The following is a 56885-nucleotide window of genomic DNA, read 5'->3' as shown; positions in this document are numbered from 1 at the left end:
TTAGCCGGAAGCGCCATAAGACTGGCGGCCGCTACAGTGTACGACACATTATATCGACGACCTCACCGTGGTATTCGCAAGACCGGATGGTCTTCCAGCCAAGGCGCTCGTAGTACTGCCTTGTCTCCGGGGTAAATAAATACAGGCTGGGGATGGCATTCGCGTCGCAGTGCGCTAACAGAGCATCTATCAGCCGCTTCCCCACGCCAGCCTCCCGGTAACTGGGCATGACATAAAAGTTGGCCAGCCATGGCCCCCAGGGTTCCTCGATCTCCATATCCCTCGGCAACACGCTGATGGAGCCGATGGGTGTTGTATCGATTAATGCGACGAACGTAGTCGGTACCGCCTGTTCTCCCAAACAGCCTGTGAGATCAGATTCAAAATCCTGCAGCGACTGCTCCGGATAAAGATTACTCCACTCGTCAAAATGCCAGGCTGCGAGCACACCGACTGCATCCGGTCTTTCGGTTAAGTCTACTACTTCCAAAGCATTCAGCTGTTTAGCCAAGGGCACTACATCGCGCATAAAAATAAGACTTTTACTTAACCCTGCTTTGTCTGCAGTTCAATCATTTTTTCAAAGGGACGTAAAATTTCCTGGAATTCTATTCCTGGCTCCAGGCCCTGCATCGCCATCGCGATGCTTTCAATCGTCGACAGGCTATTCTCCAGTGAAGAGTGCCGTACCTGGTAGTTGGAGTGCAACTCACCTTCGAAGCTGACTCGAGGCAATTGCTGTAGTGCTGGGTGCAGATGGAGTATTTTCTTGGACTTCCGCCACGTCGCGTCGACAACTACCAGCTGCTGTATCGCCTCCGCCTGCGGCGTCCCGGGCTCCACCAAATCCACTTGCGGAAGCCAGCTCAGGGACGGATAAAGTAACGCTGACCGGGGTTGCAGCAGCACGCCCAGCGATTCATCCGACAGACTCTCCGCCACAACCAACTCACTATTATCCAGGCACAGGTGCGCCATGCGCCCGGTATTGAACGGGTGCTTCTGCTCCAGGGGGTGCTGTATGATAAGCACCCTAATCCGATTGGGTATATGAACCAGCGCGCTGCAGTAACATACGTTGAGCGGGCGTTGGCAGGTTGGGCAGGTTTCGCGCGGCATAGATGAAAATGGATCCGGACTTTTCAGCAGACTCTTGTTCGGCACAGTGGCTCTCCGATACGGAGATGCCACTCGCTAACAAATTCTACCGCACCTACAAATTTCGCGGTAAAGCGCGCCGGCATGAGCCCTGCGCGGTGGTCAGAGACCGGCAGAATAGCATCATTGCCTGTGGCTGCCTGCGCAAGTTGACCGACAGCCAGCTACTCGTAGGAGTGGCGGTGGCGCCAGACTACCAAGGCAAGGGCGTCGCCCGGCGGTTACTGGCCTTTATGCAGGAAGCATTTGACGATCAGACTTTCACCTTCCCATACCACGAACTGATGCCGTTTTATGAATCCCTGGGGTTCGCAGAGGTCAGTCTCGAAGGACTGCCATCCGCCATCACAGATCGCTTTCTTACCTACCAAAAACAAGGCCGGGATATCGCCATACAGCGCTATGTTGGCCCTCGATAGCGCACCTGAAACAGCCATTTACCTAGAAGAAGCTGGGATACGGATTTCACGGGAGATTTCTATGGTACTCTCCCAGTGTCGCTTTCAGCGCCAACTACTAAAGAAAAACAAGATATAAAGGAATCGCCTTATGGAAAGCAATCCATACGAAGCCCCAAGTTCCGATCTGGCTGTCGCCACCAACGATCAAATTTCCAGCAACTTTGACCGCTTTAGCGCCTGGTGGGTGTTCCTGCTGACCATTTTTACCTTCGGGATTTATCCGGTGTACTGGGTCTATACCCGCGCGCAGACCGTAAACCGTATTCAGGATAACCAGATCGCTCCGGCCTGGATTTACCTCACCGTAATCTTTTTTGCATTGACAATCGTTGTAGAGTTTATCGCCCCGGAAAAAGTCGAACTCGCCATCATTGTTAACATCGCCTACTTCGTTGCCCTTCTAACGACCCTGTTCAAAATCAAGAACCGCCTGCAAAAGATGATGAGTGAAACCACCGGCAGCAACTATACCCTGGGCCCGGTTTTGACCTTTTTCTTCCATTCCATCTACCTGCAGTACAAAATCAATGAATTCATTGATAACAGTAAACTCGCTTCTGACAGCGAGACCGCTACCGCCGGATAACTTCCGTATGCCGCAGGGGGGCGCCCGCCCCTCTGCCTCTTTCTCGCCCACTTTCTCGCCACTCTCTCTCGCAAGTACTGCGCTGATCCGCACGATATAGTAACCCCCTATATCTTCTTATCAGTGGTCGCGCAGATTCGCCTAGTCTATTCTGCGTCATTCAAAATCCATGACTAAAGGAGGTTGTGTGGAAGCCTTTCCCCACGAATACAAAGTCGCCGCCAGTGCAGCGAGTGAAGGCGAGATTACCCTGACCGCCGACGGGCTCACCGCCATCACTTCGGCGCCTCCCGTCCAGTTTGACGGCCCCGGCGACCGCTGGTCACCGGAAGACCTGCTGGTCGCTTCGGTTGCTGACTGCTTTATCCTTACTTTCCGTGCCATTGCCAAACACTCGAAGCTCGAATGGACATCGCTGGAGTGCGACGCCAGCGGCACACTGGATAAGGATGGCCGCACCACCTGCTTCACCGCCATTGCCATTACCGCCAAGCTTGTGGTGCCGGAAGGCACCGATACGGAAAAGGCACACAAGTTATTGGAAAAGTCTGAGCAAAACTGCCTGGTGACGAACTCCCTCAAGTCGGAAGTCACGCTAAGCGCGGAAGTGACGGTCGAGTAACCCTATTTCCCCGAGCCCTCGCAAGGGGGCTTTCTAACGCCGCCAACATCCCCACACAAGCACAGGGCTGTCGCTCGACAACACCCTTGGCAGCGTATCCACTTGTGCGGTCGCAGGATGATCTAGACTTGCACTGGCCATTATTCGGGCCGATCTCACCGTCGCAGGGGCCCTTTATGACTACCAGCACAGCGAGCCGGGCACGATGGGCTTTCGCAGCCATGGTGCTCGCGGGCGTCGTCGCAGGTGTAATCTGGCACTACCAGACATCCGGTCGCTTCACTACCTACCAAATCCTCACCGAAGATTCCGTGTCGGGTCTTATTGCCGGTGCACCGGTGGAGTTCCATGGCGTAGACGTGGGCATGGTCACCGAAGTAGAACTCACTGGGCCCAGTTCTGTACGCATCCTGCTGGATGTTGAAAAGGACGCGCCGGTATCCAGCGCGACCGTTGCCACCATTACCGCGCGTGGACTCGCTACCCGCGGGTTCACCGGCTATGTGTACGTGCTGCTGGAGAATACCGGTAGCAAGCAGGGCCCTCTCACTGCTGCCCCCGGCGCCCGCTATCCACGTATACCAAACGCCCCGTCCCGCTCGGTCAATCTGGACACCGCCATCAGCCAGGTAAACGAGAACGTACAATCGCTGACCGAACTTCTGCGTACCATGCTGGATAAAGACACCATCGCTGCCTTTCAGCAGGCGGTAGGCAACCTGCAGCAAGTCACCCAGATGCTTGCGGATAATCAGCAGAGGCTCAGCGCAATCATCGCCAATACCGAACACGCCAGTGGCCGGCTGGGGCCGCTGCTGGATTCAAGCGGCGATACTGTTCACGCGCTGCGGCAGGTCAGCCAGATGCTCGCGGGGAATCAGGAGCGGCTCAATACGATTATCACCAATACCGAACAGGCGAGCGGCCAACTGGGCCCGCTACTGGATGCGAGCAGCCAGTCCGTTCATGCACTCCAGCTGCAGGTACTGCCCGAGGCCTACCGGACCATGGCCACCCTGAATCAGCTGACCAATTCCATGACCCGCCTGACAGACAAGATCAACCGCAACCCGTCCGTTCTCCTGCGCGGCAGCACGCCCCCGCCCCTTGGCCCAGGCGAAACCGAATGAGTGAACGGGGATATGGGTGCTCGCTGCCTCATACCAGAACAGTCGCCCGGTTTGTGGTGGCGGCTATCGCACTATTGATTTCCGGATGCACCCTGTTCTCCCCGGTGGAAAACGAAATGCGGATCGCCGTCATCGACCAGATTCCCCGGGAAACTCCCCAGCGACAAACCAATCCGGTAACGCTGTTGATACTGCCTCCCAATATCAACCCCGTTTACGGCACCGTCCGTATGGCCTATCGCACGAAGCCACATCAGGTGGGCTACTTCAGCCGACACGCATGGGGGGCAACCCCGGCGCAGATGCTTCTTCCCCTGCTGGCGCAGACGCTGGAAAACACCCGCTATTTTGAAGCGGTCGCAACCCCGCCCTACTTTGGGCCTCACCACTACGCGCTGCACACGGAGATCCTGGAACTCGTGCAAGACTTTACCGCCACCCCAGCGACACTACACCTGTCCCTGAGGGTGCAGCTGATTGAGGGCGCCTCAAACCGGATTATTGCGAGCAGAGTGATTTCCCTGAACAACCCCATGCAGCAGGAGACACCAGCAGCAGGCATAGTCGCGGCCAACGATGCGGTCGAAAACGCTTTGCAGCTGACGGCCCAGTTTGTGCTGGAACAGATGCCATAAGCCGCATATTAGAGATGGGAACCGGGCAGGATTTTCCTGAGGGTGTTATCCCGGGAAATGAAGTGGTGCTGCAAGGCGGCACCGGCGTGCAGCAGGATAAAGCCAATCAAGGCATACCCCAGCCACTTGTGTACCTCGATCAGTAGCTGAAAGCGATACTCATTGTGCGGAATCAAATCCGGCAGCTGGATGCCAAAGACATAGACGGGAATGCTCGCGGCAGATGACATCAACCATCCACTAACCGGCAAGGCAAACATCAACGCGTAGAAGCACAGGTGTACAAAACGTGCCACCACCTTCTGCCAGTCAGGCAGCTCACGGACCAGAGCGGGCAATACGTTACCCACGCGCCATGCCAGTCGCACCATCGCCAACCCCAGCGCCAATATGCCGCACTCTTTGTGATACACAATGAGCGTAATCTTTTCCTTGTCGAATCCGACATCCGGGAGCGCACTCATGTACACGCCGAGCACAGTGAGCCCTATAAGTAGTGCCGCCATAAACCAGTGGAGTAATATGGCGACGGCGCCATAATGCCGATTCGTGTTGGTCAGCCCAGTCATTCGTCGCGACAGCCAGTCAGACATTGTTCACACATAATAGTGCGCCCCACGGGCTTACATCCTCGGCAATCATATCCCCATGGTCGCAGCGAAGATGCCAGCGGCCATAATCACGGTCAGCGGGAGCAGGTACTGGCCAAAGCCAAGCGCGTACAGGCACGGCTATTAAGGCTATTGCTCAGGGGTAGGTCTGGGCCTAACATGTCTCCAACGCAGTATCCCTGTGACAACAATAGATTTCTTATAATCAACAGCTGCAGAGAATGCTTATGGCCTCCTACCTCAATATCGAAGCTCTGGCCGGCGCTGAAGTAAAAGAGAAGCCGTTTCCCTACTTCGTACTAGATAATATTATTAGTCCCAACCGCGTCAAGGCGGTGCTAGAGGGTTTTCCCGATATTCAGGCCGGGGGAAGCTTTACCCTGGAGGGGTTAGAGTGTGGCGAGGAATTCACGGCGCTGATTGATGAGCTCAACGGCCCGGATTTTCGCCGCCTGACCTCCGATAAGCTGGGCATGGATCTCAACACCCTGCCGATGATCGTTACCCTGAGGGGCGTGTCCCGCCCCAAAGACGGCCGCGTGCACACCGATTCCAAGTCCAAAATTGCCACCATCCTGATTTATTTCAACGAGGAGTGGACGGCGGAGACAGGCAAGTTGCGCATCCTCAACAGCGACAACATGGAAGATATGGCCGATGAGGTAACACCCAACGCCGGCGCACTGCTGGGCTTCCGCGTTACCGACAACTGCTGGCACGGCTACCCCGCTTTTGACGGCGTGCGTCGCTCCATCCAGATCAATTTTGTGGCGGACGAGAAGGCGGTGCGGAAGCACCACAATCGCCATGGTTTCACCGCCAAAATCAAAAAGTGGTTTGGCGGTAAATAAGGTGGTAGGTAAGTCGGGAGATACAACCTGACCAGCAGTGCGGCCAGAAGGTCTTAGACCGGCATGGGCTGGCCCGAAGAGGCGGCCACTCTATCACAGCCCGTGGCCGCGACAGATGACGATACTGATGAAGCCGGGGGATTGTGATGTATTACAGAAATACCTTCGGACTAAACATGCCGTGGAAGCCCTGGGGAATATGGAAGTCGAGCTTGATGGTGGCAAGTGGTTCCGCGAAGTGCCTGCTGTCAATTACAACCACTTCTGATTTGTCGCTGTTGCCATTGTAGACGTAGCACAGGCAGTAGAAATCGTCCTCGGCATCGGACTCCGGCCTGGCCACCATAAGCGGCTCACCATTGAACCGGTAACTGCCGAAATCATGCACCTCTACCTTTCCGGTTTTGCGGTCAATCTTCTGTATGGCGTTGAAGTAGGTCCTGGGGCCACCACCGGTATAGCCGGTAGCGATCGCATAACGGTTTTCTGAGGTGGTACGGGTCCAGTCCCATTGTGGAAACTCGCCCTCCAGCGCATCGTCAATGAATTCACTCTGGAATCGCCGACGCTTCAAGTCGACGACACAGCGTTTGTAGCGGGCAGCGCCGGAGCGGAAATTCACATCTTCCGAGAACAGGTCCAGTGGCTCGATCTTGTGGTCCGGGGTACCGAAACCGCCCTCCTTCGTTTCCATCAGGTCGAAGTGAATTTCCCCACTCTTCTCGTAGGCATTGCCAAAATGCAGGCAGGCGATGGGATCGATCTCGATGGTATCAACCAAATTCAGGTTGTGTAGGTCAATAATGATGACCTTGTTAGTGAGCTCCTTGTCATACAGCATCAAGTCTGCAAAGGAGCCATTCTTCAGCATGGTCATCAACAGGTTGCCCTGCATGGATACCGACGACTGGATAAAAATCGCGTAGTTTTCGGTCATCGCGAAATCGTGCAGCAGGGGCATATGGTCCAGGGCAAACCTGGCGCGGCCCACCATGTGCCCGCTCGGGTCAATTTTGTACAGCTCAAAACCCGGTTTTATGCCACCCCAGCCGACATCGAAACACAGACCAAAATTGTAGTAGTAACCGGTCTTTGGATTGATCTTACCGTGTGCACTGAACACATTCGTCTTGGTGAGGCTATCGTCGTAGGTAAATTCCCCGTAGGTGTCGAGGGTTGCCGGGTCAACAGAATACGGCCGCCCTCCTTCATTTAATGCCAGAAACTTGCCACCGTGGAGAATCAGGCCGGTATTTGCCGGGTTGGCCGGCGGTGCGAAGCGCTTGAAAAAATTGCCCTTAGGCGCACCGCCAAAGCCCCGGTACAGGAATTTACCGGCTGCGGTTTCATCCACGTATTTGGGTGTGCGGATGAACTTATTGGAAAAGTGAACCTTGCCACGGGTGAACGTGGTGCGCGCGATCATGCCATCGCCATCGAACCAATGCCCGACCACCTCTCCCCCTAGCTTCAGCCGGCCGGGGCCGTTGCGGAAGAAGGAACCAGTGAGGTCGTCGGGCACCTTACCTTCGATGTCGGTCACCCAGTAATCGTATTCATTTTCCTGCGCCTCAAAGTTTCCCTTGATCGTTGGCGCCTTCAGATTTTCTTGGGTGACTTCTGCGACGGTCATAACACTCTCCATTTTCACCGCGTACTCTATGCAAAACCTAGTTGAAGCTGCGACGCAGGGTAAGTCCGTAGGTAGACCGTGGAGCGACGACACCGGCATAGCCGCCGATGGTGGGGATGTCGATACCCATCAGGAAATACTCCTCTTCCAGCAGGTTTTTACCCCAAGCCACTACCTCCCAGCTGCGATCAAAGTTGCTCAAGGTCAGACGGAGATTGACCAGGTTTACCGAGTCATTAAACAGCGCCTGGTCCAGGTCCTGGTCGAGATAGTGGCTATCTACGAAATTGTGCTCGAGACGGGCGATCACCTGAAGGCCCGAAGACAGCGGCTGCTCGTACTGGGCAAAGGAGCTATAGGTCCACTCCGGGGCATTGTCCAGCGTTTTGCCCGCTAGGTCAGCCACACAGGGCGCAGTGGGATTAGCCAGTGACCAGAACAGGGAGTCCATCGCGGTACACTGACCATTGTCGAACTCCTTGTACTCGGCCTTGTTGTAGCCAATCGCGGTACCCAGGGTGAGGTTCTCACTGGCAACGAACAGAAGGTCCATTTCCGAACCATAGCTTTCCAGTGCACCGGCATTGGTAACGGTGGTGCTTGCACCATCGAAGGCCTGTGCCTGGAAGTTATCGTAATCGACGAAATAGAAAGCGCCGTTAAAGATAAGACGGTCATTCAGCAAGGTGCTTTTCCAACCGAGTTCATAACTGGTTGCTTCCTCTTCACCGAACTCACCGGCACTATCATTGCCGCCATTGATTCTTCCGTAAACCTCCACCGGCACGCGGCGCTGGTCGAAGCCTCCGGACTTGAACCCTTTACTCACGCTGGCATAGGCCATCACGTCTTCCATGACGAAATAGCGCAGGTTAAACGACGGGGAGATATCGCTATCACTGCGTTTCTGGTCAAAGTCGACGTCCGCCCCGGCAATCGGTGCCAGGTCAAACGGCAAGTACTGGAACGGTGGTAAAGACTCGGCCGGCAGGCCCGGGAGTGGCGTGCGCAGGGTGCGCTGGGAGCCGGTGCGCTCTTTTCTTTCCTGGGTCACACGCAAACCGAAGGTCGCGCTCAGCTCGTCACTGAGATTCCAGGCAAGCTGGCCAAAGATCGCCAGGGCACTGGTGGAATACTCGTTGACATCAATGTTCTGCGAGCGACTACCTAGGATCGCGGAGAGCGGCGGCAACCCCGTTTGCAACGGCGGCGAATTGAGCAGAATGGTCTCGTTCATGCCCAGGCTGCCTTCGGTTTCGAAATTGGAGTAGTAACCGTACAGACCTACCTGATAATCCAGGGTATTGTCGCCCAGCGAAGCGACACGAAGTTCTGAGGAAAACTGCTTCATGTCCTCCTCTGTTGTTGCCGGCGATGCCGCATCGTAGGCCGTGAAATCGCCATCGTAACTGCTGCTGGAGGTATAGGTTCTGACTGCATTGATAAAGGTGACGCTTTGGGAATTCGGAGCCTCGTAATTCCACTCTGCAGAGAGCCCCCCTACTTCCACGTTGTTACTCAGCTGGTCATTGAACCAGTAATCATCACCAAATGGGTCCGCCTGTGGAGGTGCACCAATGCTGCCTGGCGCAGTTTCCAGAGCGGTGTACGGCAGCCCTGGTAGCATGGCCGAGGGGTTGTTGGTCATCGGTGTGCCGATCATGATCGGAGATACACCGTTGTAGTCGATCACCGCCAGTGCGCAGCAGTCGGTGTTTTCCTTCGAGTAATCCGCGTTAAGCAGTAGCTCGCTGTCATCAAAGTTGAACAGGAAGCGGGTTTTTAGCCCCCACTTGTCCGCATCGTTCACGCCTTCACCGGTATAGGTATTGGTAAACAGGTGGTCGCCGTTAACCGCGAACGCGCTCATGCGCATCGCGTTACCGGACTCGCCGAGCGGCACGTTCACCATCGAACGCACTTCTTTGCGGTTATTGTTGGCGAAGACAAGATCGCCTTCCGCAGCAAACTCCGCAGAGGGCTTGGCAGTAATCACGTTAATGGCACCGGCCGCGGTGTTCTTGCCGTACAGTGTGCCCTGCGGGCCTCTGAGCACCTCAACACGCTCGATATCCACCAACTCATTGATGTTCATACCCGCGCGACTCTGGTACACCCCATCGATAAAAACCCCCACACTGGGGTCAATACCGGCATTGGAGCCTGCGGAACCGATTCCACGTATGCGCAGGGATGTGGTCCTGGAATCTGGCCCGGACTGGATTTTCAGGCCCGGGGTGTATTGCTCCAGCGCGTTAAAATTCGTCTCGCCGGAATTCCTGAAGAAATTCTTGTCGAAGGCCGCCACGGATATCGGCACCTCCTGGATGCTCTCTTCCCGCTTGGTGGCGGTAACGGTGATGTGCTCAATGCTCCTCTCGGCATCAAACTGGCTTTCTTGTGCAATTGCGGAGGCTATCGGGTTGGCGAGCAGGACACAGCTGATCGATGCAACGTATCGCTTCATTATTGTCATTCCTTCGAGGCAAGTAGCTATTTATCGTTATTGCGGGTAAGTCCCTAACCCCGCTTACTCTCATCAGGTGCCGGAATGCGATCGCATTCACCGCCTTACCATAACAAAGACCAAGAACACTAACAAACAGTTCTGACTGTTTTTTATCTCATTGAAACACAACATTACTGGCGCGCAAACCCTCCACCAAGCAGGCCTGCGCGCGATAAGGCTCAGCTAAACTTGTCACTCACCACAGGTATCAGGTCAGCGCAACGGAAGGGAAATAACCGCCAAGCTCCGACTTCCCTGCCAGGCTCAGGAGGAGAGATGCATTTTTGGAACAAGCTAACCACGTTAGCTTTAACGCTCCTCCTCGCCGTGCCTAATCTGGCCTGGTCACAGGCCATCCGGCTGCAGGACCTACATCCACTTGCGGAGCAGTCATCGCAAACCGTGATCTACACGGCCCGTGAATTCATCACAATGGATCCGAAGAAGCCCAAAGCCGAGGCAATCGCGGTGCGCGACGGCAAGTTCGTGGCGGTCGGCACCCGGGAGGAAGTAAACGCGGTGGTCGGCAACAATGCACGCCTCGACAAGTCACTTAATGACAAGGTTGTGATGCCCGGCTTCGTCGAGCAACATGTTCACCCGGTGTTGGCAGCACTGGCGATGAACGTGGAAGTCATTTCAATCGAGGATTGGGACACCATCGATGGGCTCTCCCCCGCCGTGCGCGATGAACAGGGTTACCGGGAACGACTAAAGAAAGCGCTCAGCGGGCACAAAGACAAGCGCAAGCCGTTTATCACCTGGGGTTATCACCACTACTTTCACGGTGAGATGTCCCGCGACCTGCTCGACGAACTGGCAACGGATTTTCCAGTGATCGTATGGCACCGGTCGCAGCACGAGTTTTACCTGAACTCGGCCGCACTCAAGCTCACGGGTATCGACGACGCCTATATATCCGGGCTCGGGTCTAGCGCCAAGTCGATGAGCGACTTGCCCAAGGGGCATTTCTATGAGCAGGGAGTACTCGGTATCCTCCCGAAACTCACGCCTTACCTCGCCTCTGCCGAGCAGTTTCAGCGCGGCCTCGAATACACCGAAACCTATTACCATCGCAATGGCATCACCCTCGCCTGCGAGCCAGGCGGATTCCTCTCGAAAAAATTGCAGGACGCGGTCAATGCCGTGTACTCGGACGATGCCACGCCGTTCAACCACTGCTTTATCGGAGACGGCAAAAGCTTCTATGCGATAAAGCCCAATGACGCTAAAAGCCTGATCGCTGAAACACGCAAGGTTGAGGACTGGGGCAATGGCCGCACCTGGTACCTGCCCGGGCAGGTGAAGCTTTTCACCGATGGCGCCATCTACAGCCAGCTTATGCAGATGAAAGATGGCTACACAGACGGCCACCATGGTGCGTGGATCATCGACCCCCCGGCGTTCGGGTTTATGTTCCAGACATACTGGGATGCGGACTACCAGATCCACGTACACAATAATGGCGATGCCGGTCTCGATGTATTACTGGGTGAGCTTGAGAAGGCGGTGGCGCGCAAGCCGCGCAAAGACCATCGCACGGTGCTCGTGCATTTTGGCTTTGCGCAACCCGAGCAGGTCAAACGCTGGATCGAACTCGGCGGTATCGTAAGTTCAAACCCCTACTACGTAACGGCCCTCGCCGGGCGCTACGCGAAGCTTGGTATCGGGCCAGAGCGCGCAGCGAACATGGTGCCTCACCAGGACGTACTGAAAAACGGCGGCTCGCTGTCCTTCCACTCCGACATGCCGATGGCACCGGCCAAGCCGTTGCAACTCGTGTGGGCGGCGGTTAATCGCAATACCGCGGAAGGCCCGGTAGCGGGGCCACAGCACCGCGTTCCGCTTGACGACGCCCTCAAAGCAATCACCATCGAGGCGGCTTACTCGATCCAGATGGAGAATCAGGTCGGCTCAATCGAAGTGGGCAAAGACGCGAACCTGACCGTTCTGATGCAGAGTCCCTACGAAGTTGCGCCGGAGAAACTGAAAGATATTGAGGTATGGGGCACGATGCTCGAAGGCCGATTGCAGCCCGTCGGCCCTGCCCCGCGCTCAGCGGGTTCGAAGTCCAGATCGATCATGGCGAACGATGCCGACGATGAAGCGATTCAGCGCGCGACTCTCGATAGAATCAAGAGAGCGATGCAGCATGGGCATGGCGACTGATATCAATTTGTCGCTGATGCCCAGCGCGACTGATGCACCAGTGCATAATCACATGCTGCGACCGCCGTCGTAGACCTGGACTTCAGGCATTGAATACGAACCATCCAGCACCGACTTTCCCGGGCGATATATCCGAAACAAGAAATTCCATCCATCACTGGTGTCGACACGGTTAGAAACTTTCCCACAGGCTTTTTCAGGCCCAAAATATGCCGTGAAAGTACCATCGTCATTCAGTTTGGTGTTTGCTTCATTTAAAACGTTGTTTTCGCTTTTCATGAATCCGTCTTTACCGTAAACGGTAATGGACCAAAATCCCTCGTTATCGGGCACTTGATAGTTAGCTGTATAACACTTATCGGCACTCGCAGTGGCTGGCTGATAGTTCATGTATATCGCTTCGGATTCCGGGAAAAGGCCCCAGGCTGCAGCAGCCGCGAAGTGCCGGGTATCCTCATTCACTTCTCCGCGCTTGCCCATCATACCGGCCCAGCTATCGAACTTTTTACTGCCCTCTTCATACTCGCTGCGTTGCGAATCGAGCGACTTCCGATCCCATTTAAACCCGGGAAATTCACCACCGGTTTTGGAGGTCACCTTGAACTGGTCTTGCAGACTGTTCACCAAGGCAACGTCTTGCTCACTTGCGGGATCTTTTAATTGAATCCGGATGATGACGTACAGAAATCGGGTATCACCCTTCACCGTATGCATCCCGGGCTCATGGATAATGTCCACTACATAGTGATCATTATCGATAATGTAGACGGAGGCATACCGATCGTCCGGAAGCTGCGGGAAATTGATGGTGACACCATCCTTGGCATCGAATACACCACCAGAATAGAGCACATCGCGGTTCATACGCACCACTGTCTGTTTATCGAGCGGTGTAGGCTCACGAAAATGAAAAAACGTGTTAGTCCCACCGGCGTTCTCAATCATCGCCGCATACATATTGTCCGTTTCCGCTCGGATAAAGGTCTCCGGTGTTACTGCTTTGGTATCTCCCGCCTGCGCCAGTGGCACAGCTAGAGCCAACAACCAAAAGCCAGCAATCGTCAGATTCTTCAAACTCATTGAATGCTCCCTCAGGGGGATGAAAACTCAGCTAAAAGTCTAGTGATACGCTCATGATTAAGATGCCAGTTTCTTATAACCATTTCGGCGGATAGCTATCTTTCATAGAACTTACTCCCATAGAACTTGCTCCTATAGAAAGAAGCGAGCAAAACAGATGACTCACGAATGCGAGCCCACGCCACCCCTAACCGGGGCCGCCCGGCTTACATCCGCGGCAACCACATCCCCAAGGTAGCGGTAACGATGCCAACAGCCATGAACGCGGTCAGTGGCACCAGGGTGCTAATAAAGGCGAGTTGAGCGCGTTGCCCGGCTGCAGGCTTCAGACAATGGAAGTACCACTCCAGCATGGCCAGTGGCAGCAGGTACTGGCCCACACCAAGGGCGTACAGAAACGGCCCGGTAAAGGACGACCAATCAATACCCCAGCCACCGGTCAGCGTCGCCCAGCCCATTAGCGCCACGCGGAAGAACCAGACCGCACTGGCGGCCATGAACAGGCGCAGCGCCCAGCGCCGGTGTTCAGCGATCCGGCCGGCCAGTGCAGTACGCATTGCCAGGAACGCAAACACCAGAATCAACACCCCATCGATGGAGATGGTGATCTGGGACACCAGATTGCCAAGACTATGACGGGTCCAGGTCATGTAAAGGCCGCCAACGGCGCTTATCACGGCAGCCAAAAGGTAGCTGCGGCCAAGCCAGCGGTGGAAGCCGGGCGCGTGTCGTCGCACAGCCGGAATCAGCTGCAGGGGACCGCCACCGATCACAATCGCGGCCAGCAGAACATGTGCCACTGCTGCGAGGTTGCCCAGGGTATCGCCCTCGCGAAAGCCCGCTGGCAGGTGCAAGCCCTGCAGGCCATGGAGTCCGGACTGCGTAATCGGCGGGTAAAACACGGCGAGAATGTAAACAAAGAAGATCCCGTGGCCGATCGCCGCGATGCCAAACCAGGTCTTCACCGCGAGATTGACGGCCCGCCGAGTGTCGATTACGCGCGGCAGTGTTGTGCTGAGTACAGCGTCGTTCATGGTTGTTTTCCTGCTGAATTTGCCTGGCGAGCATGGTCGGCGTTTTCAGAGCCCAGAACATCGGCCAAAGGCAGGTATCGGCTCTCCCCCAAAAGGGGGAGATGGTGCCCCCATCACCTCCCCCGCAGGGCTCATGACAGCCGGCCAGGCCTGGTTTAGCATGCGGAAATGAAATCGCCGTCCCCCATCCAGCGGGCATCCAGTGCGCCCGATCCCAGTCCCGATTTGCCCAAGCTACCGGTCTGGCAGCCATTGCGCGGTCCATTCGAGCGCTGGCCACATCTGACCGACCTGCTTATTGCCACCCTCGCCTTGTTGCTAACGCTGCTGATGTGGTCGCGCCAACAAGGAAACGATGTGCTGGCCCTGCAAAGCCTGTGGGACATCGCCGCGTTTCAGTGTGGCTTCGTTGGCTGCTTCGCCCTGCTTTGGCGCCGCACCCACCCCTGGCAGGTACACGCCATTATTCTGGGTGCCAGCCTGTTGTTGGAGATGGGCCTGCCGGCCAATGGCATCGTTGCCCTGGCGTTTTCGCTCTACAGCCTTGGCCGCTACGAGCCCAACGCCCGCGCCAGCTTGATCGCGGTACTGGCGACGCTGGTTTATGTGGCAGTAGATATGCGGGTCCTGACGCAGCCAACCGCCGGTGGCACCGTGGCAGTCGTGCTGGCGTGGGCTCTGTGGCACATTGGCCGCAGGCTGCGCTTTCGCGGCGAATACCTGCGTCTGCTGGAAGAGCGCGCCGAGTTTCTGGAGCGCGAGCGCAATGCCGAATCCGAGCGCGCTGTCGCCGCCGAGCGCACACGCATCGCTCGGGAAATGCACGATGTAGTGGCTCATCAGGTGAGCCTAATGACGGTTCAGGCCGGCGCCGCCAGAACCATCTGCCGCAACAATCCCGAGGCGGCCAGCGAGGCCATGGCTACCGTGGAGGCTGCGGGCCGCCACGCCCTGTCGGAAATGCGGCATTTGCTGGGCGTGCTGCGCCCGACCAGTGATGAGGCGCAACTTGCACCCCAGCCAGACCTGAATGACATCCCGGCCCTGATCGAAAAGGTGCGGCAGGTCGTAGCCCGGGTCGATTATGCAACCCACGGCGAGTTCGACGGCGTACCAGCGCGCGTCGCCCTCGCCGCCTACCGCATCATTCAGGAATCATTGACCAACGTCATCAAACACGTCGGCGCCGAAGCCAGCGTGCGCGTGAAGGTAAGCGTTGCGCCGGATCATGTTGCCATCTCGGTGAAAGATGATGGACGCGATGCCGGTGAGCAGCCTGCTGGTGAACAGCTAAGCGATAAACAACACGGTGGTGGCCTCGGCATTGCGGGCATGCGCGAACGGGCGGAACTGCTCGGTGGCCACCTGCGCGTCGGTGTGACCGAAGATGGTGGCTTTGAGGTAATCGCACAGCTGCCCACGACCGAAGAGGGAACCAGATGATACGAGTGATGGTGGTGGATGATCAGGCACTGGTACGACGAGGTTTTGCCCTGGTGCTGGACAACGAGCGCGATATAGAAGTGGTGGCCGAGGCCGGCACCGGTGTCGAGGCTATCGAGGCTGCACGGGCGCACCAGCCGGACATCATCTTGATGGATATCCGAATGCCGGAGATGGATGGGCTGGAAGCCACCGCGCGCATTCTCCAACCCGAGGAAAACGCAGAGGCCGACGCCACCACAAGCCGCGTGATCATCCTCACCACTTTCGATCCCGACGAATACGTATTCCGCGCCCTGCAGGCTGGTGCCAGTGGCTTTGTGCTCAAGGATATTCCACCCGAAGCACTGGTGGAGGCAGTGCGCACCGTTGCCGATGGCGGTGCCATGCTCTCACCCGGTATCACCCAACGTCTGATCAGCCAGTTCGCGCAAAAGCTGGGAACCGGCCGCAACCTGACCGAACGTCTGGAGCGCCTGACCACGCGGGAGCGCGAAGTGCTGGCAGCGATTGCCGCTGGCAAGAGCAACGCGGAAATCGCCGACGCGCTGTTTATTGGCCCGGCTACGGTAAAAACCCACGTTTCCAGTGTGCTGTCCAAGCTGGGGTTGCGCGATCGCGCCCAGGCCGTGGTATTCGCTTACGAATGTGGACTAGCTACCGCCGGGGGGCGCGATGTCGGCTTCTAGTTCTACAGAGGGTGTACAGCGAAACACCCTTTACAATCTTGCCGCAGTCGGCGCGTTGCTTCTTGGTGCCCTGCTCACCCTCGGTGCCTATGGCCACTTCATCGCCGTGTGGTCGCAGATAACGAGCCAGGATAACGACTTTATCCGACGCTTGCTGCTGATACTGCCCGGCGCGATGCTCACCGGCACCGCCGTATTGAATATCCTGCTCAGCAAGCCGCTATGGCAAGCGCGAGGCTACGCGCTCAGCATTACCCTAGCCAGCAATCTGCTCGCCACTCTCTATTTGATTTACCTGATGATACAGGGTGTGCCCGACCACCCTATTGGTGTTTTCCTTGCGCTGGAAATGTCGCTGGTGATCCTGCTCGTGGCAATACGAGTCGGCCTCAAATGGCCAGCGGCTGGCGATACATCTACTAAGGCACACACGGAATAAAGCCGAAAGCGAGTTCAGCATTTCCGCGACTACGGCGGCGCCAACAAGCTTGCCATTTTCCCGGCCGGGAAAGCAGCGTTAGCTAGGCTATACAGGAAACAGCAATTCGCTGTTTGTGTATGGCCTATTTAACACGCATCGGGGAATACCCATGAACATCACGCCATTGCTAATGATCGCTGTCGCACTCGCCATTGCCCTTCCCGCGACCGCGCAACAGGATAACGGCAAGCCCGGTTCGCCCAGCGCAACCACCACCATCCCCGGTGATCAGTTACCGGCGCCACCACCGAAATTTGGCGGCGTAATCAAGGAAGGGGCTCTCCAGTCTACGCCCTGGTGGCCACCGCGGGTGGTACCACCAGAGGGGGCGCCCAATATCCTGCTGATCATGACCGATGATGCCGGGTTTGCGGTAAACAGTGTGTTTGGAGGCGTCATCCCGACACCAACGATGGAGCGCATCGCCGAAAGCGGGCTCCGCTACAACCGCATCATGTCCACCGCACTGTGCTCTCCAACACGCGCCGCACTGATCACCGGCCGCAATCACCACTCCGTAGGCTTCGGTGTTATTTCCGAGCAAGCCACGGGCTATCCCGGCTACAACAGCATCATCGGGTTGGACAATGCGACCATCGGTCGCATCCTGCGGGATAACGGCTACGCGACAAGCTGGTTCGGCAAGAACCACAACACGCCGACCTACCAGGCCAGTCAAGCAGGCCCATTCACTCAGTGGCCAACCGGGTTGGGATTTGATTACTTCTATGGTTTCGTCGGCGGCGATGCCAATCAGTGGCGGCCCGATCTGTTTCGCAACACGACCCAGATCTTCCCTTGGAAGGGGCATGAGGGCACCCTGAAGATGGATCGCTCCGATCCCAACGCAAAGGTGTGGCCCGTTACCGGCGAGGAGCCTTCATGGAACCTGATCACGGCGATGGCTGACGACGCCATCGACTGGATGACCCGGATTCACCAGACCGACCCCAGCCAGCCGATATTCTTGCATTACGTGCCCGGCGCAACCCATGCACCACATCACCCCACCAGAGAATGGGTCGAAAAAATTAGCGCGATGCACCTGTTTGACGATGGCTATGAAAAACTGCGCGAACGTATCTTCGAGAACCAAAAGAAACTCGGCGTGATCCCTCCAGACCAGAAACTCACACCCTGGCCCAAAGACATACTGCCGCCCTGGGATACGCTCAGTGAAGATGCCAAAAAACTCTACATCCGGCAGGCCGAGGTATTTGCGGCATACGTTGCCTACAACGACCATGAAATCGGTCGGGTAATTCAGGCGTTCGAGGATCTGGGCAAGCTCGACAACACCATCGTCATTTACATCAATGGCGACAATGGTACCAGCGCCGAAGGCGGACCGGAGGGCACCTTCAACGAGGTGGCCGTATTCAATGATGTCACGCCACCGGTCGATGTGCAGATGAAGTACTACGATGCCTGGGGCACCGAGTTTGCCTATAACCATATGTCCGCGGGCTGGTCCTGGGCCTTCGACACTCCTTTTGACTGGTTCAAGCAAAATGCGTCCAGGCTCGGCGGTATCAACCAGAACATGGTCATCTCGTGGCCGAAGCGCATCAAGGACAAGGGCGGCTTGCGCGAGCAGTTTATGCACGTGATTGACGTCACTCCGACCTTGCTGGAGGTGATCGGCATTCCCGCGCCCGAGTATGTAGACGGCATCAAACAAAAGCCAATCGAAGGCACTAGCTTTGCGTACACCTTTGACGCAAAGAATGCCAAGGCTCCATCGCGCCACAAGACCCAGTACTTCGAGATGATGGGCCAGTGGGGGCTCTATCACGAGGGATGGCTGCTGAGCACCAAGGTCAACCGCGCGCCATGGGAAATGTCAGGCGCCGCTAATGCTGACCCACTGAACAACCAGGAATTTCAGCTATACAACCTAAACGAGAGCTGGAATCAATTCGAGGATATAGCAGCCAAACACCCGGACAAGGTCAAACAAATGCGGCAGATGTTCGTTGAGGAAGCCAAAAAACATCAGGTATTCCCCATGAACGCCTCGGTAGCGGCAAGGATGGCAGCTCCGCGCCCAAGCCTGACCGCAGGCCGCAACGAGCTGGTCTACACACGGCCGATGACGGGAACCCCTCAAGGGGATGCGCCTTTCCTACTCAACACGTCTTACACCATCACTGCTGACATCACGGTGCCGGAGGGCGGCGCGGAGGGCATGATCGCGACGTCCGGTGGGCGCTTCGCGGGCTGGGGCTTTTACTTACTGAAGGGCAAACCCGTATTCAACTGGAACATGGTCAACCTAGAATGGGTGAAATGGCAGGCCCCGCAGGCACTCACCCCCGGACGGCACACCATCGAATTCGACTTCAAGTACGACGGATTGGGCTTGGGCACCATCAAGTACAACAGCTTCGCCGGCGTTGGCAAGGGTGGAACCGGCACGCTCAAGGTGGACGGCAAAGTAGTCGCAACGAAGAAGATGGAGAAAACCATCCCCATCATTCTTCAGTGGGACGAGAGCTTTGATATCGGCTCAGACACGATCACGGGCATCGACGATAGCGACTACCTGCCTCCGTTCCCCCTGACGGCGAAGCTCAACAAGCTGACGATCAAGATCGATCGCCCGCAGCTATCGCCGGAAGACATCAAGAAACTCGAAGCCGGAATGAAGAAAGCAGCCATGGGAATTCAATAGCACCCCAGGCCAGCGGATAGTCGATGACCGCCCACACCGCGACGACCTGCGCTCTATTGCGCGGATCGTCGCAGTGACACCTGGCCAATCATCGCCCTACTCTTCCCAGGCCGGCGCCATGCGCTCGGCCTGCTCTTCGCGAACATCGTCGATGACGGCCATCAGGTCCGCGACGTCGACACTCGTTGCGTCCTGCTCGAATACCCCGGTAAGGGTAATTTCCGGGTGCAGCTCACCCGCTTCATACAGCGCCCAGATTTCCCGGCCGTAATCGGTCGTCAATAGTTCCGGGGCGAAGCGCCCGAAATACGCGCGCATGTTGTCGACATCGCGCTGCAGCATCATGGCGGCGTTGTTGTTGCCGGCCGCATCCACCGCCTGGGGCAAATCGATGATCACCGGGCCGTCGCGGTCCAGCAGCACGTTGAACTCGGAAAGGTCGCCGTGTACCAGGCCCGCACACAACATGCGCACCACATCAGCCATTACCTGGCCGTGATACTCGCGGGCCTGCTCCGCAGTCAGCGTGACGTCATCCAACCGCGGGGCCGCATAGCCCTCGTCATCGGCCACCAGTTCCATCAGCAATACACCGTCGACAAAGCCGTATGGCTCGGGGACGCGCACGCCGGCCGAAGCCAGCCGATACAGCGCGTCGACCTCGGCACTCAGCCAAGCCTGTTCCTGCTCTCTCTGACCGTAGCGGGTCTTTTTCGACATCGCCCGCGCGCGGCGGCTGTTGCGCATCTTGCGGCCTTCCTGGTACTGCACCGCCTGCTTGAAGCTGCGCTTGCTGGCCTCCTTGAAGACCTTGGCACAGCGCAAGCTGACGCCGCAGCGCACCACATAAACCTGTGCTTCCTTACCGCTCATCAACTGCGCCATGACCTCGTCGATCATGCCGTCATCGACCAGCGGTTGTAATCTCTTGGGTACTTTCATAGATCTTCTTTTGATCGTCCGTAGAGGCGACCTCCCGGTCGCCCCGCCGATTTCTTGTGCCTGTTAGCCGTGCGCCAGCGCGTAATCGATCGCCGCACACACGGCAACCGCCTGCGCGGTATTGCACTGTTCGGGCGTGGCGCGGTGGCTGTCGGGATAGACCTCGGTGGTGGTCTTGTAGGTTGCGTTGGTGACGCTGGCGCAGAGGCCCAGCTGCTTGAGCGGATACTCGATAACACCGCGGGCAACCACCGGCGAGCCAATAATCTCGTTGTTGTCATCGGCCGGGGCGATATGGGTGACCTTCTCTACTGCCGCGATGACGGCCTGCTGGAATTCCGGCTGCGGGTTCTCGCTGTCGTCCACCAGATAGAAGCCGTCGGGAATGCCACCCGGCGTGAACGGCTTGCCGTCGCGGGCGGCCAGTGCGGGGCGGAACTCGGTTTCGTCGGTATCGGTGGTCTCGTGCAGGTCGATATGCATCACCACGCGATCAACCACCGGCGCTACCAGTCGCATCAGTGCCGCCGACTCTTCCGCCGGGCTGTTGTCATAGAAGGAGCGGTTCGGGTCAATGGCGTTCGGGTTCCAGCGGTGGATGCGCTCGTAACCCCAGGGGCTGATACAGGGCGCCACCAGCAGGTTGACGCGACCGGCGTAGTCCGCGGCATGCTGATCCACGAACTGCAGCGCGCCGTGTACGCCGCTGGTTTCGTAACCGTGCACCCCGCCCGTGACCAGTACCACCGGGAGGTCGTCATTCCAGTTGCGGCTGCGGATCGCCAGCAGCGGGAAGCTCTCGTCGCCATATTCCAGGCGGCCGTACTCTTCCACATCGAACCGGTCTCTCAGACGCTCGATCATGCTTACCACCTCAGACTCGTAGCTGCGGTGTCGGGTCTGGCGAGACAGCCACTGGTTGCGCTCCGCCTCGCCCCAGGGCGTGCCGGGGGTACCGATTGGGTAGAATGCGGGGGTGGTGTTCATATCAATTGTTCTCCAGTGAAGTGCCAGACAGGCCGGCATTCTAACACTCGTACCGGGGCGCCCTGTCAGGGCTTTTGATAAGACTTCTCTGCCTCCCTGGCCTCGCGTACGATCTGAATACCGCCACGCACAACAAGCGCAGAAATGATCATGCCGATCAACAAGTCCGGATATCTACTGCCAGTTATCGCAACCAGGCAACCGGACAGGATAACCCCCAAATTAGCGAGGACATCATTGACGGAGAAAATCCAGGAAGCGCGCATGTGTACACCACCACCACGATGCTTTGAGATAAGTGCAACACACGCAACATTGGCCAGCAGTGCAACGATGCCCACCCCAATAATCAAAGTGCTTTGCGGCTCACTGCCAAACGCCAAGCGCCTGAGCACCTCGAACAGCACTCCTACGCCTAGCAGAATCTGCAGATAGCCACTGACTCTCGCTGCAGTAGCCTTTTTCGCCACCGCCTTGCCAACCGCGTAGAGCGACAACCCGTAAACGAACGCATCCGCCAGCATATCCAGAGAGTCCGCGAGCAAACCGGTCGATTGAGCGATCAAGCCCAACGCCAGTTCAAGCAAAAACATAAATCCATTGATGGATAAAAGCGCAATAAGGGTGTTCCTTTCCATACGCTTGTCCTCCATCACTCAGCACCTCCAAACAGCCCCAACTGGCCATCCACCAGGCTGTCAAAATCCAGATCGATAAAGGGCAATATGGCATCGGCCACGGGCTTTAGCTGCTTGTCGATATAGTGCTGGTAATCGATCGGTGTCTGGAGGTAATCCACGGGCTCCGGGCCGTTGAGGGTAATCACGTAGCGAATCCAGCCCTTGTTCTGATATTTGGGTTCCAGCCCCTGCTGGCGGCGGTGTTCATCGGCCAGTCGAGCCGCGCGCACTTGGGGCGGTATGTTTTTTACGTATTGCTCCAGCTTGCGCCGGAGCCGCTTGCGGTACACCAACTGCTCGTCCATCTCCCCTGCCCGGGTTTTCTCTACCGTCTCGCGGATATAGTCGGACGGGTCTTCACCCTTAAACACCATTCCGTAGAGCTGGGTCTGAAACTGCTTGGCCAGGGCAGTCCAGTCGCTGCGCACTGTTTCCAGGCCCTTGAATACCAGCTTTTCCTCACCCCCGGTTACCACCAGGCCCGCATAGCGCTTCTTGGAGCCGGCCTCCGAACCGCGAATGGTGGGCATCAAAAAGCGCTGGTAGTGGGTTTCAAATTCCAGCTCCAGTTCGCACGCCAACGCCAGCTCGTCTTTGAGTTTGTTCTGCCAGCGCGTGTTGATCTCACTGGCGAGATTCTTGCCGATCGCATCAGCCTCTTCCGGGCTGGGCTTGCCGCTCAACCAGACAAAGGTGGAATCGGTATCGCCGTAGATGACCTGATGCCCGAGCTCTTCAATCCAGCGGGCCGTCTGCTGCATGATCTCGTGACCACGCAGGGTGATGGAGCTAGCCAGACGCGTGTCGTAAAAACGGCAGCCCCCACTTCCGAGTACCCCGTAGAAGGAATTCATGATGATCTTGATGGCCTGGGAGCGGGCGGCATCCTGCTCCTGCTTGGCGATGTCGCGCTGGGCCCAGAGGTTGGTAATGATGTCCGGCAGGAAGTGCTTGTCACGGGAAAAGCGCGCACCGCGAAAACCGGGGATGCTGTTGTCATCCGCATCGCCCTCTTCCGTTCCATCTGCTGATCCCTCGGCCAATCCTTCAATCAACCCCATAGGGTCGATCTTGAAGGTGCGGATAATGCTCGGATACAGGCTCTTGAAATCCAGCACCAGCACGTTGTCGTACAGGCCCGGCCGGGAATCCATTACATAACCGCCCGGGCTAGCCAGGCCGCCGTCGGCCGGCAGGTTGGGCGCCACATAGCGGCTGCGGTGGAGCCTGGGCAAGTAGAGGTTGGTAAAGGCCGCCACTGAACCGCCGCTGCGGTCGAGCTCCAGGCCCGTGAGTTGGGCCCGCAGGCGCAGGTAATCCAGCAAGCGGGTGTGCTGATAAATATCCCAGACCAGGCGGCAGTCTTCCAGATTGTAGGCGGCGAGTTTGGGCTTGTTATGGCGGAAGTCGTACTCAATCGCCGCCAGGCGGTTGTCCACGTCCTCGGTATCCTTGCCCCTGCCTAGCAGGGTCTGGGACACGAACTCCAGGCTGAAGCTTTCAAAGTTGTAGGTGGCACTCTTCAGTCCGTCGATGCCGTCGAGTACAACCCGGCCCGGCAGCGTCACGAAGCCCTGGTTGCCTTCGCGGCCATCTCGCCAGCGGGCCTCTGTACCACCGCGCCCTAGCTTCAGGCGCAGGCCGTGGCGCCCAGCCCGTTTCAGCAGCAGTCGAAAATCAAAGTCCACCACGGCCCAGCCAATGATGACATCGGGATCCAGAGATTGGATCCTGGCCTCCAGAGCCTGAAGCAGGGCCCGTTCGTCACCCACCCAGTGGATGGTGGTATCGGCAGTCTCCGGCTTGCCAACCATCAACACCTCTTCCACACCATGACCGTAGAGACCAACGGAATAAAGCTCACCCTGCCCGGAGCACTCCACGTCCAGGGAAACCACCTTGAATTCCGGCTGCACCTCGGCGCCCTTAAGGCGCACCTGCCGGTATTCCGTATAGCCGTCTCTGGCCCGGGCCACGCCTTCAAAGTAGAGGCCACCGCGGGCGAAGCGCTCCATCAGGTAACGGTCGTGGAGACGAAAATCTGCTTCAAACATCTCGATGCCACGAGTTAGCAACAGGGTCTGGGCCCGGCGGTGGGCGTCGATGGTGGGGAAATACAGCATGGCCGCTTCCTCGCGGCCAAAGGTCTGGAAACCCAGCTGCTGCCAATCGTAAGGCACGTCAGCCAGCGCCTCCGTCACCGTCACCGGGGTACGGTCCGCCACCTTCACCATAAATACCGGGCGCTCGCCCTCAATAACCAGCTTGACCGGGCCCTCGGGCGTGGCCAGCCAGTAGTGGATGCAGGTGCTGCCGCGCTGATCAAAGCTGTGGCGAGTGAGAAGGAAACCTTGAGGCAAGAGACTAATCTGGGTTGAGGCTTGGGTTGGTGATGGGCGCCATTTTACTGGATAAATGCACAGGCGTCAGTAAACGCCAAAACTGGACGAGCAGAATCTAGATGAGCCCCCGAAACAGAGGGGAGAGGGAGACGCCCCCTCTTAACCTAACGCCATGACATTGAGCCAACCCCATTTTTAGACTGACCTAATCGATCCGACGCTGTACTTCTCTGGATTTACGAGAATGTGGCTCACGCTCCTGGCGCACCTGCTTGCGCTTATCGGTTTTCTCTTTGGAATTCTTTTCCTTCTCCCTTCTCTGTTCCTTTTTCTTAGGCTGCTCGCTCTTTGGTTGCTTGTGCTCCTGGCGTGGAGCTGGCTTCGCGGCCGTATTGAGCCGATAATTTAGCGCTTTGCGCTGGGGCTGAGCGCGCTGGCTTTGCGGCTTGAGCCTATCGTGTACCGTGCGGCGATCGACTGCTGGACGATCTACTGCAGGAATAACTCGTGGGCCGCGAGTGCCGGTGGGCTTGTCCGCAAGTTTAACTACCCGCTCGTCCCGATTGGGATTCCGACTTGGAACCCGACGCGGCTCCGGGCGTTCATTACGGCGATCCGCGCTGCGGTTATCCATCTGAGACGCCCGCCGTTTTTGCTCGGCTATGCCCGCAATCCCATGTTTACCGCCTAGACCACGATTCAGATCTTTCTCACGACGGTCCCGAACCTTCTCACGACGATCCTGAACTATCTCGCGACGATCCCGAACCTTCTCACGGCGGTCCAGAACCATCTCGCGACGATCCAGAACCTTCTCACGTTGATCCTGGCCCCTCTCACGACGATCCCAGTCCTTCTCACGATGATCCTGGCCCTTCTCACGGCGATCATGTCGATACGCGTTGCTGTCATGCCAGTCCCGCCGATTGTAGTCGTCGTCATGACCGTGCCGGCGCGGCGGTCTGTAGTGGTGTCCTCCAGCATAGTTGTGGCCGTGGCGGCGCAAGCGCGAATACCAGCGATCATTGAAGTTTACCGAGATATAGAAGTTGGGGGCCGGATACCAACGGCCATTCCAGTGACTGGCACTGATCCAGTGGTCCTGATACCAACGGTAGTAACGCCCCTCTCGATAGAAAACGTCGCTGCGGTCATAGAACACGTAAACGCCGAGGGCATCGTCGTAATAGCGATAGCCGGGATCGGTGATCACGGAATAGGAGTAAACCGGAGGAGCCGTGCGGACATAAGTGCTCCCGCCGATCACCGGCGGGGCTGATGGGTAGGTGACACAGCCACCGAGCGTCAATGTGATGGTGAGAGCGGCGAGTAATCGGTATGGGATCTGGCGCATGGTGCGTTTTCCTTGGATTCACACCTGCTTTTTAACCCGGCGCAACTGAATCGTCGCTGAATTTACCCGCAAATGAACAGAAAACAACCAATACCGGGAAATGAGCGCAACCCCATAAAATCAGCTACCTTCCAGAAAGCTCAATTTTTATACGCTCATCTTCATTAGTAATAAATGGCAACATGCGGCTCGCCGTCATCCATGCCACACCAAATGCCATCAATCCTGTCGCTTCGACATAGTACGTCAGCCGCTGAGTAATACCGCTAAAATCTACCCCCAAAATATCGAGCAACTGCACGGTCATAGCGCCAACCATATCAACTGCGCAGATTCTATAAATCCGCCCCCTAACCTTCGCCTCTTTAGAATCTTTATCTCTAGCTCTCAGGTAAAACAGCCAACAAAAAATTGCGAGGATAATGAACATTGATATTGCAGAGGACGTATGGACAACCCCGGTCATCGTGGGTTCTCTAGCTGCTCCGTCATCAAACCGACCTGTGAAGCAATCGCATGGAAAGAATGCCACTGCTGCGACAGCGACTGCCGCGACTTTACTCAAGACAGCTTGAAATAGCGAGTAGCCATTATACGACCAGAGAAAAGCCGAGATAACGCAGAGAGAACCAACAAATACATTTCGGGCATTATCCGTTAAATGATATGACAGACTAATAGAGCTGATACTGACCCCAGGCGTCAGCAAGTCCGTAAAAATCGCGAGTGACAAAGCAATAACGCCCACGATAAATTTCGTAGTGTGGTGATCGATTTCTGTATCTAGTGGTTTCCCATCCATGGACCCAACCTCATACGCTCGGAGTTACCAGCAGGCAGATGATATTGGGGTTAGAGTAACATTTTGACAGTTGAGCTCACAGCGGCATAGGAAGCCAATATTTTATCGGGCCCCAAGATATTCACACTCTGGCACGGTTTATTTTGGTTGAATATGCCACCGGAACCTTACAGAATTGCCTCTCCAAAAACCAAAAGGAGTTGGTAATGGCAGACACTGCATCAACCATTCAGAATCACAAAAACACCATTCAGACCATAAGTGGTACTATTGCCTCAATTGGCCTAGAGCAGACCGGCAAAAAAGTCGCCGGGGCCCTTGTTACCCCCGCTACCTGGGCAGTCAATTATGCTGCAGAAGGCACGAAACCCGGCGCTGTCGATGTTGGCATATGGGCTACAGGTTTCCTTTCTGCGCCGGCAGCAATTTTTACTGGGCTGACAAAAGCTGTGGTTGACGATGACACCCAGCGAAAGCTTGAACAAGTTAAAACAAAAGAGCCGGCAAAGTACGCACAGTTTATCCGCCCTTGTAGTAATTACGGATTTTCATCACCCGAAATTAACGCAATGACAATTGCAACCAGAGGCGGAACAGCTTGGATTAGTAATATAGGACTCTGGGTGTACATTACGGATGCCAACGAGAATCTGGTTGCAGATTATCAACCAGAAAATTTCCTTAAAATATACCGCCCCAAAAAACCCTACCAAGCAGGAACTAACGGCGGCTTTCACTGGGAGACCATAGCGAAAAAATGAATATTAAATACGTAATATCGCTCCTTGCCCTAGCATTAGTCAGCGCTTGTGGCACAAAGAACTCTCAAATATCAGGCGCTGATATCAACGATTTCGATAAACTTTGCACCAAATTAATTGAGTTATCAAAAAACTCGGAATTTCCTGACCTATCTCCAGAAGAACGTGCAAAACGCTTGGATAGTTCACTATCTGAAGAAATCAGCACTTCCAGTGATGCTTACATTGCCTGGTCAGCTATTCGTAATGCGGCTCCATCACAACGGGCCAGCTTGTACAAAGATGCCGCGGCCAGTACAGGAAACGAAGAGTGGGAATGCCCGGTAATAGATAAGCTAGGTGATCAAGTTGGGTCAAATTAGAGCCAGGCAGCGGGCGTATGGCAGATTTCAGCTGTACGCTTCTCCAGAATTTGAGTTGACGCCATCAATTCTTTGAGTGTTTCCTGCAGAGTCTCACCATCTTCTGGCAGTATAAAATCTATCACAACTCCCCCATCACCCACTTTATCAACAAGCCAATGCCAGCGCTGATAGCCACTATTCTCTGACGAATAAGCCACTTTAACTAGGCATTTTTTTAGATCTGCGAACTCTTCACATTGGTAGCTAGAGCTAACAGTTTTATTTTGAGCTTCAAGTGACTTGAGAATATTCAATAGATAAGTTGGAATATCTACATTCCTCTTACCCAAGCAGTTGGGCCGAGCCTCAACACGCTGTTCCCCGCCCATCTCATATACCAAATATTCATGGCCGGTAGGGAGTTGATTTTTACTCCACCCATCTAAAGCCTTCATTTTCAAACCGACAGATCCGAACTCAAATGATCGTTCTCGATTATCACCCGTTCCAACCCAAGGCACTTCTACATCGCCTGCATAGAATCCACCTTTTTCCGCCAGCCATTCTTTGATAGAAATATCAAAGATGTAGGTTCCGGATAGGAAAACCACAAAAAGAGCGCATAAGCTCCCGGTCTTCGCCAAATGACTTCGCTTATTCCACGGAGAAAGAGACAAACCTACTGTCACCAGGACAGCGATTAGACTTGGAACAAACTGCCCCCAGCCATCCACTTGAAAAACTCGATTCCAGTAATAAATATACTGTAAAAAAACGAAGTAAAATATCCCCACGATGGCGAATACATTTGCCCGATAGAGTTTATCTTCGGACAATTGCTTGCGATTCAGGACAATAAAAACGAGTAGAAGTGGGATTAGAGCATCCATGGCACTGTCCGATTATATTTCTGGGTAATCGATTCAAGCGCTACTTTAGCATGCTGGAAAAAAAACATCGCGAAATTGGCGGAACTTCGGGGCAGAGCAATATTTAGACAAAAAAATTAAGCCTACCCCTCTATGCGTGGCCGCCCTACTCTTTCGGGCGTTACTCTTCTCTGACACTGGGCCTCGATCTCCGCCTTAAAACGGTCATTACCCAATGCCAGCCCCTTATCGGTGAGAGTGGATATTTTATCCATGAACTCTGGGTCCAGCGCACTGGCAAACAATGCCCGATACCGCTCCCTGCGCTGCCTCGGGTATCGACCCAGCTTTAGGTATTCAGGATGGGGCGTCAATAGCGACGAAGGCACTCCCAGTGCATTGGACGAATAACTGGACCAGTGATACTCCCCTGGATTCGAAACCATCGCCGCACGGACGGGATTCAACTCAATATATCGGTAACAGTGCAACAGATACTCCTCTGACTGCACTAGACAGGATTTAAAGCGACCTTCCCAGAGGGTGCCGGAGCGACGGCATTCTCGATTAAAATATCGCACATACAACCTACCAAGGGCCTGCATCATCCTGGATATTGCCTGATCAGCCAGAGGCGTCAAAAGCAGGTGGACATGATTTGTCATAAAGACCCAGCCGTGAACCTGCACCTGGTACTGTGCGGCACACTCCCTCAACCAACCTGCATAGGCAGTGAAATCTTCATCGCTACAGAAGCAAACCTGCCGATTGTTACCCCGCTGGACAACATGTTGAGGAATACCAATCGGAGCAACCTTGGGAAGCCGAGCCATAATACCTCCTGAAAAAATGGAGGTAACATCATAGTCCCGAAATAAATAGTCCCGTTGAATACAGCGGAAAAATTTTACTCTGACCCCAATATTTATGGATACGAGTGTATTAGACAAAATAACATCTCAAGTCCACGACCATAAAGACTATAAGAAGCTTCGCTTTGTCGTGCGTCTAATTAGCGCAGAAAGCTACATGGCATTCGGAGGACAGTCCAAAGATACATCTGTAATTCTTACTGGTTCTGGCGAAGCTTTACAGGATGCCGTCGCCGGAAAGGTGGATGCATCTCTTGCATATGCCGAGCACGAAAATACTGAGTTCAACCAAATGTTGTCAGCCGCCGGCCAGTCTGTTCCAGTGGGAATGGTTCTTTATGAAATATCAAGAGATCACGGCTGCAAAGCTAACAACGACCCGCAGTAATTCCTCGCAAAACACAAACAATACTCATGGTGCACCGTAATAACGGTGCACCATAGAACCCAGAAAAAGAGGATAAACCATGCCTCCTTCTAGCCTAAGCGCCACCTGGTCTCCCAGAGTTTACAAAATTGACCGCACCCAACCAAAAGCCCCAATTACAATTAGCAACCTGTTTCTCACAATTGGCAGAGGAACTGTTACCGGACCATGCCCTTCTATGTCATCAACCGCTGGGTCGAAAACGGTAAATTTATGGTTCGCGCAAGCACTAAAAGCGTCGCCACAAGCTACCGGACTTGTAACAGCTGGGTGCCTGGATCCAAAGGGTGCTCAGGCTGTCATTGCGGCAGTCTCCACAAAGAATGCTCAAGTGGTTGGGCTCGCCTACCACACTCTGGGAGCTCTCAATTCGACAGCAAATGCGTTAGTTAGCGACATGAAATCTGCTGGAGTGAACTCCGCGGACATTATTTCAGTAGTTGCAGTAACCGGACAACCTAGTGATGAAATGTACACAGTGATGGATTCAATGTCGCGCCTTACTGGAGATAATCCTGAGTGTGTGATTGGCTTAAGCAATTTCCAGCTCCCCACCGGCTTCCAAAAATTTGGAATTGGATTTAAAGGTGAGATCGGGGACGCCGGCGTGGAAAGCAGATAAGGCTGGTTAGAGTGAGCCCCTTATAGATTCTTAAGGGGCTCGCTCAAAACAAAGTGAATGAGGGAAAATCAATTTCATTAAAAAAAAGTAGCATTCACAGAAAAATCATGCGCGGGCGCCCCAGCGGCATTTCAGTCACTCTACGGGCAAATTGCTTCTCGACTTGCGCTTTGAATCGACCACTACCCAGTGCTAACCCCCTATTCAAGGCCCCACGGATCTTATCGAGAGCAGGCGCATCTAGTGCATGCCGAAACAACGCGCGATAGCGCTCCTGACGCAGCGCCGGGGAGACTCCCAGTGCGAGATACTGCATATGAGGTGTGAGCAGGCTGGATGCCCTCCCCAGCCCGTTGCAGCCATAGCTCGACCAGAAATATTCCCCCGGATCCGACACCATGCCCGCACGCACCGGGTTTAGTTCGATATACCGGTAACACTGTAAAAGATAATTCTCAGATTGGACCAGACAGGATTTGTAGCGCCCCTCCCACAGGGTCCCTGAACGCCGATACTCCCGATTGAAGTAACGCACATAAATACGCCCAAGGGCCTGCATCAGTTTGCTAACACCCTGCTCAGACTCCGGGGTTACCAGTAGGTGGACGTGGTTGGTCATCAACACCCAGGCATGCACCTGAATATTGAATTCCTTTGCGTACTGTTTTAACCAGCCGGTGTAGGCGATCATATCCTGCTCTGAACAGAAGCAAGCTTGCCGGTTATTACCCCGCTGAATGACATGCTGCGGTATACCCGCAGGACCGAGGCGCGGCAATCTGGCCATAGCAAATCCCTTTTTCTGATGGCCATAGACTAATGGATGTAAAAACTTAGCGGGTGCTAATAGGTGTCATAATGTTGATCTGACCCCGTTTATTCTCAGTGCTTGCTTCGTCAGTTTCGACTTTGAATGAAAATGAAATCCAGGCTTGTTCATTATCAAGAGGTGACTCAGGTTCCCGGTTTAGCTCTGAATACACCGACGTCACGAAGTTTTTGACCAAATTCCCCATGGTTTGCATAGAGACGGCATCAACCGCTTTCTCATGATTTGACTGAAGCTCGCTCGCTGTTCCTTGTAACCTCGAATACGAAATCAAGAACTTCAGCATCGCTTCCATTCGCTGGAAAGTCAGGACGTTCCTGCCGATCTTCTTCAACGTTTCATCAAGGGCGGATTGATTCTGGATCTTGGTCATTTATTACGTATTTCACCCATCGGATCGTTCGGCAACTTGTTGCAAGAGAAACGAGGCAAATCATACTTTTGGTTTCAAACACATCTAATTGGTTTAGCGCCATAATATTGATCTGACCCTATTTATTGCTCCCGCAACCTCTTAACCCGAGCTAAAACTTATCAAAAAGCATCATCGCAGGCCGGCTGTGAGATATTACCGTACCTGAAATATGCTGTATGCCGCGCATTACCGCTATACCACCGACCATTCTATCCAGCCGCAGATCAAATACGCTTTTCTGGTACGAGCAATGACGTTTCCCAATCGATTTTCCAATTAGTGGGTGTCCTTTTTATTTGAGTGGGTGATAATAGGTGTCATAATGTTGATCTGACCCCGTTTATTAGAAGGGTTGGTGTTTGATAAAGATTTAGCGAACGCTGATTGGAAATGAATAATAAATGGGTTCAGATCAACCTGTTTTAGCCAACCGGCGAAGACGATCAAGTCCTGCTCTGAAAAGAAGCAAACCTGCCGGTTGTTGCCCCGCTGTATGACATGCTGCGAAATCCCTGCAGGACCGAGGCGCAGCAATCCGGCCATCAAGTTTCCCCTCCCTTTTTGCTATGGCCATAGACTAATGGATGGGAAAATCAGTGGGTGCTAATGGGTGTCATAATGTTGATCTAACCCAATTTATTTTAATATTTCAATAGATGCGAACTTCCGAGCAGCCTAATTGACGCGATCACAAGAAACTTCTTAGGCTTGTTGGTATTCATTGACGTAGATAGGGTTAATATATTTTTTATTGACCACATAATCCTCAAATGTGGATATAAATTGCTCGACAACCAACTGAATCTCTTGAGACTTAACACGCAACATATCTGATCGGTGCCTCTCACCAACTGAAACCGGCGTTTCCCTTCCATGCGCGACAGCATTTCTCTTATCTACCACCTCATCAATAGTTAACCGCACGCGTGGCTCAATGTTGATCGGCTCTGCTCCAAAGCTTCGAATCGACTCTTGAATTGTCTTATACCAAATATTTTGAAGATTCTCAGAAAAAATAGTATTGCTTAGATCAAAACGCTCTTCAGATCCTAGACTCTCGAAAACTTCTATTGACTTCGAAAAATAATTTTTGTTACTGCAGTGTTTAAAAGCCTGCATTTTTGAGTTCAGAGATATTACATTAAAGGTGTTTTCATAGTGCTTATTCTTCACAGCATCCTGCTTCACTAGCAATATCGTCTGTTCAATTGTTTCATTAACTGCTTTTTCCAAAGCGGAGTACAAATGAACGTAGAACAATCCTCTTTGTATCTTAACCTCAACTGAGGACGCTCCATCCTCTTCGCCTTTTTCTATGGATGCCAGATTTATAAAAACCTCATTAAAGCGCTCTCTTGAATTTGAACGGACAATATTAAACAGCATTCAATAGAGCATCCCTTACAATCGCGACTCTTTTTTCCAGCATTTTCTTACTATTAGTAGCACCAGTCGTATATTTTTTTAGATCAGCATCATTTAATAATTCCGGCAGTTGAGACAAGTCACATGGCTCACCACTATTTAGAGCTTTTGCACACCCGACAGATATTGCCTCATACAAAACAATTGGGGTTATATTCTTCCTTGCCCCACGAACTATCCCATCCGGCAAACTCTCCTTCAAAGCCTTGAAAGTTTTCAAAAACAAATCACGAAGCTGCTTTTTATTATTAAAATTTTTCGTCTTTTTCTCCATGTATTCATTTAGAAACTCTTTCACACTATGCACGAATAATTCTTGATCTTCGTAATAGGCAAAAAACCTTAAAACCAGCTCCTCATAACTCCCCAAACGCTCAGCTCTCTCTGTCATTTTCACAACTGAACGAAAATCTACATTCCCTGATAACTCTTTAATGAAATCATTGAACTCGCCAATATAGACGCAGTTTCTTATTTCTTGCTCATGAAGCGTGACTCCACCGGTGTTTAGTCGTTCAAACAAGTCATACCTGACGTTGAAATCACTACGATCATTTAATACCGTTATCCTTAACGGTCTTGTCTGCAGCATAAACTGCATTGACTTAGGTAAGTCTTCATAATACAGCCCATTCATAGAGTCTAATTTCTCGAGACCAGACAACTTGAGCTTTTTATGTTTGATCCCTAACTCTTCCAACTCTTCGCGCTCACCTATAAAGTTTAATATTGTTGTAAGCCGTTGCAGCCCATCAATTACTTCCCATGATGCGTCCCGATTAGTCGCCATGAATAGACTTGGAATTGGTATTCCAAGAAACAGTGACTCAATTAACGCTGACTGCCGTGCATTGTCCCACACGAAGTGACGCTGGTATTCCGGGGCTATATCAACCATTCCCTCCAATACCATATCGTACAGTTGCTTCAAGGTAATATCGTAGCTATCAAATGCAACAGATCTTCTGTTTGTATCTAGCTGATCCTGTATCTTAATAAAATTCAATTTCCACCCTCTCAATTCGTAATATCGGGACCAGGCTTGCTCGGCTCCTAACGCCGCACTAAGTATCTGCTTATTTTGCGCGCACAAATAGCAGCGAAGCGACTAAGTATAAAGCATGACATCCTATTGCAGCGCATTACTATGCAGTTTCTTTAGCTGAACGCTCTTGAGCTTGCTTGTATCTATATTTTAAAAGCTTCAAATCATCGGCATAGCGACCATTAACGTTGAATTCCTCCAACATTGAAACAAGCTCTGAAAATGAATCAGTTACAGATTCATCAGCCTCCAAAAGTTGCTTATTCAATTTGGGCAGGCATTTTTCATTAATTCGTCGTAACGCACGTCTCAGATTACCTTCTCGTCCTGCCTTAATATGCTCAACGGAGGCTCTAGTAAAACTAAAGAATGCCGCATAATAGCTTCCACTTTCTAGGTTCATATTACCTTGAATATGGAAGTTTCCTCCAACTGCAACAGCAACTTCTTTTTCAAGCTTCCCCTCTAGCTCCTCGAATTTTCTTTCGTATTCACCTTCTTTCACCTCATATTCGCGCTTAATTTTAGATATTTGAACATCCAACTCTAAGTCAAGTTCGCGCCTTAAAGACTCTTTAATTTCATTATGCTCTAGCTTGAATATGCGTTTTTGATAAGCAGAGACCAATATCGGCATAATAACCCCGGCAAAGGCAAGAAGAGCCACCGTTATTACTACTAACTGGTTGAAGGATTGTGAATAAAATTGATTTACTGACTCTAAAATTTTTAATGTGTTTTCCATGCTTTTCTAACTTGTATTTCAGTCACACAAGAGACACGTCTATATAGCTAGACTCTCGCTAGCTGGGGACGGATTAACAAATGGTTTTAGAATACCCCGAAACATAAACAGCATGACTAATCTTCGAATGTATCCTTAATAGTTGGTCTAATTTGCGTCTTTATTATTCTGGATGGATCTACAATCGATGGTATTTGAATCACGTTTTAAGTCAATGACTTAGCCTCGCACCAATGGATCAAATGACGAGGACTGCTTAAAAGAGCTCCCAGACTGTGTAACTTTCGTACGGCTCATAGTACACCCCAAAAAAAACGAGCCCCTTGGGGCCCGCCTTGTTAGTCACCTAGAGCCGGCGTCAGGAATCCCCGTTGGTACGCGGGCCCGACCCGAAGTACCTAGAAGCCGTCACCGGGCACTCTCACCCACCCTTCCATCAAAACCCGCGCACTGCGACTCATAATGGCCTTAGTAGCAGTCCACTGCCCATTCACGACTTCCGCTTCCGCACCGACCCGCAAGGTACCGGACGGATGGCCAAAGGTAACCGCATTGCGCTCCCCGCCTCCCGCTGCCAGATTGACCAAAGTACCGGGAATCGCAGCGGCGGTGCCGATGGCCACCGCAGCGGTGCCCATCATGGCATGGTGCAGTTTGCCCATGGACAGGGCGCGCACCAGCAGGTCGATATCATCTGCGGCCACTTGTTTGCCACTGGAGGCCGCATAGCCCTTCGGTTCCGCGACAAACGCGACCTTGGGGGTATGCTGGCGAGCGGTTGCCTCTTCCACCGTCGCGATCAGGCCCATGGCCTTCGCGCCATATGCCCGAATACTCTCGAACATGGCGAGGGCCTTGTCGTCACCATTGATGGCTTCCTGCAATTCGGTGCCGGTGTAACCGATATCCGCGGCGTTGACGAAGATGGTCGGGATGCCGGCGTTGATCATGGTGGCCTTTAAGGTACCGACGCCCGGCACTTCCAGGTCGTCCACCAGGTTGCCGGTGGGGAACATCGCCCCTTCACCATCCGCCGGGTCCATGAATTCAATCTGCACTTCTGCCGCCGGGAAGGTGACGCCGTCCAGTTCGAAATCACCGGTCTCCTGCACTTCCCCGTTGGTGATGGGTACGTGGGCGATGATGGTTTTCTTGATGTTGGCCTGCCAGATGCGCACGGTGCAGATGCCATTCTCTGGAACGCGCGCCGCATCGACAAAACCGCTGTTGATGGCGAAGGCACCGACGGCGGCGGTGAGGTTGCCGCAGTTGCCGGACCAGTCCACGAACGGCTTGTCGATGGAGACCTGTCCGAACAGGTAATCCACGTCGTGCTCCGGCTGCTCGCTCTTCGACAGGATGACGGTTTTGCTGGTGCTGGAGGTAGCTCCGCCCATGCCGTCGGTCTGCTTGCCGTAGGGATCGGGGCTGCCGATCACCCGCAGCAGCAGCTTGTCGCGCGCGGCGCCCGGAACCTGTGCGGATTGCGGGAGGTCCTGCAGGCGGAAGAATACGCCCTTGCTGGTGCCGCCACGCATATAGGTGGCGGGCACTTTGATTTGGGGAGCAAAAGCGGTCATTGCGCGGCACCCTCGGCTTCGAGGAAGTCGTTGGCGAAGCGCTGCAGTACACCGCCGGCATCGTAAATGGACACCTCTTCGGCGGTATCCAGACGGCATTTCACCGGTACTTCTACGGTCTCACCGTCTTTCCGGTGGATCAGCAGGGTGAGGGTTGCGCCTGGGGTGCGGTCGCCGAGTACGTCGAAGGTCTCGGTACCGTCGATGCCCAGGGTCTCGCGGGTAGTACCCGGCTGGAATTCCAGCGGCAGTACGCCCATGCCGATCAGGTTGGTGCGGTGAATGCGCTCGAAGCCTTCTGCCACAATCGCTTCCACACCGGCGAGGCGCACGCCTTTGGCAGCCCAGTCGCGGGAGGAGCCCTGGCCGTAGTCGGCGCCGGCGATAATAATCAGCGGCTGCTTGCGGTCCATGTAGGTTTCGATGGCTTCCCACATGCGGGTGACCTTGCCTTCCGGCTCGATACGGGCGAGAGAGCCCTGCTTCACTGCACCGCTTTCATCGCGCACCATTTCGTTCAACAGTTTCGGGTTGGCGAAGGTGGCGCGCTGGGCGGTGAGGTGATCGCCGCGGTGCGTCGCGTAAGAGTTGAAGTCCTCTTCCGGCAGGCCCATTTTCGCCAGGTATTCACCGGCGGCACTGCTGGCGAGGATCGCGTTGGACGGCGACAGGTGGTCGGTGGTGATGTTGTCACCCAGCACGGCCAGCGGACGCATGCCTTTGAGGCTGCGCTCGCCTGCAAGCGCACCTTCCCAGTACGGCGGGCGGCGGATGTAGGTGCTCTGCGGGCGCCAGTGGTACAGCGGCTCGCCCTTCTCTGCTTCCGCTTTATTGAGGTCAAACATCGGGATGTAGACCTCGCGGAACTGCTCGGGCTTCACGCTCTGTTTGACGATCGCGTCGATCTCTTCGTCGCTCGGCCAGATATCTTTCAGGGTCACCGGGTTGCCGTCTTTGTCGTGGCCCAGTACATCTTTTTCGATATCGAAGCGGATGGTGCCCGCAATCGCGTAGGCAACGACCAATGGCGGTGAAGCCAGGAAGGCCTGCTTGGCGTACGGGTGGATACGGCCATCGAAGTTGCGGTTGCCGGACAGTACGGCGGTGGCGTACAGGTCGCGGTCGATCACTTCTTTCTGGATTTTCGGGTCCAGTGCGCCGCTCATGCCGTTACAGGTGGTGCAGGCAAAGGCGACCACGTCGAAGCCCTGCTGCTGCAGTTCCGGCAGCAGGTTGGCTTCTTCCAGGTACATTTTTACGGTTTTGGAACCCGGTGCCAGGGAGGTTTTCACCCAGGGCTTGCGGGTTAGGCCGAGCTTGTTGGCGTTGCGCGCGATCAGGCCTGCGGCAATCATGTTGCGCGGGTTGCTGGTGTTGGTACAGCTGGTGATCGCGGCGATGATCACGGCACCGTCCGGCATTTCACCTTCTTTCTCTTCCCACTCTTTCGCGATGCCACGGTTAGCCAGTTCGGATACCGGCAGCAGTGCGTGCGGGTTGGACGGGCCGGCCAGGTTGCGGCCAACGGAAGAGAGGTCGAACTTGAGTACGCGCTCGTATTCGGCGTTCTTGAGGCTGTCTGCCCAGAGGCCGGTTTCTTTCGCGAACTTCTCTACCAGGGCTACCTGCTCGTCGTCGCGGCCGGTGAGTTTCAGGTAGTCGATGGTCTGTTCGTCGATGGCGAACATGCCGGCGGTGGCGCCGTATTCGGGCGTCATGTTGGCGATGGTGGCGCGGTCGCCCAGGCTCAGGCTGGAAGCACCTTCGCCGAAGAATTCGAGATACGCACCCACCACGCGCTCGCGGCGCAGGAATTCGGTCAGCGCCAGTACCATGTCGGTACCGGTGATGCCGGGCTGCAGTTTGCCGGTCAGCTCGACGCCGACGATGTCGGGCAGGCGCATGTAGGAGGCGCGGCCGAGCATGACGCTTTCGGCTTCAAGGCCGCCCACGCCTACGGAGATTACGCCGAGCGCATCCACCATCGGGGTGTGGCTGTCGGTGCCGACGCAGGTATCCGGGAAGGCCACGCCGTCTTTCACCTGCACCACCGGAGACATTTTCTCCAGGTTGATCTGGTGCATGATGCCGTTGCCGGGCGGGATTACGTCGACGTTTTCAAACGCGGTTTTGGTCCAGTTGATGAAGTGGAAGCGGTCTTCGTTGCGGCGCTCTTCCACAGCGCGGTTCTTTTCGAACGCGTCTTTTTCAAAACCGGGGTGTTCGACGGCCAGGGAGTGGTCGACGATCAGCTGGGTGGGCACGACCGGGTTTACTTTGGCGGGGTCACCGCCCTTTTCGGCGATGGCGTCGCGCAGGCCGGCGAGGTCCACGAGTGCGGTCTGGCCGAGAATATCGTGGCAGACGACGCGCGCGGGGAACCAGGGGAAGTCGAGGTCGCGCTTGCGTTCGATGATCTGCTTGAGGGCGTCGGTGAGTTTTTCCGGCTCACAACGGCGCACGAGGTTTTCCGCCAGGATACGGGAGGTATACGGCAGTTTTTCATAGCTACACGGCTGGATGTTTTCGACTGCTTCTCTTGTGTCGAAATAATCCAGGTCTGTGCCGGGGAGTTTTTTTCTGAATTCGGTATTCATTGGGGATCACGCAATCGGGTGGTTGAGTGGCGGCACTGCTACCGGGATCCCTTTTGCAGGACACGCCGTGAACCCATCCATGGGGGCTTGGCTGCGAGATCCCTCTCGCAGACAGTCCTGCAAAAGGGACCCCGGCATCAGTGCCTTCGCATCACGTTCTGCGGTTTCGATCGTGTTAGCGATCCGCGATCGGGGTCACTTTGCGCAGTTCCGGGCCGGTGTACTCGGCGCTCGGGCGGATGATGCGGTTGTCGGCGCGCTGTTCGAATACGTGGGCGGCCCAGCCGGTTACGCGGGACATGACGAAGATCGGCGTAAACAGCTTGGTGGGAATGCCCATAAAGTGGTACGCAGAAGCGTGGAAGAAGTCGGCATTACAGAACAGCTTCTTCTCGCGCCACATGACTTCTTCACAGCGTACGGATACAGGGTACAGCACGTCGTCGCCAACGTCGGCGGCCAGTTTTTCGGACCACTGCTTGATGATGGCGTTGCGCGGGTCGGATTCGGTGTAGACCGCGTGGCCGAAGCCCATGATTTTTTCCTTGCGCTCGAGCATGCCCATCAGTTCTTTTTCTGCTTCGTCGGCAGAGGAGAAACGCTCGATCAGTTCCATGGCGGCTTCGTTGGCGCCGCCGTGCAGCGGGCCGCGCAGGGAGCCGATGGCGCCGGTGATGCAGCTGAACAGGTCAGACAGTGTGGAGGCACAAACGCGCGCGGTGAAGGTGGAGGCGTTGAACTCGTGCTCTGCGTACAGGATCAGGGATACGTTCATTACCTGTGCGTGCAGGTCGTTCGGCTTTTCGCCGCGCAGCATGTGCAGGAAGTGGCCGCCGATGGAGTCGTCGTCGGTTTCGGTTTCGATGCGCACACCGTCGTGGGTGAAGCGGTACCAGTAGCAGATGATGGACGGGAACGCGGCCAGCAGGCGGTTGGCGCGGTCCTGTTGCTGGTCGAAGGACTCTTCGCCTTCCAGGTTGCCCAGCATGGAGCAGCCGGTGCGCATTACGTCCATCGGGTGTGCATCGGCGGGGATGCGCTCGAGCACTTCGCGCAGGGCCTGCGGCAGGCCGCGCATGGTTTTGAGGATGCCTTTGTAATCCGCCAGCTGGGCTGCGGTGGGCAGTTCGCCGTTGAAAATCAGGTAGGCGACTTCTTCGAACTCGCAGTTTTCTGCCAGGTCTTTTACGTCGTAGCCGCAGTAGGTCAGGCCGGAGCCGGATACGCCTACGGTGGAAAGTGCGGTTTTACCAGCTACCTGGCCACGCAGGCCTGCTCCGCCAACTTTTTTCTCTGCCATCTCTATTTCCCCTACTTTTTTGCTTTGTGTTCGGTTGATCTTGGTGAAGTTCGATTACTTTTTGAAAAGCGCGTCGAGCTTGTCTTCAAACTCGTGGTAGTTCAGGTAGTCGTACAGTTCCGCGCGGGTCTGCATGGTGTCGACAACTGCCTGCTGGTCGCCGTTGGCGAGGATGCTGCTGTACACATTCTCCGCGGCCTTGTTCATGGCGCGGAAGGCGGACAGCGGGTACAGCACCATATCGGCACCGGATTCACCCAGCTCCGCCTTGTTGTACAGCTTGGTTTTACCGAACTCGGTGATGTTGGCGAGGATCGGTACATTCAACGCATCTTTGAACGCGCGGTAGTGTTCCAGTTCAGTCACGGCTTCGGCGAAGATGCCGTCGGCGCCAGCTTCGATACACGCCTGGGCGCGGTCGATGGCGGCCTCAAGGCCTTCCTGCGCAAAGGAATCGGTACGGGCCATGATGAAGAAGTCATCATCATCGCGCGCGTCTACTGCGGCCTTGATGCGGTCGACCATTTCCTCTTTGGAAACAATCTCTTTGTTCGGGCGGTGGCCGCAGCGCTTCTGCGCTACCTGGTCTTCGATGTGAACCGCAGCGGCACCGGCGCGAATCATTTCTTTAATGGTGCGCGCGATATTGAAAGCACCACCCCAACCGGTGTCGATATCGACCAGCAGTGGCAGATCGGTAGCGGCGGTAATACGGCGCACGTCTTCCAGCACGTTATCCAGGCTGGTCATGCCCAGATCCGGCAGGCCATAAGAGGCATTGGCGACGCCGGCGCCAGACAGGTAAATCGCCTGGTGGCCGATGCGTTCGGCCATGATGGCGGTGTAGGCATTGATGGTGCCGACTACCTGCAGCGGCTGGTTGTCTTTCAGGGCCTGGCGGAAACGCGCGCCGGCGGATTCTGGTCTGCTCATGAATAACCCCTTCTTCTCTCGTTAATTCTGCTTGGAAAGCTTGTTTTCGATATTGCTGCGCGACGCGCGGATATGGCGACGCATCAGGATCTCGGCCAGTTCACCATCGCCGGCTTCGATGGCTTCGATGATGTGGCTGTGTTCGCGGAAGGCGCGGTGCGCGCGCGGGCTGGCCATGCCCAGCTGATAGCGGTACATGCGCACTCGGTAATAGAGTTTGTTGCACAGGGTGTCGATCAGCAGATCGTTGTGGGAGGCCTGCACGATGCGGAAGTGGAAGTCGAAGTCCCCTTCCGGCTGGAAGTAGGCGGTGCCCTTCTGCAGTTCTTCCTGCTGCTCGTGGCGGTGGAGCATCTGGCGGAGTTCTCCCAGGTCTTCTTCGGAGCGGTTTTGTGCGGCCAGGCGGCAGGCCATGCCTTCGAGGGCCTCGCGCACGTCGTAGATTTCCAGCAAGCCACGCTCGGTCAGGTCCACTACCCGTGCACCGACATTTACCTTGCGCTCAATCAGGCTGAGGGATTCCAGACGCATCAGGGCTTCACGCAGGCTGCCGCGGCTGGCATCGAAGCGGCGCGCCAGCTCCGGTTCGCTGATCTTGCTGCCGGCGGCGATGCGCCCTTCGACAATCTCGCTGCGCAGGGTCAGGAACAGACGGTCGGCCAGGCTCTGTGAGCCGCGCGCGCCCTTTCCGCCTTCGGCGCTAGCGGTGCCCGCCTTGGCTTCTACGGCAGATGTTTTGCTGATCTGGCCTTCCATTCCCACTAGCCTCACAAAAATGGCGGCAATTGCCGGATTCCGGTATCGACTTCAGATTGTCGACACTTTATAGGGTTACGCAGCTTAAATATCCATTTTTTCTGCGTCAACCGTATTTTTTGTCAACACATTGACATTTTTTGGCTGACCACCTGGTCATCAGGGGAAGGAAGTGACATACGAGCTATGTGGCCGGGCGGTAATAGGATTCCGGCGCTAACGGCGGCGAACACGATGGGAAAGGAGCGGCATTAAGGCACGCCGGTAAAACCGAGGCGGCAAGAATGGTAGTCTTGAAAAAGTGATATGGGCATAATAGCGCCCGAGCTGACTGTCGCGGCCTTTATTGATCGCCACACTAAGATCGCCACAAGAATGCCCCACCACCCTATTCTTTAAGGGTAGCCACGGGGCCTACGGTCAGATTTCGGAACATCCAGTCGAGAGTATCGAGCAGAATTGAATCATGCCTAAGAGTGTTATCAGGCGCTGGCTGCCAACTCCCGAACAAGTGCGTGCGAATAGCGGCCTGAAGATCCTCGGCACCCTGCTGCACGACCCCAACCTGTTTCACCTCAACCGCCACTCGGTTTCCGTTGCCTTTGCGGTGGGTGTCTTTACCAGCTTCCTCCCCCTGCCCGGCCAGATGCTGATTGCCGCGCTGCTGGCGCTGTGGTTTCGCTGCAACCTGCCGCTTTCGATGGCGCTGGTGTGGATCAGCAACCCGGTCACCATGCCGGCAATCTTTTACAGCACCTACAAGCTGGGCGCCTGGCTGCTGGGCACGCCGCCCATGCCCTTCAAAATCGAATTATCCTGGGAATGGCTGACGGAAGAAGTGGGAAGAATCTGGCTGCCGCTGTTTTCCGGCTCGCTGATCTGCGGGATTTTCTTCGCCACTATCGCCTACTTTACGATGCAGGCGATCTGGCGCTGGCAGGTAGTAAAACGCTGGAAAACCCGACTGGCACAGCGCAAGGCGCAGATCGAACAGGGCAGCTGAATCGCTACCCCGGAAAGAGAGATTTGCCGTGTCCCGCCGGACCACACCCGGCACGAGCCGCTTTAGAAGTCCTGTTTTTAGAAGTCCTGGCGCAGTGCCGCCGCCGGTTGTACGCGACTGGCCTGAAAGGCCGGGTATAAAGTGGCAATCAGGCTCAGCAGGAAGCCCGCACCAACAACCAGCGCCACATCCCCCCATTGCAGTTCCGACGGCAGGTAATCCACCGGATACACATCGGACTTAAGGAACTGGATCCCAAACAGGGACTCGAGCCCCGCCACCGCATCGGTCACCAGCAACGAGCCAAGCACACCAAGTGCCCCACCCACCAGTACACCGACTAGCCCCACCAGCGCACCCTGGCTGACAAACGTGAGCAAAATTTCACGGGTGCTGGCGCCCATGGTGCGGAGAATGGCGATGTCACCGTGCTTGTCGATAACCACCATAACCAGGGTGGAAACCACATTGAACGCGGCAATGGCGATGATCAGGAACACCAGCAGGCTCACCAGGTTGCGCGACATCTGAATGGCCTGATACAGGTTGCCGTGGGTACCGGTCCAGTCATTACCGTAGTAGCCCTCCGCGGGCAGTTGGCGCAGCAGTTGCTGGAACACCGCGAAGGAGCCCAGCATATTGTCGACACGCATTTGCACGCCGGCACCGCCGGCGCCACCGGCAAGTTCTCGGGCCTGGCTCCAGTCGACGATGGCCAGTGAGTGATCGAGCGCCGTGCCCGAGTGGAATACGTCTACCACACGGAAACCCGCGAGCTGCGCCGCAGTCCGGCCGCCGTTTTCAGACGTGCCGCTCTGTGGCACGATCACCGAAAGCTGCTCGCCCTCAACAATACCCAGCTTGTCGGCAATACCCTTGCCGAGAATGATGCCTGGCTCTGCGGGGTCACTGGTCAGCGCCGCGAAACTGTCGACCTGCAAAAAATCGCCGATGGTCGACACATTGACGATGGTTTCCGGGTTAACCCCTTGCACCAGCATGGGCGTGACCTCAAGCCCGTTGCGTGCCAATCCGTTTACCTGCCACACCTCTGCAGCGGCGGTAATACCCGGCGCTGCGGCAACCTGGTCGCGCACTTCCGTCCAGTTGATCTCTGGGCTGGCGTTATACACGGTGGCGTGGGGCATGATGCCGAGAATGCGCTCGCGCAGTTCGCGGTCGAAGCCATTCATCACCGACATCACCACGATCATCAGTGCCACACCAAGAATGAGGCCGATCATGGAGAGTCCGGAAATAAACGATACCAGCCCCGCGGAATCTTCATCGCTGCGCTGGGCGCCCGCGTAGCGCAGGCCGATAAATGCGGGTAAGGGTCTAAACATGCTTTACCTTATTCACCATCTTTAATCGCAGCGTTAAACACTGTCGCCCTGATGCCAGCCTTCAACCAGCTGACCGTCCACCAAGTGCAGGCAGCGGTCGAGGGCACCGGCAAGATCCGGGTCGTGGGTGACGATGACGAAACTGACACCCGTCTCACGATTGAGACGATCCATCAGCTTGTGAATTTCTTTTGCGGTGGCGCGATCCAGGTTGCCGGTGGGTTCGTCCATCAATACACACGCGGGACGCGCCACCAGCGCACGGGCGATGGCCACACGCTGGCGCTCACCGCCGGACAATTGTGCCGGCTTGTGCGTCAGGCGCTGACCGAGGCCGACCGCCTCCAGCATTTCCTGCGCAGCCGCGCGCGCATCCGCGACCGACTGTTTGCCAATCAGCAATGGCATGGCCACGTTTTCGAGCGCGGTGAACTCATTCAACAGGTGGTGGAACTGGTAAACAAAACCGAGGCTACTGTTGCGCAACCAGCCGCGCTCGTTGGCATTCAGCGCTGCCAGATTTTTACCACCGACCCACACCTCACCGGAGGTGGGTGTGTCCAGCCCGCCCAACAAATTCAACAGCGTTGATTTACCGGAGCCGGAAGCACCGACGATGGCAAGGCGCTCGCCTTTTGGCACCTCAAGTTCGATACCGCGCAGCACGTCCAATTGATTGCCGCCCTGCCGGTAGGTTTTGGTGAGTTGATGGCAGGCCAACACCACGTCGACGGGCGCCTGCGGGCGGGACTCTTCCGGGTGAATTTCCACTTGGCTGTTCATCTTATGATTCGCTTACCTTTTGGCAGGCAGTCAAATCACTGCCCGCCGGGTTTATCTTGGTTTATTCGTAGCGGAGCGCTTCTGCGGGCTCAATCTGCGCCGCACGCCAGGCCGGGAACAGGGTCGCCAGCAAACTCATGATGACCGCGGCACTGAGCACCATGATGGCATCACCCGCGCGAAACTCCGACGGCAGGAAGCTGACGAAAAACACGCGCGGGTCGAAGATTTGCGCACCTACGACATGCTCGATCCAGGACACCAGGTCGGTCAGGTTCAACGCGATCAGGGTGCCGAGCAGGCCGCCGATCAGCGCGCCGATGATTCCGATGGCGCTACCCTGCACCACGAACACCGCCATGATCTGGCGGGAGGTGAGACCGAGTGTACGCAGCACGGCAATGTCTGAACGCTTGTCCGCCACCATTAACACCAGCGCGGAAACAATGTTGAATGCGGCCACCGCGACGATAATCATCAGCATTAAAGTGACAACGGTTTTTTCCATCTTCACTGCCTGGAACAGGCTGCCCTGGGAGTGGCTCCAGTCTTCACCGGTGAAGCCCTCGCCGAGCGACTGCGCGTAGCCTTCCACGCGCCCGAGGGCGTTGTTCATGTCGTCGAATTTGAGCTGCAGACCCTGCACCTTGCCCGGCATACGCAGCAGGCGTGCGGCGTCATCGAGATGCATCAGCGCCATGTTCTGGTCTACCTGGGCGCCAACGGAAAAAACGCCGGCAACGGTAAAGCGCTTGGTGCGGGGGAAGATACCGGCGGGCGTGATCACCACTTCCGGCAGGGTAATAATGACACTGTCACCGGGGATGACCCCCAGCTGGCGGGCGAGAATACGCCCGAGCACGATTTTGTAGCTGCGGGATTCCAGCACATCCAGGCTGCCCATCAACATATGTTCGCCGACCGCGGAAACTTCGCGCAGCGCGACTGGATCGATGCCCTGGAACTCAACACCCTGAGACTGGTTATTGGCGCCCAGTAGCGCAAAACCGCGCACGAAGGGGCTGGCGGCAACCACATGCGGCTGCTGTCGAAGCGTATCCGCCGTGGCGGACCAGTCTTCAAGACCACCCCGTTGCTCTACAAATCCGTGCGGCACTACCGACAGGATGCGAGTTTTCAGCTCCCGGTCGAAGCCGTTCATCACCGAGGTCACCACAATCAGCGCCAGCACGCCGAGCGCCATGCCCAGCAGCGAGAAGCCATTGATAAAGGAGATAAACTGCTGCCGGCGGCGGGCGGCCACGTAGCGGAGGCCGATATAGAGAGGAACTGGTTTTATCATGAAGTTGATTTAAGCGGAAAAACGCCAAGAAATCCAAGTATTTACGCACATTACCCGACACCGTCCGACAACTTGGACAGCACCGCTCAACGTGGATTCCACTGCGACAGATTTTCTTTCAGCTGCTTCAGCTTCTGCGCATCCCACCCCTCTGGCTCGGTGAGGTGGTACCAGGCGTCTACGTAGTCCTCTGGTGCATAGCTGTGGCCGAACCCCATGGGCGCAATCCCCGCGTGCATATCCATCGCCAGCTGCAGCATGGTGACAATGGGATACCACTCGAGATCCGGTGACACATCGCGGGCCCTGGGCTTACGCATCCAGGCCGGCTGGCGATAGGCGGCCTGGGGCTCAAAGAATACGATGGGGTCACTGCCGTGCTGCAGATAGGCGATACGAAAACGCCCCCAGGGTACCTTGCCCTTGTCGTAACCGCCGAAATGGTTGCCAAACCGCACCATGGCACCGCCACGGAACTGCGGCAGCCAGGCCGGTGAGCCCTCGTCGCGCTCGGCCGTCACCTCGCGCCAGGTATCACTGCGAAACGGCGGGCCTGTCCACAGGGCGCCGTGAAACGGATCGTCGACGATATCGAAAAAATCAAACGAGCGGTCGGAATTGAGGGCCCCCAGGCTCAATCCAAACAGGTAGAGCTTCGGTCGTGTTTGTTTTGGCAGCTCGCGCCAGTAGCCGTAAATACTGCGGAACAGCGCCGCCGCGGTTTCCCGCCCGTAGGCATCCTGGGTCATCAGTGCGATTGGGCTGGGCAGGTAGGAGTACTGTGCCGCGACACTGGCGATATCCCCGCCAAACAGGTATTCCACCGAGTTGATTGCGCCGGGATCCACCCAGCCGGTACCCGTGGGGGTAATCAGGATGAGTACCGAACGATCAAAGCCCCCCACCCTTTTGAGCTCTTCCAGTGCCAGCCGTGCGCGCTCCTCAGGAGCGTCTGCGGCATTGAGCCCGGCATAGACGCGTATAGGATCCTTGGCGGTGCCCGTGACCTTGGCGATGTCTTTGGCCTTGGGCCCTAACGCCAGATACCGCCGCCCCTGATGCCCCATCTGGTTCCAGTGCAGCAAGGACCCCGGTCCCCCGGCCTTGTCGGTGGCCGTGGGTGGTTTCATATCCGGCACAATGTTGGCGTCGAGCCGCTGATAGATGCCGTCAACGCGGTGCAGCAAGGTACTGACCAGAACCCCATCGATCGCCGCCCAGAACAGCCAGAATACGGCAAGCAAACCCAGAATTGCCGATATGCGGCGCGGGGCGCGGTTTTCGAGCTTTCCGTAAAAGAAATAAAACAGTTTGCGAAACAGCTTTCCCAGCAGCAGGAATATTAGGAACACCAGTGCCGCCACCAGTGCCACGGTCAGCGGCCGGACGCCCGGCACCTCCTCCAGCCCCATCAGTTGCCGCACGGAGTTTTGCCAGTTGGTCGCCTGCCAGAGAAACCCTAGGGCGATCAACACGCATATCACGCCGGCGACTCTGGCCAGCAACCGGCTGACCCGCTCACTTGCGACAGGCAGCTCCAGGAAACGCCACAGCGAAACGATAAGAACACCCACGCCGTAGCCGGCGGCAAGGGCGACGCCAGAGATAACACCCTGGACCAACCCTTCCCTGGGAATCAGGGAGGGCGTCAGGGAGGCAGCAAAGAAAAGCATCCCAACCAAAAGGCCGGCGGTAGAAAAGAAGTGTCTTAATCCCATCCTTGGTAGCTCGAGATATCGGGCCCGAATTCAACATAGCATAGCCGCTCTGTGAGGCTCCCATGGGATAAGCCGGGCCACAGTGGTCGTTCCATGGCCCGTTTCGAGCAGGCGGGATACAGCGGTATATCGTTGAAAAACGTGAAGAAATCCGCGTGTTTCGGCACAATATCTGCTTTAATGCTGAACAACTCGAATAATCAATCTGGAGAGCCCTATGTTCTCAACTCGCCAAGCGATTTCCTCCCTGCGCAGCCTGTCCCTTGCCGGCCTGCTCGGCGCTGCATTTTTAGCCAGCGCCGCGACTTATGCCGACACTGTGGAAGTACCTGTGGGTAGCCAGGGTGTAGCCGCTGATGCCGCTCATCTGCGCGGCAAAAAACAGGAAGTCGTCACTTCAGAACTGGGCGAACCCCTGAATATTCAGGGACCGGTTGGTGAGCCCGCCATCACGCGCTGGGAATATGCCGACTTCTACGTATATTTCGAATACGACCGCGTACTGCACACGGTGAAGAAGCATCAAGGGTAACCGGGCCCAGGGCGACAGCGTAACCACACTGTCGCCCGTACCTCAGTAAAGAAAGGTCGCGGTACCGGTAGCAATCAACTCGCCGCTATCGTTGTGCAACTCCATCCTGGTGACCACCAGTTTATTGCCCACGCGAAGAACCGACCCGCCACACACGAAGTGTTGACCCCGACCGGGCTTCAGGTAGTCCACCCGCATATCTACTGTACCCAACCGGGTCAGACGCTGAACTTTTTCCTGCCAGTCGATCGCACCACCCATCCGGTGGTAGGCAGCTACCATGGCAGTTAGCCCGCCCACGGTATCCAGTGCAGTGGCAATAACACCGCCATGCAGAATGTTCTGAAAATGGTTGCCTATCAGCTGTGGCTTTAAATCAAAAGCCGCAGACAGGGTTTGGCTTTCCAGATCAAACTCATGCAGCCTGAGCCCAATTTCCCGCACGAAGGGGATATCACCAAATATCCCCTCTACCAGCGAGCGAAACTCGGCGGGAGACGGCTCGCTCATAACCGCGTGATCCGGTTGAGCCCGTCCAGTGCGGCACTGCGATAAGCCTCCGCCATAGTCGGGTAGTTGAAAGTGGTGTTCACAAAGAAGTCGATGGAATTGTTCGGTGCCGGCTGCTTCATGATTGCCTGGCCGATGTGAACAATCTCCGCGGCCTCCGCACCAAAGCAGTGGATACCGAGGATTTCACGGGTTTCGATGTGGAACAGAATCTTGAGCATGCCCACACGCTCACCGGAAATCTGTGCGCGCGCGGTGTGCTTGAACAATGCACGCCCTACTTCGTACGGCACCTTGGCATTGGTCAGTTCGGTTTCTGTTTTACCTACGGAAGAAATTTCCGGAAGGGTGTAAATCCCGGTGGGCGCATCTTCGATCACCCGGTGGCCGCGACCAACGATGGCCGCCGCAACTGCCCTGCCCTGGTCGTAGGATGCACTGGCAAGGCTCGGCCAGCCGATCACGTCACCCACGGCAAACACATTCTCCGCAGCGGTGCAGTAGTGTTCATCCACTGCCAGCTGTCCGCGATGGTTAGCCTCGAGTCCGATTTTATCCAGCCCGAGTGAGCCGGTGTTGCCGGAACGGCCGTTACACCACAGCAGCGCATCGGCAGAAATACGCTTGCCGGACTGCATTTCCATGGTGACACCGCGGTCGCTACCAATGACCTTGGCATACTCCTCGCGGTGACGTACGGTCACGCCCATGTCACGCAGGTGGTAGCTCAGGGCATCGGATATCTCGTCGTCGAGAAATTCCAGCAGGTGGTTACGACTGTTGATCAGGTCCACCTTCATGCCCAGCGCGGCAAAAATCGAGGCGTATTCACAGCCAATAACACCGGCACCGTAAATGATGATGGCCTGGGGCGTGTGCTCCATATCCAGGATGGTATCGCTGTCGTACACCCGCGGGTGATTGAAATCGACATCTGCCGGACGATACGGGCGCGAACCGGTGGCAACCACAAATTTGTCCGCGACGATAATTTCTTTTGCACCGTCCGCCAGCTGTACTTCCACGCTGTTGGCATCGCGGAAAGCCGCCTCACCAACAATCAGGTCAACACGGTTGCGCGCGTAGAAGCTGGTGTGCATTTCCACTTGATAGGAAATGACCTTGTTTACTGTCTGCATGACCTGCGGAAAGGTCAGGCGGCGCGGCTCACCCAACGCACGGAATACACTGTGCGTGTTGTAGCGCATCAATTGCTTTACAGAGTGACGCAAGGCTTTTGAAGGGATAGTTCCCTTGTGGGTACAGTTGCCGCCCACCGATGCACTGCGCTCGATAACCGCCGCGCGCAGCCCTTTTTTTGCTGCGCTCATGGCCGCGGCTTCCCCTGCCGGGCCGGAACCAATTACTACCAGATCGTATTTGGAATCTGCCATTGATTTACTATCTTTGCTTTTTTAATTGAATCAGGTTTGGTCGAATCAGGACTGCTTGTCTTGCTTTTGGGTTGCGTCGTAGGCGAGATCGGATCCCGCCGCGGCTTCCGCCAATGCCGCCTGACGCTGACGCTCCTGCTCTTTCTCGCACTCGTCGTCGTCACCACCGCAAATGTCACAGTCTTTTTTCATACCGATCTTGTTCAGGCCGCCACAGGAACCTTTCAGTGGCTTGTTCTGAACAATCGCACCGATCGCCATACCGGCGACAACCAGCAGCATAATAATGAACGCCAAAATATAAATAGTCACGGTTACCTCCCCTGACTTTCAAGATAGGGCTGGAAGGCGCTGCTTGCGCGCTCTTCAAACCCGGATTCGGTTTTTACCAGCAGGAAAACCGCAAGATTCTGCTCTTCTGCCAATTTTAACGCTGCATCTGCGCCGATCACATTCAGTGCCGTCGCGTAGCCATCGGCCTCTGCGCAGGTTTCCGCAATCACGGTGACCGAAGCCAGGCGATGCTCCACTGGGCGTCCGCTGCGCGGATCAATGGTATGCGCATAGCGCTTGCCGTCGCGCTCGTAGTAATTGCGGTAGTCACCGGAGGTGGCCACGGCTTTACCACTGACCTCGATCGGCTTCTGCACTACCTGGCCACCGGAAGGACGCTCAACGCCAATGCGCCACGACTTTCCTTTCGGGTTGACCCCGGCAGTACGCAGCTCGCCACCCACTTCGACCAGGTAATTCGCAATACCTTTGGTCTCGAGCAATTCGGCCACCCGATCGACGCCGTGCCCCTTGGCGATGGCAGAGAGATCAATCTCAACCGGACGCTTTTTGGACAATCTGGCGCCTTGCAGGTTCAGCGCGTCAGACCCGACTACCGCCTGCAACGCCGCAATTTCAGCATCGCCGGGGATAGTTTCAGGTTCCGGATTCGGACCAAAACCCCACAGGTTAACCAGCGGGCCGACGGTAACGTCGAAGGCACCATCGCTGTTGCGATAGATTTCCAGGGCCCGCTCTACAACGGTGGCAAGATGCGGTGACACCTCAACCTCTTCACCCACCGGCGCGCGGTTAAAACGCATCAGCTCGGAATCGGGAATGTAGGTGGACATTTCCTGGTTGACCGCCACCAGTTCCGCATCGATTGCGGATTGCAATTCTGCCTTGCGAAGGCTGGCTGGCACATCCACCACCGTGATGTGGTAGCTGGTACCCATGGTGGGGCCGGTAAGCTTCCAGGTCTCACTACCCGGTGTGCAGGCGGCAAGGCTGAGCACTGCCAGCAACAAAACGGCAACGCGCGCAAACAGCGCACGCAATGAAAAGCGGTTCTGCACAAACAAAAACAGGGCCGAATTGATCGGCCCTGTTTTTGTGGATGTGTTGTCACGTCCAATCATCGATGATCAGCCACCGAAGTCGTCGAGCAGGATGTTTTCATCCTCAACGCCCAGGTTCTTCAGCATATTGATCACCGCCGCGTTCATCATGGGCGGCCCACACATGTAGTACTCACAATCTTCCGGCGCCGGGTGGTCCTTCAGATAGTTTTCGTACACCACGTTGTGGATGAAACCGGTGTAGCCTTCCCAGTTGTCTTCCGGCTGCGGATCCGACAGTGCGATGTGCCACTTGAAGTTGTCGAACTCTTCCTGCAGACCGTTGTAGTCGTCCTCGTAGAACATCTCACGCAGGGAGCGTGCACCGTACCAGAAGCTGATCTTGCGCTTGGAGTGCAGACGCTTCAGCTGGTCGAAGATGTGCGAACGCATCGGCGCCATACCGGCACCACCACCGATGAAGACCATCTCGTTGTCGGTGTCCTTGGCGAAGAACTCACCGAAGGGACCGTAAACGCGCATCTTGTCGCCCGGCTTCAGATTGAAGACGTAGGAAGACATTTGGCCCGGCGGAATACCTTCGGTACGCGGCGGCGGCGTTGCGATACGGATGTTGAACTTAACAACGCCCTTCTCTTCCGGGTAGTTCGCCATGGAGTAGGCGCGTACCACCGGCTCGGTAACCTTGGACTCCAGCTTGAAGAAGCCGAAGTGCTCCCAGTCGCCACGGTACTCTTCTTCGATGTCGAAATCGGAGAATTTCACATGGTGGGGCGGCGCTTCCAGCTGAACGTAACCACCCGCACGGAAGTCGACGTTTTCGCCTTCCGGCAGTTTCAGGGTCAGTTCTTTAATGAAGGTGGCCACGTTCGGGTTGGATTCCACAGTGCATTCCCACTGCTTCACACCAAACACCTCTTCCGGCACTTCGATCTTCATGTCCTGCTTTACAGCAACCTGACAGGACAGACGCTTGCCTTCTTTGGCTTCACGCGGGGTGAAGTGGGCAGCTTCGGTCGGCAGCATATCGCCACCGCCCTCTTCAACCACACACACGCACTGTGCACAGGAGCCGCCGCCACCACAGGCAGAGGCCAGGAACAGGTTGTTCGCAGCCAGAGTCTGCAGCAGCTTGCCGCCGGCCGGCACGGTGAGGGTCTTCTCACCGTTGACCACGATGTTGACGTCACCGGTGTTCACCAGACGCGAGCGGGCAACCAGAATGATGGCCACCAGCGCGATCACGATCACGGTGAACATGCCGACGCCAAAATAAATCGATGTTAATTCCATGTTATTCAACCTCCCCGCTTAGATATCGATGCCGCCGAAGGACATAAAGCCCAGCGACATGAGACCAACGGTGATGAAGGTGATGCCCAGGCCTTTCAGGCCGTTCGGCACGTCGCTGTACTTGAGCTTTTCGCGAATACCCGCCAGAGCGGCAATCGCCAGAGCCCAGCCGAGACCGGCGCCGAAGCCATAAGCAACAGATTCACCAAAATTGTATTCCCGCTCCACCATGAACAGAGAGGCACCCATGATGGCGCAGTTCACGGTAATCAGGGGCAGGAATACACCCAGGGCGTTGTAGAGCGCCGGTACGTATTTATCCAGGAACATCTCCAGGATCTGTACCAGTGCCGCGATCACGCCGATGTAAGACAGCAGGCCGAGGAAGCTCAGGTCCACGTCCGGATAGCCGGCCCAGGCCAGCGCGCCGTCTTTCAGCAGGTAGGTGTAAATCAGGTTGTTAACCGGAACGGTGATGGTCAGTACTACGATTACCGCAACACCGAGGCCAATCGCCGCTTCGACCTTCTTGGATACCGCGAGGAAGGTACACATCCCGAGGAAGAAGGCCAGCGCCATGTTTTCTACGAAAACGGCGCGGATGATCAGAGAAATAAAATGTTCCATCTATCAGGCCTCCTGTTGCGCCAGCGGCACTTTAGAGTTGGACGTGATTTTGAACTCGTCCTCTTCCACCTGCGCCGGCTTCCAGGTACGGATTGCCCAGATGAACAGACCGATCAGGAAGAATGCGCTCGGCGGCAGCAGCAGCATACCGTTGGGTACGTACCAGCCACCGTTATTCACGGTTTGCAGGATTTCGATACCCATCAGTTTGCCAGCGCCGAAGAGTTCGCGAACGACCGCGAGGCCAATCAGGATGACACTGTAACCCAGACCATTACCGATACCGTCGAAGAAGCTGTCCTTGGGACCGTGCTTCATGGCAAAGGCTTCCGCGCGACCCATCACGATACAGTTGGTAATAATCAGACCAACGAATACGGAGAGCTGCTTGGAGGTGTCGTAGGCATACGCCTTGAGGATCTGGTCAACCAGAATTACCAAAGAGGCAATCACGGTCATCTGCACGATGATCCGGATGCTGTTTGGAATCTGCTTGCGGATCAGGGACACCGCGGTGTTGGAAAACGCCACCACGGTTGTCAGTGCCACACACATTACCAGTGTCACTTGCAGTGAGCTGGTCACCGCCAGCGCGGAACAGATACCGAGGATCTGCAACGCGATGGGGTTATTGTTGAAAATCGGCTCCAGCAGAGTGTCTTTCAGTTTCATGCTCATGCTCACGCCTCCCCTGCTTTCAGGTTTTTCAGGAAGGGACCGTAACCCTGGCTGCCCAGCCAGAAGTTAATCAGGTTGTCGACGCCCTTGCTGGTCAGAGTGGCACCGGACAGGCCGTCTACCTTGTGCTCAGCATTCGGTGTATTGGCGTCAACACTGCCCTTGATCACAGAAAGTTCTACGTCGCCATCAGCACCGTACACTTCCTTGCCTTCCCACTGCGCTTTCCAGCGCGGGTTGTCGACTTCGCCACCCAGTCCGGGGGTTTCCTTGTGCTCGTAGAATCCCAGACCCGCAACGGTGTTGAGGTCCTTTTCCAGAGCGAGGAAGCCATACAGCTGGCCCCACAGACCGTAGCCGCGAACTGGCAGGATGATGCGCTGCATCTCACCATTCTCTTCCACCAAGTACACCTCTTTGGTGTTCTCACGGCGGATGATCTTGGCGGTGTCCTGATCCGCAGGCAGTTTTTCACTGGCACTTGCGATCTTGGCCGCGGCGCGACCGGTGCCGCCAGCAGGCGCCTCATCGGTGAACTTGCCGGTGCTCAGGTCAACGTACTTGATGGTGACGTTACCAAACGCTTCTTCGATCGCCTTGCGGTTGGTCTGATCAGGAGCGATCAGACCACCCGCCAGCAGGACGTTTTTCTTCATGTCCAGCTCGGCATTCGATTCCTGCGTGGGCTTCAGCATGACCGCTGCGGTGGAGACCACCACGGAGCAGACGATACACAGCACTAGCGCAACAATCAGCGTACCTTTTACGGAATCTTTATTAGCCACGTGCCAACCTCCGTTTGATATGAGACTGCACCACAAAGTGGTCAAACAGCGGCGCGAACAGGTTAGCGAACAGGATCGCCAGCATGATGCCTTCCGGGAAGGCCGGGTTCACGACACGGATAAGAACGGTCATCACCCCGATAAGGATGCCGTACCACCAGCGACCGGTGTTGGTCATAGCAGCGGATACCGGATCGGTAGTCATGAAGATCAGACCGAAAGCGAAACCGCCAACCACCAGGTGCCAGTACCAAGGCACATTGAAGAAGGCATTGGTCTCGGAGCCGACCATATTGAACATCAGCGAGGTCGCCATCATGCCCAGCATGGTGCCGGCAACGATGCGCCAGCTGGCGATCTTCATGCCCATCAGGATGACACCGGCAATCAGGATCACAAAGGTGGAAGTTTCACCGATGGAGCCATGCATATTGCCGAAGAACGCGTCCCACCAGGTCAGCGAGCCGGAGGCGGCGTTGATCACGCCATTCTGAACACCTTCGCTGGCCAGCACGGACAGTGCGGTGGCACCGGTGTAGCCATCGACCGCGGTCCACACCGCATCACCGGACATGGAAGCCGGATAAGCAAAGTACAGGAAGGCACGGCCGGTCAGTGCGGGGTTGAGGAAGTTTTTACCGGTACCACCGAAGACTTCCTTACCAATCACCACACCGAAGCTGATGCCCATACCCACCATCCACAGCGGCAGGTCTGGCGGACAGCTCAGGGCAAACAGGATGGAGGTTACGAAGAAGCCTTCGTTCACCTCGTGACCACGCACCGCGGCAAACAGCACTTCCCAGATACCGCCCACAATAAAGGTGCACAGGTAAATCGGCAGGAAGTACATCGCCCCGTAGACGAAGTTGTCCCAGATGCTCGCCGCGTTGTAGCTGGTCAGCGCGCCGATGATCGCGTGGCGCCAGCCTTCAAACTCGGTGGTGCCCATATTGGCAATGATCGAGTTGGACTGGTAACCAATGTTCCACATGCCGAAGAAGGCTGCCAGCATGGCACAGGCCCAAACGGTGATCATGATGCGCTTCAGATCGATACCGTCGCGCACGTGCGCGGTGGTTTTGGTGCGATCTGCAGGCTGGAACAGGCCAGTATCCAAGGCCTCGTACAGCGCGTAGAACTTTTCATATTTGCCGCCCTTGTG

Annotated in this window: 56 protein-coding genes (1 of these 56 running past the window's edge); 17 read left to right on the top strand and 39 right to left on the bottom strand. The window is 55.7% G+C overall.

Annotated elements, in window-relative coordinates; translation table 11 throughout:
* Positions 1–31: 31 nt before the first annotated feature.
* Complete coding sequence (locus LC059_RS14225) at positions 32–490, bottom strand: GNAT family N-acetyltransferase (RefSeq protein WP_226704526.1); 459 nt, start codon at positions 488–490, stop codon at positions 32–34.
* Positions 491–546: 56 nt separating this feature from the next.
* Entirely contained in the window at positions 547–1119 is a 573-nt protein-coding gene (locus LC059_RS14220; protein ID WP_226704586.1) for a tRNA-uridine aminocarboxypropyltransferase, read from the bottom strand.
* A gap of 65 nt (positions 1120–1184) precedes the next feature.
* Between LC059_RS14220 and LC059_RS14215 the strand changes: the two genes are divergently transcribed.
* From LC059_RS14215 to LC059_RS14195, 5 genes are all read left to right on the top strand, one after another.
* Positions 1185–1577 carry a GNAT family N-acetyltransferase gene (locus LC059_RS14215; RefSeq protein WP_226704525.1) on the top strand — a complete coding sequence of 131 codons (393 nt, stop codon included), beginning with the start codon at positions 1185–1187 and terminating at the stop codon, positions 1575–1577.
* A 130-nt stretch (positions 1578–1707) separates the two neighbouring features.
* The gene (locus tag LC059_RS14210) at positions 1708–2205 is read left to right on the top strand and encodes a DUF4234 domain-containing protein (RefSeq protein ID WP_226704524.1); all 498 of its coding nucleotides are present in this window, start codon (positions 1708–1710) and stop codon (positions 2203–2205) included.
* A 187-nt stretch (positions 2206–2392) separates the two neighbouring features.
* On the top strand, positions 2393–2827 hold the full coding sequence (locus tag LC059_RS14205; protein ID WP_226704523.1) for an OsmC family protein: 435 nt from the start codon (positions 2393–2395) through the stop codon (positions 2825–2827).
* Positions 2828–3003: 176 nt separating this feature from the next.
* On the top strand, positions 3004–3957 hold the full coding sequence (locus LC059_RS14200) for an MlaD family protein (RefSeq protein WP_226704522.1): 954 nt from the start codon (positions 3004–3006) through the stop codon (positions 3955–3957).
* Positions 3954–4592, top strand: a complete 639-nt coding sequence (locus tag LC059_RS14195) for an ABC-type transport auxiliary lipoprotein family protein (RefSeq protein WP_226704521.1) — start codon at positions 3954–3956, stop codon at positions 4590–4592. The genes LC059_RS14200 and LC059_RS14195 overlap by 4 nt, the downstream gene beginning before the upstream one ends.
* Before the next feature lie 8 nt (positions 4593–4600).
* On the opposite strand, the gene LC059_RS14190 is transcribed toward LC059_RS14195, so the two are convergent.
* The gene (locus tag LC059_RS14190) at positions 4601–5185 is read right to left on the bottom strand and encodes a cytochrome b (protein ID WP_226704520.1); all 585 of its coding nucleotides are present in this window, start codon (positions 5183–5185) and stop codon (positions 4601–4603) included.
* Between the two features lie 245 nt (positions 5186–5430).
* Here LC059_RS14190 and LC059_RS14185 point away from each other — a divergent pair, with 245 nt between their 5' ends.
* Positions 5431–6054, top strand: a complete 624-nt coding sequence (locus LC059_RS14185) for a 2OG-Fe(II) oxygenase (protein WP_226704519.1) — start codon at positions 5431–5433, stop codon at positions 6052–6054.
* 151 nt (positions 6055–6205) lie between these two features.
* Here the strand turns inward: LC059_RS14185 and LC059_RS14180 are convergent, their stop codons facing one another.
* Positions 6206–7687, bottom strand: coding sequence for a carotenoid oxygenase family protein (locus LC059_RS14180; protein WP_226704518.1), 1482 nt, complete (start codon positions 7685–7687; stop codon positions 6206–6208).
* Positions 7688–7724: 37 nt separating this feature from the next.
* Entirely contained in the window at positions 7725–10154 is a 2430-nt protein-coding gene (locus tag LC059_RS14175; protein ID WP_226704517.1) for a TonB-dependent receptor, read from the bottom strand.
* 318 nt (positions 10155–10472) lie between these two features.
* Between LC059_RS14175 and LC059_RS14170 the strand changes: the two genes are divergently transcribed.
* Entirely contained in the window at positions 10473–12365 is a 1893-nt protein-coding gene (locus LC059_RS14170; protein ID WP_226704516.1) for an amidohydrolase, read from the top strand.
* 48 nt (positions 12366–12413) lie between these two features.
* Here LC059_RS14170 and LC059_RS14165 read toward each other — a convergent pair whose 3' ends face one another.
* Together LC059_RS14165 and LC059_RS14160 are read right to left on the bottom strand one after the other, a co-directional pair.
* Positions 12414–13445 (bottom strand): DUF1254 domain-containing protein, encoded by a 1032-nt coding sequence (locus LC059_RS14165; RefSeq protein ID WP_226704515.1) that lies wholly within the window; start codon positions 13443–13445, stop codon positions 12414–12416.
* 206 nt (positions 13446–13651) lie between these two features.
* A complete protein-coding gene (locus tag LC059_RS14160) occupies positions 13652–14479 on the bottom strand; it encodes a DUF2306 domain-containing protein (RefSeq protein ID WP_226704514.1) in 828 nt (275 codons plus the stop codon).
* Between the two features lie 168 nt (positions 14480–14647).
* Here LC059_RS14160 and LC059_RS14155 point away from each other — a divergent pair, with 168 nt between their 5' ends.
* From LC059_RS14155 to LC059_RS14140, 4 genes are all read left to right on the top strand, one after another.
* On the top strand, positions 14648–15922 hold the full coding sequence (locus tag LC059_RS14155; RefSeq protein WP_226704513.1) for a sensor histidine kinase: 1275 nt from the start codon (positions 14648–14650) through the stop codon (positions 15920–15922).
* Entirely contained in the window at positions 15919–16611 is a 693-nt protein-coding gene (locus LC059_RS14150) for a response regulator (protein ID WP_226704512.1), read from the top strand. Before LC059_RS14155 ends, LC059_RS14150 begins: the two co-directional genes overlap by 4 nt.
* Positions 16598–17050: a hypothetical protein gene (locus LC059_RS14145; protein WP_226704511.1), complete on the top strand. Its 453-nt coding sequence runs from the start codon at positions 16598–16600 to the stop codon at positions 17048–17050. The genes LC059_RS14150 and LC059_RS14145 overlap by 14 nt, the downstream gene beginning before the upstream one ends.
* Before the next feature lie 151 nt (positions 17051–17201).
* Positions 17202–19766 (top strand): arylsulfatase, encoded by a 2565-nt coding sequence (locus LC059_RS14140; protein ID WP_226704510.1) that lies wholly within the window; start codon positions 17202–17204, stop codon positions 19764–19766.
* Between the two features lie 96 nt (positions 19767–19862).
* Here the strand turns inward: LC059_RS14140 and LC059_RS14135 are convergent, their stop codons facing one another.
* The 6 genes from LC059_RS14135 to LC059_RS14110 all read right to left on the bottom strand — a co-directional run bounded on the left by LC059_RS14135 (position 19863) and on the right by LC059_RS14110 (position 26873).
* The gene (locus tag LC059_RS14135; protein WP_226704509.1) at positions 19863–20708 is read right to left on the bottom strand and encodes a PA4780 family RIO1-like protein kinase; all 846 of its coding nucleotides are present in this window, start codon (positions 20706–20708) and stop codon (positions 19863–19865) included.
* 63 nt (positions 20709–20771) lie between these two features.
* Positions 20772–21695, bottom strand: a complete 924-nt coding sequence (locus LC059_RS14130; protein WP_226704508.1) for a M14 family metallocarboxypeptidase — start codon at positions 21693–21695, stop codon at positions 20772–20774.
* A gap of 65 nt (positions 21696–21760) precedes the next feature.
* A complete protein-coding gene (locus LC059_RS14125; protein WP_413231570.1) occupies positions 21761–22333 on the bottom strand; it encodes a cation transporter in 573 nt (190 codons plus the stop codon).
* Positions 22334–22347: 14 nt separating this feature from the next.
* Entirely contained in the window at positions 22348–24735 is a 2388-nt protein-coding gene (locus LC059_RS14120) for a DNA polymerase II (RefSeq protein ID WP_226704507.1), read from the bottom strand.
* Positions 24736–24922: 187 nt separating this feature from the next.
* Positions 24923–26071, bottom strand: coding sequence for a hypothetical protein (locus LC059_RS14115; RefSeq protein ID WP_226704506.1), 1149 nt, complete (start codon positions 26069–26071; stop codon positions 24923–24925).
* Between the two features lie 124 nt (positions 26072–26195).
* Positions 26196–26873, bottom strand: a complete 678-nt coding sequence (locus LC059_RS14110) for a DUF998 domain-containing protein (protein ID WP_226704505.1) — start codon at positions 26871–26873, stop codon at positions 26196–26198.
* A gap of 206 nt (positions 26874–27079) precedes the next feature.
* Here LC059_RS14110 and LC059_RS14105 point away from each other — a divergent pair, with 206 nt between their 5' ends.
* Complete coding sequence (locus tag LC059_RS14105) at positions 27080–27634, top strand: hypothetical protein (RefSeq protein ID WP_226704504.1); 555 nt, start codon at positions 27080–27082, stop codon at positions 27632–27634.
* On the top strand, positions 27631–27996 hold the full coding sequence (locus LC059_RS14100) for a hypothetical protein (RefSeq protein ID WP_226704503.1): 366 nt from the start codon (positions 27631–27633) through the stop codon (positions 27994–27996). The genes LC059_RS14105 and LC059_RS14100 overlap by 4 nt, the downstream gene beginning before the upstream one ends.
* Here the strand turns inward: LC059_RS14100 and LC059_RS14095 are convergent.
* Positions 27993–28868, bottom strand: coding sequence for a hypothetical protein (locus tag LC059_RS14095; RefSeq protein WP_226704502.1), 876 nt, complete (start codon positions 28866–28868; stop codon positions 27993–27995). The genes LC059_RS14100 and LC059_RS14095 overlap by 4 nt on opposite strands.
* 122 nt (positions 28869–28990) lie before the next feature.
* Positions 28991–29680, bottom strand: a complete 690-nt coding sequence (locus tag LC059_RS14090; RefSeq protein ID WP_226704501.1) for a transposase — start codon at positions 29678–29680, stop codon at positions 28991–28993.
* Between the two features lie 94 nt (positions 29681–29774).
* Here LC059_RS14090 and LC059_RS14085 point away from each other — a divergent pair, with 94 nt between their 5' ends.
* Together LC059_RS14085 and LC059_RS14080 are read left to right on the top strand one after the other, a co-directional pair.
* Positions 29775–30107, top strand: a complete 333-nt coding sequence (locus LC059_RS14085) for a hypothetical protein (RefSeq protein WP_226704500.1) — start codon at positions 29775–29777, stop codon at positions 30105–30107.
* Between the two features lie 217 nt (positions 30108–30324).
* Positions 30325–30768 carry a hypothetical protein gene (locus tag LC059_RS14080; protein WP_226704499.1) on the top strand — a complete coding sequence of 148 codons (444 nt, stop codon included), beginning with the start codon at positions 30325–30327 and terminating at the stop codon, positions 30766–30768.
* 94 nt (positions 30769–30862) lie between these two features.
* Here the strand turns inward: LC059_RS14080 and LC059_RS14075 are convergent, their stop codons facing one another.
* The 11 genes from LC059_RS14075 to LC059_RS14025 all read right to left on the bottom strand — a co-directional run bounded on the left by LC059_RS14075 (position 30863) and on the right by LC059_RS14025 (position 42393).
* A complete protein-coding gene (locus LC059_RS14075) occupies positions 30863–31555 on the bottom strand; it encodes a transposase (protein ID WP_226704498.1) in 693 nt (230 codons plus the stop codon).
* Between the two features lie 46 nt (positions 31556–31601).
* Positions 31602–31970: a hypothetical protein gene (locus tag LC059_RS14070; protein WP_226704497.1), complete on the bottom strand. Its 369-nt coding sequence runs from the start codon at positions 31968–31970 to the stop codon at positions 31602–31604.
* A gap of 318 nt (positions 31971–32288) precedes the next feature.
* Positions 32289–32555: a hypothetical protein gene (locus LC059_RS14065; RefSeq protein ID WP_226704496.1), complete on the bottom strand. Its 267-nt coding sequence runs from the start codon at positions 32553–32555 to the stop codon at positions 32289–32291.
* Positions 32556–32714: 159 nt separating this feature from the next.
* A complete protein-coding gene (locus LC059_RS14060; protein WP_226704495.1) occupies positions 32715–33398 on the bottom strand; it encodes an MAE_28990/MAE_18760 family HEPN-like nuclease in 684 nt (227 codons plus the stop codon).
* Positions 33388–34443 carry a DUF262 domain-containing protein gene (locus LC059_RS14055; RefSeq protein ID WP_226704494.1) on the bottom strand — a complete coding sequence of 352 codons (1056 nt, stop codon included), beginning with the start codon at positions 34441–34443 and terminating at the stop codon, positions 33388–33390. The genes LC059_RS14060 and LC059_RS14055 overlap by 11 nt, the downstream gene beginning before the upstream one ends.
* A 139-nt stretch (positions 34444–34582) precedes the next feature.
* Positions 34583–35227, bottom strand: a complete 645-nt coding sequence (locus LC059_RS14050; protein ID WP_226704493.1) for a hypothetical protein — start codon at positions 35225–35227, stop codon at positions 34583–34585.
* Positions 35228–35625: 398 nt separating this feature from the next.
* On the bottom strand, positions 35626–36807 hold the full coding sequence (prpF, locus tag LC059_RS14045; protein ID WP_226704492.1) for a 2-methylaconitate cis-trans isomerase PrpF: 1182 nt from the start codon (positions 36805–36807) through the stop codon (positions 35626–35628).
* Positions 36804–39404, bottom strand: a complete 2601-nt coding sequence (gene acnD / locus LC059_RS14040; RefSeq protein WP_226704491.1) for a Fe/S-dependent 2-methylisocitrate dehydratase AcnD — start codon at positions 39402–39404, stop codon at positions 36804–36806. Before acnD ends, prpF begins: the two co-directional genes overlap by 4 nt.
* Positions 39405–39579: 175 nt before the next feature.
* On the bottom strand, positions 39580–40704 hold the full coding sequence (gene prpC, locus LC059_RS14035; protein ID WP_226704490.1) for a 2-methylcitrate synthase: 1125 nt from the start codon (positions 40702–40704) through the stop codon (positions 39580–39582).
* Between the two features lie 54 nt (positions 40705–40758).
* On the bottom strand, positions 40759–41637 hold the full coding sequence (gene prpB, locus LC059_RS14030) for a methylisocitrate lyase (RefSeq protein ID WP_226704489.1): 879 nt from the start codon (positions 41635–41637) through the stop codon (positions 40759–40761).
* Between the two features lie 21 nt (positions 41638–41658).
* Positions 41659–42393 (bottom strand): GntR family transcriptional regulator, encoded by a 735-nt coding sequence (locus LC059_RS14025; protein ID WP_226704488.1) that lies wholly within the window; start codon positions 42391–42393, stop codon positions 41659–41661.
* 466 nt (positions 42394–42859) lie between these two features.
* Between LC059_RS14025 and LC059_RS14020 the strand changes: the two genes are divergently transcribed.
* Positions 42860–43396 (top strand): DUF2062 domain-containing protein, encoded by a 537-nt coding sequence (locus tag LC059_RS14020; protein ID WP_226704487.1) that lies wholly within the window; start codon positions 42860–42862, stop codon positions 43394–43396.
* A gap of 77 nt (positions 43397–43473) precedes the next feature.
* Here LC059_RS14020 and LC059_RS14015 read toward each other — a convergent pair whose 3' ends face one another.
* From LC059_RS14015 to LC059_RS14000, 4 genes are all read right to left on the bottom strand, one after another.
* The gene (locus tag LC059_RS14015; protein ID WP_226704486.1) at positions 43474–44742 is read right to left on the bottom strand and encodes a lipoprotein-releasing ABC transporter permease subunit; all 1269 of its coding nucleotides are present in this window, start codon (positions 44740–44742) and stop codon (positions 43474–43476) included.
* A gap of 33 nt (positions 44743–44775) precedes the next feature.
* Positions 44776–45525: a lipoprotein-releasing ABC transporter ATP-binding protein LolD gene (gene lolD, locus LC059_RS14010; RefSeq protein WP_226704485.1), complete on the bottom strand. Its 750-nt coding sequence runs from the start codon at positions 45523–45525 to the stop codon at positions 44776–44778.
* A gap of 61 nt (positions 45526–45586) precedes the next feature.
* Complete coding sequence (locus LC059_RS14005) at positions 45587–46828, bottom strand: lipoprotein-releasing ABC transporter permease subunit (protein ID WP_226704484.1); 1242 nt, start codon at positions 46826–46828, stop codon at positions 45587–45589.
* 86 nt (positions 46829–46914) lie between these two features.
* The gene (locus tag LC059_RS14000; protein ID WP_226704483.1) at positions 46915–48546 is read right to left on the bottom strand and encodes an alpha/beta hydrolase; all 1632 of its coding nucleotides are present in this window, start codon (positions 48544–48546) and stop codon (positions 46915–46917) included.
* A gap of 217 nt (positions 48547–48763) precedes the next feature.
* Between LC059_RS14000 and LC059_RS13995 the strand changes: the two genes are divergently transcribed.
* Positions 48764–49078, top strand: coding sequence for a hypothetical protein (locus tag LC059_RS13995; RefSeq protein ID WP_226704482.1), 315 nt, complete (start codon positions 48764–48766; stop codon positions 49076–49078).
* A gap of 42 nt (positions 49079–49120) precedes the next feature.
* On the opposite strand, the gene LC059_RS13990 is transcribed toward LC059_RS13995, so the two are convergent.
* The 9 genes in view from LC059_RS13990 to LC059_RS13950 are tightly spaced (at most 45 nt apart) and all read right to left on the bottom strand, a layout consistent with a single transcriptional unit that may run on beyond the window.
* Positions 49121–49588 (bottom strand): thioesterase family protein, encoded by a 468-nt coding sequence (locus LC059_RS13990; RefSeq protein ID WP_226704481.1) that lies wholly within the window; start codon positions 49586–49588, stop codon positions 49121–49123.
* Positions 49585–50982: a Si-specific NAD(P)(+) transhydrogenase gene (gene sthA, locus LC059_RS13985; protein ID WP_226704480.1), complete on the bottom strand. Its 1398-nt coding sequence runs from the start codon at positions 50980–50982 to the stop codon at positions 49585–49587. Before sthA ends, LC059_RS13990 begins: the two co-directional genes overlap by 4 nt.
* A gap of 45 nt (positions 50983–51027) precedes the next feature.
* Positions 51028–51294 (bottom strand): (Na+)-NQR maturation NqrM, encoded by a 267-nt coding sequence (gene nqrM / locus LC059_RS13980; protein WP_226704479.1) that lies wholly within the window; start codon positions 51292–51294, stop codon positions 51028–51030.
* Positions 51295–51296: 2 nt separating this feature from the next.
* Positions 51297–52397: an FAD:protein FMN transferase gene (locus tag LC059_RS13975; protein ID WP_226704478.1), complete on the bottom strand. Its 1101-nt coding sequence runs from the start codon at positions 52395–52397 to the stop codon at positions 51297–51299.
* 6 nt (positions 52398–52403) lie between these two features.
* On the bottom strand, positions 52404–53630 hold the full coding sequence (gene nqrF / locus LC059_RS13970) for an NADH:ubiquinone reductase (Na(+)-transporting) subunit F (protein ID WP_226704477.1): 1227 nt from the start codon (positions 53628–53630) through the stop codon (positions 52404–52406).
* Between the two features lie 18 nt (positions 53631–53648).
* A complete protein-coding gene (gene nqrE, locus LC059_RS13965) occupies positions 53649–54257 on the bottom strand; it encodes an NADH:ubiquinone reductase (Na(+)-transporting) subunit E (RefSeq protein WP_226704476.1) in 609 nt (202 codons plus the stop codon).
* Positions 54258–54260: 3 nt separating this feature from the next.
* Positions 54261–54929 (bottom strand): NADH:ubiquinone reductase (Na(+)-transporting) subunit D, encoded by a 669-nt coding sequence (locus LC059_RS13960; protein ID WP_226704585.1) that lies wholly within the window; start codon positions 54927–54929, stop codon positions 54261–54263.
* Positions 54930–54937: 8 nt separating this feature from the next.
* Positions 54938–55720, bottom strand: coding sequence for a Na(+)-translocating NADH-quinone reductase subunit C (locus LC059_RS13955; RefSeq protein WP_226704475.1), 783 nt, complete (start codon positions 55718–55720; stop codon positions 54938–54940).
* Positions 55713–56885, bottom strand: partial view of an NADH:ubiquinone reductase (Na(+)-transporting) subunit B gene (locus tag LC059_RS13950; RefSeq protein WP_226704474.1) — the 3' portion only. Its footprint extends 39 nt past the window's final position; the window shows 1173 of its 1212 coding nt (coding positions 40–1212); its start codon lies beyond the right edge, outside the window — the gene reads right to left on this strand; the stop codon is at positions 55713–55715. Before LC059_RS13950 ends, LC059_RS13955 begins: the two co-directional genes overlap by 8 nt.

It is taken from the genome of Microbulbifer elongatus, from assembly GCF_020524885.1.
GTDB lineage: Bacteria > Pseudomonadota > Gammaproteobacteria > Pseudomonadales > Cellvibrionaceae > Microbulbifer > Microbulbifer elongatus_A.
This window is presented reverse-complemented; position numbering and strand designations above follow the sequence as displayed.

What these genes read in the sequence shown, in the direction of transcription:
- LC059_RS14165 (WP_226704515.1), bottom strand. Translation starts at nt 13,445, where the DNA reads ATGAGTTTGAAGAATCTGACGATTGCTGGCTTTTGGTTGTTGGCTCTA.
- LC059_RS14200 (WP_226704522.1), top strand. Translation starts at nt 3,004, where the DNA reads ATGACTACCAGCACAGCGAGCCGGGCACGATGGGCTTTCGCAGCCATG.
- LC059_RS14170 (WP_226704516.1), top strand. Translation starts at nt 10,473, where the DNA reads ATGCATTTTTGGAACAAGCTAACCACGTTAGCTTTAACGCTCCTCCTC.
- LC059_RS14070 (WP_226704497.1), bottom strand. Translation starts at nt 31,970, where the DNA reads ATGACCAAGATCCAGAATCAATCCGCCCTTGATGAAACGTTGAAGAAG.
- nqrF (WP_226704477.1), bottom strand. Translation starts at nt 53,630, where the DNA reads ATGGAATTAACATCGATTTATTTTGGCGTCGGCATGTTCACCGTGATC.
- LC059_RS14095 (WP_226704502.1), bottom strand. Translation starts at nt 28,868, where the DNA reads ATGGATGCTCTAATCCCACTTCTACTCGTTTTTATTGTCCTGAATCGC.
- LC059_RS14085 (WP_226704500.1), top strand. Translation starts at nt 29,775, where the DNA reads ATGGATACGAGTGTATTAGACAAAATAACATCTCAAGTCCACGACCAT.
- LC059_RS14060 (WP_226704495.1), bottom strand. Translation starts at nt 33,398, where the DNA reads ATGCTGTTTAATATTGTCCGTTCAAATTCAAGAGAGCGCTTTAATGAG.
- LC059_RS14145 (WP_226704511.1), top strand. Translation starts at nt 16,598, where the DNA reads ATGTCGGCTTCTAGTTCTACAGAGGGTGTACAGCGAAACACCCTTTAC.
- prpF (WP_226704492.1), bottom strand. Translation starts at nt 36,807, where the DNA reads ATGACCGCTTTTGCTCCCCAAATCAAAGTGCCCGCCACCTATATGCGT.
- LC059_RS14160 (WP_226704514.1), bottom strand. Translation starts at nt 14,479, where the DNA reads ATGAACGACGCTGTACTCAGCACAACACTGCCGCGCGTAATCGACACT.
- LC059_RS14005 (WP_226704484.1), bottom strand. Translation starts at nt 46,828, where the DNA reads ATGATAAAACCAGTTCCTCTCTATATCGGCCTCCGCTACGTGGCCGCC.
- LC059_RS13975 (WP_226704478.1), bottom strand. Translation starts at nt 52,397, where the DNA reads ATGATTGGACGTGACAACACATCCACAAAAACAGGGCCGATCAATTCG.
- LC059_RS13990 (WP_226704481.1), bottom strand. Translation starts at nt 49,588, where the DNA reads ATGAGCGAGCCGTCTCCCGCCGAGTTTCGCTCGCTGGTAGAGGGGATA.
- prpB (WP_226704489.1), bottom strand. Translation starts at nt 41,637, where the DNA reads ATGAGCAGACCAGAATCCGCCGGCGCGCGTTTCCGCCAGGCCCTGAAA.
- prpC (WP_226704490.1), bottom strand. Translation starts at nt 40,704, where the DNA reads ATGGCAGAGAAAAAAGTTGGCGGAGCAGGCCTGCGTGGCCAGGTAGCT.
- LC059_RS13960 (WP_226704585.1), bottom strand. Translation starts at nt 54,929, where the DNA reads ATGAAACTGAAAGACACTCTGCTGGAGCCGATTTTCAACAATAACCCC.
- LC059_RS14000 (WP_226704483.1), bottom strand. Translation starts at nt 48,546, where the DNA reads ATGGGATTAAGACACTTCTTTTCTACCGCCGGCCTTTTGGTTGGGATG.
- LC059_RS14110 (WP_226704505.1), bottom strand. Translation starts at nt 26,873, where the DNA reads ATGGATGGGAAACCACTAGATACAGAAATCGATCACCACACTACGAAA.
- LC059_RS14180 (WP_226704518.1), bottom strand. Translation starts at nt 7,687, where the DNA reads ATGACCGTCGCAGAAGTCACCCAAGAAAATCTGAAGGCGCCAACGATC.
- LC059_RS14020 (WP_226704487.1), top strand. Translation starts at nt 42,860, where the DNA reads ATGCCTAAGAGTGTTATCAGGCGCTGGCTGCCAACTCCCGAACAAGTG.
- LC059_RS13995 (WP_226704482.1), top strand. Translation starts at nt 48,764, where the DNA reads ATGTTCTCAACTCGCCAAGCGATTTCCTCCCTGCGCAGCCTGTCCCTT.
- LC059_RS14175 (WP_226704517.1), bottom strand. Translation starts at nt 10,154, where the DNA reads ATGAAGCGATACGTTGCATCGATCAGCTGTGTCCTGCTCGCCAACCCG.
- LC059_RS14210 (WP_226704524.1), top strand. Translation starts at nt 1,708, where the DNA reads ATGGAAAGCAATCCATACGAAGCCCCAAGTTCCGATCTGGCTGTCGCC.
- LC059_RS14090 (WP_226704501.1), bottom strand. Translation starts at nt 29,680, where the DNA reads ATGGCTCGGCTTCCCAAGGTTGCTCCGATTGGTATTCCTCAACATGTT.
- LC059_RS14150 (WP_226704512.1), top strand. Translation starts at nt 15,919, where the DNA reads ATGATACGAGTGATGGTGGTGGATGATCAGGCACTGGTACGACGAGGT.
- LC059_RS14220 (WP_226704586.1), bottom strand. Translation starts at nt 1,119, where the DNA reads ATGCCGCGCGAAACCTGCCCAACCTGCCAACGCCCGCTCAACGTATGT.
- LC059_RS14050 (WP_226704493.1), bottom strand. Translation starts at nt 35,227, where the DNA reads ATGGAAAACACATTAAAAATTTTAGAGTCAGTAAATCAATTTTATTCA.
- LC059_RS14215 (WP_226704525.1), top strand. Translation starts at nt 1,185, where the DNA reads ATGCCACTCGCTAACAAATTCTACCGCACCTACAAATTTCGCGGTAAA.
- LC059_RS14195 (WP_226704521.1), top strand. Translation starts at nt 3,954, where the DNA reads ATGAGTGAACGGGGATATGGGTGCTCGCTGCCTCATACCAGAACAGTC.
- LC059_RS14100 (WP_226704503.1), top strand. Translation starts at nt 27,631, where the DNA reads ATGAATATTAAATACGTAATATCGCTCCTTGCCCTAGCATTAGTCAGC.
- LC059_RS14155 (WP_226704513.1), top strand. Translation starts at nt 14,648, where the DNA reads ATGAAATCGCCGTCCCCCATCCAGCGGGCATCCAGTGCGCCCGATCCC.
- LC059_RS14135 (WP_226704509.1), bottom strand. Translation starts at nt 20,708, where the DNA reads ATGAAAGTACCCAAGAGATTACAACCGCTGGTCGATGACGGCATGATC.
- sthA (WP_226704480.1), bottom strand. Translation starts at nt 50,982, where the DNA reads ATGGCAGATTCCAAATACGATCTGGTAGTAATTGGTTCCGGCCCGGCA.
- LC059_RS14075 (WP_226704498.1), bottom strand. Translation starts at nt 31,555, where the DNA reads ATGGCCAGATTGCCGCGCCTCGGTCCTGCGGGTATACCGCAGCATGTC.
- LC059_RS14140 (WP_226704510.1), top strand. Translation starts at nt 17,202, where the DNA reads ATGAACATCACGCCATTGCTAATGATCGCTGTCGCACTCGCCATTGCC.
- LC059_RS14065 (WP_226704496.1), bottom strand. Translation starts at nt 32,555, where the DNA reads ATGGCCGGATTGCTGCGCCTCGGTCCTGCAGGGATTTCGCAGCATGTC.
- nqrE (WP_226704476.1), bottom strand. Translation starts at nt 54,257, where the DNA reads ATGGAACATTTTATTTCTCTGATCATCCGCGCCGTTTTCGTAGAAAAC.
- LC059_RS14115 (WP_226704506.1), bottom strand. Translation starts at nt 26,071, where the DNA reads ATGCGCCAGATCCCATACCGATTACTCGCCGCTCTCACCATCACATTG.
- LC059_RS14025 (WP_226704488.1), bottom strand. Translation starts at nt 42,393, where the DNA reads ATGGAAGGCCAGATCAGCAAAACATCTGCCGTAGAAGCCAAGGCGGGC.
- LC059_RS14190 (WP_226704520.1), bottom strand. Translation starts at nt 5,185, where the DNA reads ATGTCTGACTGGCTGTCGCGACGAATGACTGGGCTGACCAACACGAAT.
- lolD (WP_226704485.1), bottom strand. Translation starts at nt 45,525, where the DNA reads ATGAACAGCCAAGTGGAAATTCACCCGGAAGAGTCCCGCCCGCAGGCG.
- LC059_RS14080 (WP_226704499.1), top strand. Translation starts at nt 30,325, where the DNA reads ATGTCATCAACCGCTGGGTCGAAAACGGTAAATTTATGGTTCGCGCAA.
- LC059_RS14125 (WP_413231570.1), bottom strand. Translation starts at nt 22,333, where the DNA reads ATGGAAAGGAACACCCTTATTGCGCTTTTATCCATCAATGGATTTATG.
- LC059_RS14130 (WP_226704508.1), bottom strand. Translation starts at nt 21,695, where the DNA reads ATGAACACCACCCCCGCATTCTACCCAATCGGTACCCCCGGCACGCCC.
- LC059_RS14185 (WP_226704519.1), top strand. Translation starts at nt 5,431, where the DNA reads ATGGCCTCCTACCTCAATATCGAAGCTCTGGCCGGCGCTGAAGTAAAA.
- LC059_RS14105 (WP_226704504.1), top strand. Translation starts at nt 27,080, where the DNA reads ATGGCAGACACTGCATCAACCATTCAGAATCACAAAAACACCATTCAG.
- LC059_RS14015 (WP_226704486.1), bottom strand. Translation starts at nt 44,742, where the DNA reads ATGTTTAGACCCTTACCCGCATTTATCGGCCTGCGCTACGCGGGCGCC.
- acnD (WP_226704491.1), bottom strand. Translation starts at nt 39,404, where the DNA reads ATGAATACCGAATTCAGAAAAAAACTCCCCGGCACAGACCTGGATTAT.